This is a genomic window from Pseudomonas sp. C5pp (assembly GCF_000814065.1).
Lineage (GTDB): Bacteria > Pseudomonadota > Gammaproteobacteria > Pseudomonadales > Pseudomonadaceae > Aquipseudomonas > Aquipseudomonas asiatica.
In genome coordinates this window covers 56,701-114,371 of record NZ_JWLN01000004.1, presented here as the reverse complement: position 1 = coordinate 114,371, position 57,671 = coordinate 56,701, and the positions used below count along the sequence as shown (strand labels likewise).

51 protein-coding genes (2 of these 51 only partly in view) are annotated in these 57,671 nt (G+C 63.0%); 26 read left to right on the top strand and 25 right to left on the bottom strand.

Going from position 1 to position 57,671, the window contains the following annotated elements:
* The 9 genes from RR51_RS04790 to edd form a co-directional block, all read right to left on the bottom strand.
* Positions 1-571: the start of an ABC transporter ATP-binding protein gene (locus RR51_RS04790; RefSeq protein ID WP_013971127.1), read on the bottom strand. It extends 584 nt beyond the left edge of the window; 571 of the gene's 1,155 nt are visible here — the first part of the coding sequence; it begins with the start codon at positions 569-571; its stop codon lies off the left edge, out of view.
* A 3-nt stretch (positions 572-574) separates the two neighbouring features.
* Positions 575-1,420 (bottom strand): carbohydrate ABC transporter permease, encoded by an 846-nt coding sequence (locus tag RR51_RS04785; RefSeq protein ID WP_003257967.1) that lies wholly within the window; start codon positions 1,418-1,420, stop codon positions 575-577.
* Positions 1,413-2,321: a carbohydrate ABC transporter permease gene (locus RR51_RS04780; protein WP_039612765.1), complete on the bottom strand. Its 909-nt coding sequence runs from the start codon at positions 2,319-2,321 to the stop codon at positions 1,413-1,415. Before RR51_RS04780 ends, RR51_RS04785 begins: the two co-directional genes overlap by 8 nt.
* Before the next feature lie 181 nt (positions 2,322-2,502).
* On the bottom strand, positions 2,503-3,789 hold the full coding sequence (locus RR51_RS04775) for an ABC transporter substrate-binding protein (protein ID WP_039612764.1): 1,287 nt from the start codon (positions 3,787-3,789) through the stop codon (positions 2,503-2,505).
* 104 nt (positions 3,790-3,893) lie between these two features.
* A complete protein-coding gene (locus tag RR51_RS04770) occupies positions 3,894-5,144 on the bottom strand; it encodes a D-mannose isomerase (protein WP_039612763.1) in 1,251 nt (416 codons plus the stop codon).
* A gap of 240 nt (positions 5,145-5,384) precedes the next feature.
* Positions 5,385-6,839: an ATP-binding protein gene (locus RR51_RS04765; protein ID WP_025337865.1), complete on the bottom strand. Its 1,455-nt coding sequence runs from the start codon at positions 6,837-6,839 to the stop codon at positions 5,385-5,387.
* Positions 6,820-7,545 carry a two-component system response regulator GltR gene (gene gltR / locus RR51_RS04760; protein WP_003257963.1) on the bottom strand — a complete coding sequence of 242 codons (726 nt, stop codon included), beginning with the start codon at positions 7,543-7,545 and terminating at the stop codon, positions 6,820-6,822. The genes RR51_RS04765 and gltR overlap by 20 nt, the downstream gene beginning before the upstream one ends.
* Before the next feature lie 169 nt (positions 7,546-7,714).
* Entirely contained in the window at positions 7,715-8,674 is a 960-nt protein-coding gene (locus RR51_RS04755; RefSeq protein ID WP_039612762.1) for a glucokinase, read from the bottom strand.
* Positions 8,671-10,497, bottom strand: a complete 1,827-nt coding sequence (gene edd, locus RR51_RS04750; RefSeq protein ID WP_013971120.1) for a phosphogluconate dehydratase — start codon at positions 10,495-10,497, stop codon at positions 8,671-8,673. Before edd ends, RR51_RS04755 begins: the two co-directional genes overlap by 4 nt.
* A 265-nt stretch (positions 10,498-10,762) precedes the next feature.
* Between edd and gap the strand changes: the two genes are divergently transcribed.
* The 6 genes from gap to RR51_RS04720 all read left to right on the top strand — a co-directional run bounded on the left by gap (position 10,763) and on the right by RR51_RS04720 (position 17,655).
* Positions 10,763-11,764, top strand: coding sequence for a type I glyceraldehyde-3-phosphate dehydrogenase (gene gap / locus RR51_RS04745; protein WP_039612761.1), 1,002 nt, complete (start codon positions 10,763-10,765; stop codon positions 11,762-11,764).
* A 244-nt stretch (positions 11,765-12,008) separates the two neighbouring features.
* Positions 12,009-12,521 (top strand): RNA polymerase sigma factor, encoded by a 513-nt coding sequence (locus RR51_RS04740; protein WP_039612760.1) that lies wholly within the window; start codon positions 12,009-12,011, stop codon positions 12,519-12,521.
* 70 nt (positions 12,522-12,591) lie between these two features.
* Positions 12,592-13,554, top strand: a complete 963-nt coding sequence (locus RR51_RS04735) for a FecR family protein (protein ID WP_039612759.1) — start codon at positions 12,592-12,594, stop codon at positions 13,552-13,554.
* 209 nt (positions 13,555-13,763) lie between these two features.
* Positions 13,764-16,367, top strand: coding sequence for a TonB-dependent receptor (locus RR51_RS04730; RefSeq protein ID WP_039612758.1), 2,604 nt, complete (start codon positions 13,764-13,766; stop codon positions 16,365-16,367).
* 221 nt (positions 16,368-16,588) lie between these two features.
* The gene (locus tag RR51_RS04725) at positions 16,589-17,182 is read left to right on the top strand and encodes a biliverdin-producing heme oxygenase (RefSeq protein WP_039612757.1); all 594 of its coding nucleotides are present in this window, start codon (positions 16,589-16,591) and stop codon (positions 17,180-17,182) included.
* 56 nt (positions 17,183-17,238) lie between these two features.
* A complete protein-coding gene (locus RR51_RS04720) occupies positions 17,239-17,655 on the top strand; it encodes a YbaN family protein (protein WP_013971115.1) in 417 nt (138 codons plus the stop codon).
* Here RR51_RS04720 and arcD (RR51_RS04715) read toward each other — a convergent pair.
* Positions 17,635-19,062, bottom strand: a complete 1,428-nt coding sequence (gene arcD / locus RR51_RS04715; protein WP_013971114.1) for an arginine-ornithine antiporter — start codon at positions 19,060-19,062, stop codon at positions 17,635-17,637. The two genes, RR51_RS04720 and arcD (RR51_RS04715), sit on opposite strands and share 21 nt — an antisense overlap.
* Before the next feature lie 436 nt (positions 19,063-19,498).
* Here arcD (RR51_RS04715) and arcD (RR51_RS04710) point away from each other — a divergent pair, with 436 nt between their 5' ends.
* The 7 genes from arcD (RR51_RS04710) (at position 19,499) to gltS (ending at position 27,928) form a co-directional block, all read left to right on the top strand.
* Positions 19,499-20,926, top strand: a complete 1,428-nt coding sequence (gene arcD, locus RR51_RS04710; RefSeq protein ID WP_015269087.1) for an arginine-ornithine antiporter — start codon at positions 19,499-19,501, stop codon at positions 20,924-20,926.
* Between the two features lie 33 nt (positions 20,927-20,959).
* Positions 20,960-22,213 (top strand): arginine deiminase, encoded by a 1,254-nt coding sequence (arcA, locus tag RR51_RS04705; protein ID WP_003257954.1) that lies wholly within the window; start codon positions 20,960-20,962, stop codon positions 22,211-22,213.
* A gap of 69 nt (positions 22,214-22,282) precedes the next feature.
* Positions 22,283-23,293: an ornithine carbamoyltransferase gene (locus tag RR51_RS04700; protein WP_013971112.1), complete on the top strand. Its 1,011-nt coding sequence runs from the start codon at positions 22,283-22,285 to the stop codon at positions 23,291-23,293.
* Between the two features lie 181 nt (positions 23,294-23,474).
* Positions 23,475-24,404, top strand: a complete 930-nt coding sequence (arcC, locus tag RR51_RS04695) for a carbamate kinase (protein WP_003257953.1) — start codon at positions 23,475-23,477, stop codon at positions 24,402-24,404.
* A gap of 55 nt (positions 24,405-24,459) precedes the next feature.
* Positions 24,460-24,828 carry a DUF5064 family protein gene (locus tag RR51_RS04690; RefSeq protein WP_013971111.1) on the top strand — a complete coding sequence of 123 codons (369 nt, stop codon included), beginning with the start codon at positions 24,460-24,462 and terminating at the stop codon, positions 24,826-24,828.
* A gap of 83 nt (positions 24,829-24,911) precedes the next feature.
* On the top strand, positions 24,912-26,420 hold the full coding sequence (locus RR51_RS04685) for a sigma-54-dependent transcriptional regulator (RefSeq protein WP_024086356.1): 1,509 nt from the start codon (positions 24,912-24,914) through the stop codon (positions 26,418-26,420).
* Positions 26,421-26,728: 308 nt separating this feature from the next.
* Positions 26,729-27,928 carry a sodium/glutamate symporter gene (gene gltS / locus RR51_RS04680; RefSeq protein WP_039612756.1) on the top strand — a complete coding sequence of 400 codons (1,200 nt, stop codon included), beginning with the start codon at positions 26,729-26,731 and terminating at the stop codon, positions 27,926-27,928.
* Here the strand turns inward: gltS and RR51_RS04675 are convergent.
* The 4 genes from RR51_RS04675 to RR51_RS04660 all read right to left on the bottom strand — a co-directional run bounded on the left by RR51_RS04675 (position 27,925) and on the right by RR51_RS04660 (position 32,319).
* Positions 27,925-28,557 (bottom strand): response regulator, encoded by a 633-nt coding sequence (locus tag RR51_RS04675; protein WP_024086354.1) that lies wholly within the window; start codon positions 28,555-28,557, stop codon positions 27,925-27,927. The two genes, gltS and RR51_RS04675, sit on opposite strands and share 4 nt — an antisense overlap.
* A gap of 32 nt (positions 28,558-28,589) precedes the next feature.
* The gene (locus RR51_RS04670; RefSeq protein WP_039612817.1) at positions 28,590-29,936 is read right to left on the bottom strand and encodes a cache domain-containing protein; all 1,347 of its coding nucleotides are present in this window, start codon (positions 29,934-29,936) and stop codon (positions 28,590-28,592) included.
* Between the two features lie 108 nt (positions 29,937-30,044).
* Complete coding sequence (locus tag RR51_RS04665; protein WP_003257949.1) at positions 30,045-30,248, bottom strand: YbdD/YjiX family protein; 204 nt, start codon at positions 30,246-30,248, stop codon at positions 30,045-30,047.
* 13 nt (positions 30,249-30,261) lie between these two features.
* Positions 30,262-32,319, bottom strand: coding sequence for a carbon starvation CstA family protein (locus RR51_RS04660; RefSeq protein ID WP_039612755.1), 2,058 nt, complete (start codon positions 32,317-32,319; stop codon positions 30,262-30,264).
* 473 nt (positions 32,320-32,792) lie between these two features.
* On the opposite strand from RR51_RS04660, the gene gcvH reads away from it, so the two are divergent.
* The 6 genes from gcvH (at position 32,793) to RR51_RS04630 (ending at position 39,870) form a co-directional block, all read left to right on the top strand.
* A complete protein-coding gene (gcvH, locus tag RR51_RS04655) occupies positions 32,793-33,176 on the top strand; it encodes a glycine cleavage system protein GcvH (protein WP_003257943.1) in 384 nt (127 codons plus the stop codon).
* An 11-nt stretch (positions 33,177-33,187) separates the two neighbouring features.
* Positions 33,188-36,043, top strand: coding sequence for an aminomethyl-transferring glycine dehydrogenase (gene gcvP / locus RR51_RS04650; RefSeq protein WP_039612754.1), 2,856 nt, complete (start codon positions 33,188-33,190; stop codon positions 36,041-36,043).
* A 152-nt stretch (positions 36,044-36,195) separates the two neighbouring features.
* Entirely contained in the window at positions 36,196-37,572 is a 1,377-nt protein-coding gene (locus RR51_RS04645) for an L-serine ammonia-lyase (protein WP_024086349.1), read from the top strand.
* Between the two features lie 27 nt (positions 37,573-37,599).
* Complete coding sequence (gene gcvT, locus RR51_RS04640) at positions 37,600-38,721, top strand: glycine cleavage system aminomethyltransferase GcvT (protein ID WP_024086348.1); 1,122 nt, start codon at positions 37,600-37,602, stop codon at positions 38,719-38,721.
* A 356-nt stretch (positions 38,722-39,077) separates the two neighbouring features.
* Positions 39,078-39,290 carry a cold-shock protein gene (locus RR51_RS04635; RefSeq protein ID WP_003257941.1) on the top strand — a complete coding sequence of 71 codons (213 nt, stop codon included), beginning with the start codon at positions 39,078-39,080 and terminating at the stop codon, positions 39,288-39,290.
* A gap of 91 nt (positions 39,291-39,381) precedes the next feature.
* Entirely contained in the window at positions 39,382-39,870 is a 489-nt protein-coding gene (locus RR51_RS04630; RefSeq protein ID WP_039612753.1) for an RDD family protein, read from the top strand.
* 182 nt (positions 39,871-40,052) lie between these two features.
* Here RR51_RS04630 and lptG read toward each other — a convergent pair whose 3' ends face one another.
* Genes lptG through RR51_RS04615 form a run of 3 tightly spaced genes read right to left on the bottom strand, consistent with a single transcriptional unit; the run spans position 40,053 to position 42,509 of the window.
* Complete coding sequence (gene lptG, locus RR51_RS04625) at positions 40,053-41,114, bottom strand: LPS export ABC transporter permease LptG (protein WP_015269076.1); 1,062 nt, start codon at positions 41,112-41,114, stop codon at positions 40,053-40,055.
* A complete protein-coding gene (gene lptF, locus RR51_RS04620) occupies positions 41,107-42,222 on the bottom strand; it encodes an LPS export ABC transporter permease LptF (protein WP_015269075.1) in 1,116 nt (371 codons plus the stop codon). Before lptF ends, lptG begins: the two co-directional genes overlap by 8 nt.
* A complete protein-coding gene (locus RR51_RS04615) occupies positions 42,219-42,509 on the bottom strand; it encodes a hypothetical protein (RefSeq protein WP_003257935.1) in 291 nt (96 codons plus the stop codon). The genes lptF and RR51_RS04615 overlap by 4 nt, the downstream gene beginning before the upstream one ends.
* Positions 42,510-42,523: 14 nt before the next feature.
* On the opposite strand from RR51_RS04615, the gene RR51_RS04610 reads away from it, so the two are divergent.
* From RR51_RS04610 to rlmF, 5 genes are all read left to right on the top strand, one after another.
* Entirely contained in the window at positions 42,524-44,017 is a 1,494-nt protein-coding gene (locus RR51_RS04610; RefSeq protein ID WP_039612752.1) for a leucyl aminopeptidase, read from the top strand.
* Between the two features lie 49 nt (positions 44,018-44,066).
* Positions 44,067-44,498 carry a DNA polymerase III subunit chi gene (locus RR51_RS04605; protein ID WP_003257931.1) on the top strand — a complete coding sequence of 144 codons (432 nt, stop codon included), beginning with the start codon at positions 44,067-44,069 and terminating at the stop codon, positions 44,496-44,498.
* 5 nt (positions 44,499-44,503) lie between these two features.
* Complete coding sequence (locus tag RR51_RS04600; protein ID WP_024086347.1) at positions 44,504-44,869, top strand: hypothetical protein; 366 nt, start codon at positions 44,504-44,506, stop codon at positions 44,867-44,869.
* Between the two features lie 209 nt (positions 44,870-45,078).
* Positions 45,079-47,925, top strand: coding sequence for a valine--tRNA ligase (locus RR51_RS04595; protein ID WP_013971095.1), 2,847 nt, complete (start codon positions 45,079-45,081; stop codon positions 47,923-47,925).
* A 178-nt stretch (positions 47,926-48,103) separates the two neighbouring features.
* Positions 48,104-49,057, top strand: a complete 954-nt coding sequence (gene rlmF / locus RR51_RS04590; protein ID WP_039612751.1) for a 23S rRNA (adenine(1618)-N(6))-methyltransferase RlmF — start codon at positions 48,104-48,106, stop codon at positions 49,055-49,057.
* A 50-nt stretch (positions 49,058-49,107) separates the two neighbouring features.
* Here the strand turns inward: rlmF and RR51_RS04585 are convergent, their stop codons facing one another.
* Positions 49,108-49,389, bottom strand: a complete 282-nt coding sequence (locus RR51_RS04585) for an HU family DNA-binding protein (RefSeq protein ID WP_003257928.1) — start codon at positions 49,387-49,389, stop codon at positions 49,108-49,110.
* Positions 49,390-49,759: 370 nt separating this feature from the next.
* Between RR51_RS04585 and yejK the strand changes: the two genes are divergently transcribed.
* Positions 49,760-50,767, top strand: a complete 1,008-nt coding sequence (yejK, locus tag RR51_RS04580; protein WP_013971093.1) for a nucleoid-associated protein YejK — start codon at positions 49,760-49,762, stop codon at positions 50,765-50,767.
* Between the two features lie 122 nt (positions 50,768-50,889).
* Here yejK and RR51_RS04575 read toward each other — a convergent pair whose 3' ends face one another.
* Entirely contained in the window at positions 50,890-51,186 is a 297-nt protein-coding gene (locus tag RR51_RS04575) for a GIY-YIG nuclease family protein (protein ID WP_039612750.1), read from the bottom strand.
* A gap of 57 nt (positions 51,187-51,243) precedes the next feature.
* Between RR51_RS04575 and RR51_RS04570 the strand changes: the two genes are divergently transcribed.
* Positions 51,244-52,116, top strand: coding sequence for a hypothetical protein (locus RR51_RS04570; RefSeq protein ID WP_039612749.1), 873 nt, complete (start codon positions 51,244-51,246; stop codon positions 52,114-52,116).
* On the opposite strand, the gene RR51_RS04565 is transcribed toward RR51_RS04570, so the two are convergent.
* The 6 genes from RR51_RS04565 to hisG all read right to left on the bottom strand — a co-directional run.
* Positions 52,095-52,580, bottom strand: coding sequence for a nuclear transport factor 2 family protein (locus RR51_RS04565; protein WP_003257925.1), 486 nt, complete (start codon positions 52,578-52,580; stop codon positions 52,095-52,097). The two genes, RR51_RS04570 and RR51_RS04565, sit on opposite strands and share 22 nt — an antisense overlap.
* Positions 52,581-52,758: 178 nt before the next feature.
* Positions 52,759-54,039, bottom strand: coding sequence for a CynX/NimT family MFS transporter (locus RR51_RS04560; protein WP_039612748.1), 1,281 nt, complete (start codon positions 54,037-54,039; stop codon positions 52,759-52,761).
* 13 nt (positions 54,040-54,052) lie between these two features.
* Positions 54,053-54,703 carry a FadR/GntR family transcriptional regulator gene (locus RR51_RS04555; RefSeq protein ID WP_013971088.1) on the bottom strand — a complete coding sequence of 217 codons (651 nt, stop codon included), beginning with the start codon at positions 54,701-54,703 and terminating at the stop codon, positions 54,053-54,055.
* 208 nt (positions 54,704-54,911) lie between these two features.
* Positions 54,912-55,958, bottom strand: a complete 1,047-nt coding sequence (hisC, locus tag RR51_RS04550; protein WP_013971087.1) for a histidinol-phosphate transaminase — start codon at positions 55,956-55,958, stop codon at positions 54,912-54,914.
* Positions 55,959-55,960: 2 nt separating this feature from the next.
* The gene (hisD, locus tag RR51_RS04545) at positions 55,961-57,286 is read right to left on the bottom strand and encodes a histidinol dehydrogenase (protein WP_024086342.1); all 1,326 of its coding nucleotides are present in this window, start codon (positions 57,284-57,286) and stop codon (positions 55,961-55,963) included.
* 134 nt (positions 57,287-57,420) lie between these two features.
* Positions 57,421-57,671, bottom strand: the end of a protein-coding gene (gene hisG, locus RR51_RS04540; protein WP_003257924.1) for an ATP phosphoribosyltransferase. It continues 385 nt past the right edge of the window; the window shows 251 of its 636 coding nt (coding positions 386-636); its start codon lies beyond the right edge, outside the window — the gene reads right to left on this strand; it ends in the stop codon at positions 57,421-57,423.

The following is a 57,671-nucleotide window of genomic DNA, read 5'->3' as shown; positions in this document are numbered from 1 at the left end:
ACACGGTGGTAGTCTTCAAGCGCTGGTGCATCAGTTTCATTTCGGTGCGCATCTCGACGCGCAACTTGGCATCGAGGTTGGACAGCGGTTCATCGAACAGGTAGATCTTTGGCCGCCGTGCCAGCGCCCGGCCCATGGCCACGCGCTGTTGCTGGCCACCGGACAGCTGCGCCGGCTTGCGCGCCAGCAAGTGCTCGATCTGCAACAGCTTGGCCACCCGCGCCACTTCCTCGTCGATTGCAGCTTGCGGCAGCTTGCGGATCTTCAGGCCGAACTCGATGTTCTCGCGCACGCTCATGGTCGGGTACAGCGCGTAGGACTGGAACACCATGGCGATGTCGCGGTCCTTGGGGCTCATGCCGCTGACGTCCTGCTGGTCGATGAGTATCGCGCCGCCGGTGATCTGCTCCAGCCCGGCTATGCAGTTCATCAATGTCGACTTGCCGCAGCCCGAGGGGCCGACCAGGATCAGGAACTCGCCATCCTTGATCGACAGCTGGATGTCCTTGAGGGTGTCCGGCAAACCGCTGCCGTAGGTCTTGTTCACATTGCGAAGTTCGAGCGTTGCCATGACTTACCCCTTTACCGCGCCAGCAGTCAGCCCGCGGACGAAATATTTGCCTGCCACCACGTAGACCAGCAGGGTTGGCAGGCCAGCGATCATCGCCGCCGCCATGTCGACGTTGTATTCCTTGGCCCCGGTGCTGGTATTGACCAGGTTGTTCAGGGCCACGGTAATCGGTTGCGAATCGCCGCTGGAGAACACCACGCCAAACAGGAAGTCGTTCCAGATCTGGGTGAACTGCCAGATCAGGCAGACCATGATGATCGGCGTGGACATCGGCAGGATGATGCGGCGGAAGATGGTGAAGAACCCGGCACCGTCCAGACGCGCGGCCTTGACCAGCGCATCGGGGATGCTTACGTAGAAGTTGCGGAAGAACAGCGTGGTGAAGGCCAGGCCGTAGACCACGTGTACCAGCACCAGACCGGTCGTGGTGCTGGCCAGGCCGAGCTTGCCGAGGGTGAACGAGGCCGGCAGCAGTACAGTCTGGAACGGCAGGAAGCAGCCGAACAGCAGCAGGCCGAAGAACAGCTGCGAACCGCGGAAGCGCCACATCGACAGCACATAGCCGTTCAGCGCGCCGATGGCGGTGGAGATCAGCACCGCTGGGACGGTGATCATGATCGAATTCCAGAAGTAACCGCTGACCGTGCTCCAGGCCTTGACCCAACCGATGCCGGTAAATACTGCCGGCCAGCTCAGCAGGTTGCCGGTGCTGATGTCTTCCGGGGTCTTGAAGCTGGTCAGCAGCATCACCACCAACGGTACCAGGTACAGCAGCACCGCCAGCAACAGCACGGCGTGGATGGCGATACGGCTCGGGCTCAGCACCGCTTTGTCGAGAGGGCTATGCATGGCGTTTGCTCCGCAGCTCCGAGTACAGGTAAGGCACGAGGATCGCCAGGATCGCCCCGAGCATCAGGATGGCGCTGGCCGAGCCCATGCCCATCTGGCCGCGGCTGAAGGTGAACGAATACATGAACATCGCCGGCAGGTCGGACGAGTAGCCTGGGCCGCCGGCAGTCATGGCCGCCACCAGGTCGAAGCTCTTGATGGCAATGTGCGCGAGGATCATCAGCGAGCTGAAGAACACCGGGCGCAGGCTGGGCAGTACCACGCGCCAGTAGATGCGCGGCAGGCTGGCGCCGTCGATCTGCGCGGCACGGATGATCGACGGGTCGACGCCACGCAGGCCGGCGAGGAACATTGCCATGATGAAGCCCGAGGCCTGCCACACGGCGGCGATCACCAGGCAGTACACCACCCGGTCGGGATCGATCAGCCAGTCCAGGCGAAAGCCCTCCCAGCCCCAGTCACGCAGCAGCTTGTCCAGGCCCATGCCGGGGTTGAGCAGCCACTTCCAGGCGGTACCGGTGACGATCATCGACAGCGCCATGGGGTACAGGTAGATGGTGCGGATGAAACCTTCGCGACGGATGCGCTGGTCCAGCAAGACCGCCAGCACTACGCCGATGACCAGGCTGATGGCGATGAACAGGCCGCCGAACAGCAGCAGGTTCTTGCTTGCCACCCACCAGCGGTCGTTGTCGAACAGCCGGGCGTATTGCGCCAGGCCGGCCCATTTGTAGGTCGGCAGGAAGGTAGAGGTGGTGAAGGACAGGATGAAGGTCCAGAGGATGTAGCCGTAGAAGCCCACCAGGATGATGAACATGCTAGGCGCCAGCACCAGCTTGGGCAGCCAGCGCTGTAGCGCGTCCAGGGGTGAGGCCCGCAGTTGGGCGGTTGCTGTGGTCATGGTTCACCTCAAAGGCGCCGCACTCCCCTGTAGGAGCGGCCTTGTGTCGCGATGGGCTGCGCAGCAGCCCCAAAGGACTCAAGGTCGATTACCTACCTTAAAGATCGAGTGCGCAGGTTATGGGGCTGCTGCGCAGCCCATCGCGACACAAGGCCGCTCCTACAACGGAATCGCGTCAGCTTTACTGGGCAGCCTTGATCGCCGCCGCCAGCTTCTTCGCCGCATCGGCCGGGTCGGCCTTGGGGTCGTTGATGTAGTTGGTCACCACATCGAAGAACGCGCCCTGCACGGCCAGCGTGGTGGCCATGTTGTGCGCCATGCTCGGCTGCAGGCCGCCATTTTTGGCATCGGCCAGGAAGTCCTTGGCAGAGGTCTGCGCGCAGGCGTCGAAACCATACTTGCCCATGTCGGCCAGCATGTCGTTGCGCACCGGGATCGAGCCCTTGTTGCTGCTGAAGACCTTCTGGAAGTCCTCACCCAGCACCTTGCGGGCAATGTCCTGCTGGCCGGCAGACGTGCCGGCGTCGTTCTGCTTGAACACCACCAGCGAGTCGATGTTGTACAGGAAGGCCTTTTCGGTGCCGGGGAACGGCACGCACTGGTAGTCCTTGCCGGCGGTTTTCTTCGCCAGGGTCCATTCGCTCTTGGCCCAGTCGCCCATGATCTGCATGCCGGCCTTGCCGTTGATGACCTTGGCCGCTTCCAGGTTCCAGTCCTGGCCTTTGCCATCCGGGTCCATGTAGGTGGCGACCTTTTTCAGTTCGGTCAGCGCCTTGACCATCTGCGGGCCGGTCAGGGCCGTGCTGTCGAGGTCGACCAGGGCCTTCTTGTAGCCATCGGCCCCCATCACCGCCAGCACCACGCTTTCGAACACGGTGCTGTCCTGCCACGGCTGGCCGCCATGGGCGAGCGGGATGAAGCCGGCGGCCTTGAGCTTGTCGGCGGCGGCGTAGAATTCGTCGAGGGTGGCTGGCGCCTTGTCGATCCCGGCCTTCTTGAAGACCTCGGGATTGATCCACAGCCAGTTGATGCGGTGGATGTTCACCGGCACGGCGACATAGTCACCGTCGTACTTGACGGTGTCCGCGACCTTCTTGTCGAGCAGTGAGTCCCACTTTTCTTCCTTGGCCACATCCTTGAGCACATCGGCGTCGAGCAGGCCGGTGGCAGCCCAGTCCTGGATGTCCGGGCCCTTGATCTGCGCGACACCCGGCGGGTTGCCGGCCACGGCGCGGCTCTTGAGTACGGTCATGGCGGTGGCACCACCACCACCGGCGACGGCGCCGTCCTTCCAGGTGAAGCCATCTTTTTCGACCTGGGCCTTGAGCACATCGACCGCCGCTTTTTCACCACCGGAGGTCCACCAGTGCACGACCTCGACACTGCCTTTGGCATCGGCAGCCAAGGCACTCAGCGGGAACAAGGAGGCCAGTGAGATTGCGGCAGCGAGACGGAGCGTGGAATTCATCGAAGCACCTTTCTTGTTGTTATGCCGTGCAAGTCGATCGCTTGCGTTGCATGAAGTCTAAACAGCGTGCTCGCCTCGCCAGGTAACGAAGCGATGCGCGAATGTCATCGTTTGGTTACATTGCCGGCAAAGCTGCAGGCCAGGCTGGGTGCCAGTGGCAAGCCCGGCAGCAGCAGCGCCTGGTAGGCATGGTAGAGGTCGGGTTTGCCTGGCCAGATGGTCGCGGCCGGCTGGTTGTGCGCATCGAGTTCGTGGTGCCAGCTGCCAGCGCCATGGTCGATGAAATGGTTGGCGATGAAGTCCCAGCAACGGCGGTACCACTGTTCGTAGTGCCTGTCGCCCGTGCGCTGCAACAATGCTGCTGCGGCGGCGCAGGCTTCGGCATGTACCCAGTGCAGGCGTGCGCGCACCACCGGGCGATCGTCCCAGTCCAGGGTGTAGACGAAACCGGGCGCGCCATCGACGTTCCAGGCCTGCTGGCAGGCTGTGTCGAATAATGCGCGGGCGCAGTCTGGCAGCCACCGCGGGGCTTGCAGGCCGGACCGTTCCAGGCTGGCCTCCAGGTGCAGCAGCAACCGCGCCCACTCCAGGGCATGCCCGGGCGTGGAGCCATAAGGCCGGAAGTGGTCTGCCGGGTACGCCTGGTTGTAGTGCGGCAGCGGCTGCCAGAGGGCGTCGAAATGCTCGATGACCCGGTAGCCGTTGGCGGCGGCATGGGTATGGATGATGCGTTCGGCGATGCGCAAGGCGCGTTGCAGCCACAGGTTGTCACCAGTTACGTCTGCCAGGGCCAGGAAGGCCTCGACCGCATGCATGTTGCTGTTGGCACCACGGTACTGCTCGGGCAGCTGCCAGGCGCGGGAGAAGGCTTCCCGCAGGGCACCCTCCTCTTCGCTCCAGAAATGCGCTTCGAGCACCTGCACCGCTTCTTCCAGCAGGGCTGGTGCACCACCAGCACCTGCCATCACCGCCGAGCTGGCGGCCAGGGCGACAAAGGCATGCAGGTAAGCCGCCTTGCCGCTGTCGTCATGGCCACCGGGGTGGGCGAACCAGCCGCCGTAGGTGGCATCCTGCAGCGCGCCACGCAGTGCGGCCACGCCGTGTTCGGCATAGGCCAGGTAGCCGGGCACCCCTTGCAGGTGGGCCAGGGCAAAACAGTGGGTCATGCGGGCGGTGATCAGGGTTTCGGCGCGGGCACCGGGGGCAAGCAGGCCTGCGGCGTCGAGGCTACCGAAGCCATCGGGCAGTTTCGAAGCCGTGGCGAAGGCCAGCAGGCGTTGCCCTTCTGCCATGCGCCAGGCGTTGTGGGCCGGGGCGTCGAGCCAGCGGGTGGAAGCCAGGTTGGAGGTGCTCATGGGCCAGCTTGATCCTTGCCAGTCGTCTGCGAATTCTAGTGAGCGGGCCTGGATGGGAATGTCACCAAGGAGGGTGGCTTTGTCACCAGCCAGTGACATTTGTGTTGCCTGTGCCGGCCTCTTCGCGGGTAAACCCGCTCCTACAAGTTTTTGCGTTAGCCTCGGAGTCTGTATGGACCTGTGAGGTCTTTGTGGGAGCGGGTTTACCCGCGAAGGGACCGGTAGAGGCAATACAACCCTTCAGTCCATGCCCCGCGGCAGATACAAGGTCACCCGCAACCCGCCCTCACGCAGGTTCAGCAAGCTCACCTCCCCGCCATGGCTATGGGCAATGTTGCGCGCAATCCCCAACCCCAGCCCGTACCCCTGCTGCTGCCCGGCCAGACGGAAGTGCGGCTCGAACACCTGCTCCAGCTGCTGCTGCGGCACCCCCGGCCCCTGGTCATCCACCTGCAGGACAAACCCCTCGGCACTGTCGATGATGCGCAACCGTGCCCGCTCGCCGTACTTGATGGCATTGTCGATCAGGTTGCCGATGCAGCGCCGCAACGCCAGCGGCTTGCCCGGATACGGCGCCAGCGCCCGGCCTTCGAGCGTTATGCGGCCATCGCCCAGGTAAGGCTCGGCCAGGATTTCCAGCACCTGGTTGAGGTCGACCGGCTCGATGTTCTCGTGGATGTCGGTGTCCTTCACGCACTGCAACGCGCCTTTGACCAGCAGTTCCAGCTCGTCCAGATCCTGGCTGAACTTGGCCTGCAGGCGCTCGTCCTCCAGCAGCTCGACGCGCAGGCGCAAGCGGGTGATCGGGGTGCGCAGGTCGTGGGAAATGGCGCTGAACAGCTGGCTGCGCTCGGTCAGGTATCGGCTGATGCGCTCGCGCATGCTGTTGAACGCACGCCCCACCTCGACCACCTCGCTGCCACCGCCTTCGGCCACCGGCGCTACATCGGCGCCCAGCGACATCTCCCGCGCGGCCCGCGCCAGGCGCTTGAGCGGCCAGCTTTGCCAGTGCACCAGCAAGCCGATGAACAACAGCAGCAAGGCCGTGGTCAGCACGATGAAGCCGATCTGCTGACGCGGCAGGCGCTCGGCCTCCAGGCTGGTGTAGGGTTCGGGCAGCAGCGAGGCGATGTACAGCCACTCACCCTCGCCCAGGCGGATCTGGGTTACCAGCACCGGCGGGTTGAGTGGCTCCAGGGTCAGCGAGTAATGCGCCCAGGACCGTGGCAGTTCGTCGAGCTTCAGCCCGCTGTTGAAGATACGCAGGTCGTCCGGCCCGACGAACTCCACGGAAATTTCCATCTGCGAACCCAGGCGCTCATGCAGCACTTGCTGGAACACATCGATCACCGCCTGCTTGCGTGGGGTAACGGGCAGTAGCGGCATGTCCAGCGGCTTGGCGTTGAGGGACACGAAAAAGCGCGTGCCGCCCATGCTGCGCAGCTGATCGAGGACCATCGGCCGGTAGGCCACCGGCAACGAGCGGAAGTAGCTGACACTGGCACTCATCGAATGAGCCAGGCTGCTGGCGCTGGCACGCAGGCCCTGCAACTGGCTGGCGCGCAATTGGGCAACCCAGATGATGCTCGACAACCCCTGGGCCAGCAGCACTACGAGCAGAGTCAGCAGCAGCATGCGCCCCAGTAGCGAACGCGGCAGCAGACGCCAGCGCCGCTCAGGGCGCATTGCAGACATGGGCAGCCAACAGGTAACCGCTGCCGCGTACGGTGCGGATCAGCCGGGGTGGTTTGTCGGTATCGCGCAGGCGCTGGCGCAGGCGGCTGACCGCCATGTCGACGATGCGGTCCAGCGGCATCGGCTCGCGACCACGGGTGGCGTTGCCGATGGTGTCGCGGTCGAGGATCTGCTGTGGGTGGTCGAGGAACAGCTTGAGCAGGGCGAAGTCGGCGCCGGAGAGAATCACTTCCTCACCGTCGCGATGGAACAGGCGGTGGCTGACCGTGTCCAGGCGCCAGTCGTCGAAGGCCAGCACCGCACTGCCCGGCGCCGCCTGGCCGAACTCGGCGCGGCGCAGCAGGGCCTTGATCCGCGCTTGCAGTTCGCGGGGGCTGAATGGCTTGCCCAGGTAGTCGTCGGCGCCCAGCTCCAGGCCGATGACCCGGTCGGTTTCGTCGGAGCTGGCGGTGAGCATGATGATCGGTACCCGTGCCTGTCGCGGGTGCTGGCGTACCCAGCGGCACAGGCTGAAGCCGTCTTCGTCGGGCAGCATGACATCGAGGATGACCAGGTCGCAGGGGGTGGTTTCCAGCGCGCGGCGAAAGCCCTTGCCGTCGGCTTCGGCATGCACCTGGAAGCCGGAGCGGCTCAGGTAGGTTTGCAGCAGTTCGCGGATTTCCTGGTCGTCGTCGACCATCAGGATTGATTTGCCGGCAGTGCTCAAGGTGGTCCGTCCTTTTGTTAGTTACAGGTCTTTGTTGCCTGTTTTTATTGGGGCCGCTTTGCGGCCCTTCGCGGGCTTGCCCGCTCCCACAGGAGTGACGCTATGCCCATGAATTGTGCGATCCCTGTGGGAGCGGGCAAGCCCGCGAAGGGCTGCAAAGCAGCCCCAGTCAGTGATCCAGCGCCTGCTGCAAGGCCACCCCGGCCCCCAGCAACCCGGAAAACTCCGCCGTCACCAGCCAAACCGGCACGCCAGCGAAATAGCCACTCATGCAGCCCTTGTCGGAAAAACTCGCGGCAAACCCGCTGCGCAGGAACAGCTCGGCAAAGCGCGGGATCACGCCGCCGACAATATAGACCCCACCCCGTGCGCCCAGCGTCAGAACATTGTTACCAGCGACTCGGCCGAGGAACCGGCAGAACTGCTCGATCACCGCCAGCGCCCGCGGCTCGCCGCCGAGCGCGGCATCGGTGATCTGTGCCGGGGTCTTGTGTCGGGGTGTGTCGCCGTCCAGCGCGCAAATTGCCTGGTACAGGCGCAGCAGGCCACCGCCACTGAGCACGGTCTCGGCGCTGACATGGCCGATCTGCCCGTGAATCTGTTGGTGAATCGCCGCTTCGCGGGCATTGCCCACCGGCAGGTCGACGTGCCCGCCCTCTCCCGGCAAGGCATGCCAGTGCTGTTCGCCCAGGCGCAATAGCGCGCCAACGCCCAGCCCGGTACCCGGGCCAATGACCAATGCCGGCCGCGACAGGTCCGCCTGGCCTGGGCATACTTCGCGGAATTCGCCGGGACGCAGGCGGGTCATGCCCAGCGCCATGGCGGTAAAATCGTTGATCAGCAGCAGCCGCTCGACCTGCAATGTCTGGCAGAAGGCCACGCGGCTGAGACGCCAGTGGTTGTTGGTGAAGCGGAACTCATCGCCATCGACCGGCCCGGCCACCGCCAGGCAGGCAGCAGTCACGCCGCCGCGGGGAATGCCCAAGCCTTCAAGGTAAGCCTCGATGGCCTGTTCCGGGCTGGTGTAGTCCTCGGTGGCAAAGACCTTCACTTCATGCAGCTGGTTGTCACGCCACAACGCAAAACGGGCATTGGTGCCGCCGATGTCGCCAACCAGCAGGTCCTTCATTTGAGGTTCTCCAGGGCCGAGGTGAACGCACTGGCGCCCTGCTCTGCCGGGCTGAACGCCATGCGCATGAAGCCGAACAGCTCGCGCCCGCAGCCCAGGTCGTTGCCCTGTGGCGCTGGCGGCAGATCGCGGCTGGCCAATTCTTCAGCCGACACCATTACCCGCAGCGTGCCTTCGACACCATCGACCCGCACAATATCACCATCGCGCACCCGTGCCAGCGGGCCGCCGTCATAAGCCTCGGGGCAAACGTGAATGGCCGCCGGGATCTTGCCCGAGGCACCGGACATGCGACCGTCGGTGACCAGCGCCACCTTGAAGCCACGGTCCTGCAGCACACCGAGGAACGGTGTAAGCTTGTGCAGCTCCGGCATGCCGTTGCAGCGCGGGCCCTGGAAGCGCACCACGGCGACGAAGTCACGCTCCAGCTCGCCGGCCTTGAACGCATCGGCCAGCGACTGCTGGTCGTGGAACACCCGCGCCGGGGCCTCGACCACCTGGTGCTCGGGGGCAACAGCGGACACCTTCATCACGCCGCGGCCGAGGTTGCCCTCCATCACCCGCAGGCCGCCTTCGGCCGAGAACGGCCGCGCCACCGGGCGCAGGATGCTTTCGTCCAGGCTGTGCTGTGGCCCTTCGCGCCACACCAGCTTGCCGTTGTCGAGGAACGGCTCCTGGGTGTAGCGGCGCAGGCCATGGCCGGCCACGGTGTTGACATCTTCGTGCAGCAGCCCGGCATCGAGCAGCTCGCGGATCAGGAAGGCCATGCCGCCAGCGGCCTGGAAGTGGTTGATGTCGGCCTTGCCGTTGGGGTAGACGTGGGACAGGGTCGGCACCACCTCGGACAGGTCAGCCATATCCTGCCAGGTCAGCTGGATACCCGCAGCCTGGGCAATCGCCGGGATGTGCAGGGTATGGTTGGTCGAGCCGCCGGTGGCATGCAGCGCGACGATGGAGTTGACCAACGCCTTCTCGTCGACGATTTCCCCCAGCGGCATGAAGCTGCCGCTGGCCTTGGTCATGCGCGTGACCTGCTGCGCGGCCTCGGCGGTGAGCGCGTCACGCAGCGGTGTGTACGGGTTGACGAACGAGGCGCCCGGCAGGTGCAGGCCCATCACCTCCATCACCAACTGGTTGGTATTGGCAGTGCCGTAGAAGGTGCAGGTGCCAGGACTGTGGTAGGACTTCATCTCCGACTCCAGCAGCTCTTCGCGGCTGGCCTTGCCTTCGGCGTAGCGCTGGCGCACATCGGCCTTCTGCTTGTTGGAAATGCCGGAGACCATCGGCCCGCCCGGAACGAAGATAGTCGGCAGGTGGCCGAAGCGCAGCGCCCCCATCATCAGGCCGGGAACGATCTTGTCGCAGATGCCCAGCATCAGCGCGGCGTCGAACATGTTGTGCGACAGGGCCACGGCAGTGGACATGGCGATCACTTCACGGCTGGCGATGGCCAGCTCCATGCCTGGCTCGCCCTGAGTCACGCCATCGCACATGGCTGGCACGCCACCGGCGAACTGGCCGACCGAGCCGACCTCACGCAAGGCCTGCTTGATCTGCTCGGGGAAGTGCTGGTACGGCTGGTGCGCCGAAAGCATATCGTTGTAGGCCGAGACAATGGCCACGTTGGCAGCGTTCATCAGGCGCAGGGTCTGCTTGTCGTCGCTGCCACAACCGGCCACGCCATGGGCGAAGTTGGCGCACTGCAGGCTGGCACGCATGGGGCCGTCACTGGCCGCGCCGCGAATCAGTTGCAGGTAGCGTTCGCGGGTGGCACGGCTACGTTCGACCAGCCGCTGGGTGACCTCAAGGATGCGCGGATGCATGTACTGGACTCCAGGCTAATTGTAAGGGCGGTTTGCCGGGCATTTCCCCTCCAAACGATTGCGGCCTAGGCTCAAGGTAGAGGAGCCCGCTGCATCGGTGGAGTCACGTCGCCCAACCACTCGTTGTATGTTTAAACAAAATACTGCCACTAAAAAGGCTTGTTTTCTATCGGCAGGTGAATAATCTTGTAATTCCAACAACAAAACCGTTTCAGTGAAGCTCCTTTGTGCCACAGCTTTCACTCGGACTGCCAGAGGTACTGCCATGACCCTACGCATCGCCATCAATGGATTCGGCCGCATCGGGCGCAACGTCCTGCGCGCACTGTATACCCAAGGCTACCGCCAGGACCTGCAGGTCGTCGCCATCAACGACCTGGGCGACAGCGCCATGAATGCCCACCTGCTCAAGTACGACAGCGTGCACGGTACTTTCGACGCCAGCGTCGAGGCCGACCACGAAAGCCTCACGGTCAATGGTGACCGTATCGCGGTCAGCGCCATCCGCAACCCGGCCGAACTGCCCTGGAAGGCCGAGGCGATCGACGTGGTGTTCGAATGCACCGGGCTGTTCACCGAGCGTGCCAAGGCCGCCGCCCACCTGGCTGCGGGGGCTGGCAAGGTGATTGTCTCGGCACCGGCCAAAGGCGCCGATGCCACCGTGGTGTACGGGGTCAACCATGACATCCTGCGGGCCTCGCACCAGATCATCTCCAATGCCTCCTGCACTACCAACTGCCTGGCACCGATTGCCCAGGTGCTGCACCGCGAGTTCGGCATCGAACAGGGCCTGATGACCACCATCCATGCCTATACCAACGATCAGGTACTGACCGATGTGTACCACGGCGACCCGTATCGTGCGCGTTCGGCAACCCAGTCGATGATCCCGAGCAAGACCGGCGCTGCCGAGGCCGTGGGCCTGGTATTGCCGGAGCTGGCCGGCAAGCTGACCGGCATGGCGGTACGGGTGCCGGTGATCAACGTGTCTCTGGTGGACCTCACGGTCAACCTCAAGCGCGAGGCCACGGCCGAACAGGTCAACCAGCTGTTCCTCGAGGCCAGCAAGCATTCCAAGGTATTGGGCTACAACGCCTTGCCGCTGGTTTCCTGCGATTTCAACCACAACCCGCTGTCGTCGATCTTCGATGCCAACCATACCCGGGCCAACGGGCGCATGCTCAAGGTGCTGGCCTGGTATGACAACGAGTGGGGGTTCTCCAACCGCATGCTGGATAACTGTCTGGCGTTGTGCCGCGCCCGCTGAGCTTCGGCACGCTCCCTGTAGGAGCGGCCTTGTGTCGCGATGGGCTGCGCAGCAGCCCCCTGCAATCTGTGCCAAGGCAAAATCCTGGGGCTGCTGCGCAGCCCATCGCGACACAAGGCCGCTCCTACATGGGACCGCGCAAGGCCGCGACTCACAATCTTTACCTTTTCCTAACATTTCCAAGCTTGACCTCCGAGGATGATGATAAGCATTATCATTAACCTTTCGTCGGCCAGGTCCCCCTGTGAGTCAGTCCCGGTTCAACTCTGTCTTCCTCGTCCAGCGCCTTACCCTGCTGCGCACCTTGCAGCGCATGGTGGGCAACCCCAATACGGCCGAGGACCTGTTGCAGGAAACCTACCTGCGGGTTTCCCGCGCGCTCGGTGAGCGGCCCATAGAACACATCGAGCCGTTCGTGTTCCAGACCGCGCGCAACCTGGCCCTCGACCATCTGCGCGCGCGCCGGGTGCAATCGCGCATGCTGGTCGACGACGTACCGGACGAGGTCCTGCACAGCGTGGCCGCACCGGCCACCAGCAGCGAGGATGCGGCACATGCCGAGCAGTTGCTCAAGCACCTGAGTATCAGCCTCAAACAACTGAGCGAACGTCAGCAGCGCATCTTCATACTAAGCCGGCTGCATGGCGCCACCTACCTGGAAATCGCCAGACAACTGAATGTTTCTCCCAGCACGGTACAGAAGGAACTGAAACTGATCATGGCGATCTGCATGGGTGTCGCCGACCGCCTCAAGTGAGGCAACCCAAAGCCCTTGCCACACCCCGCCTCAGCCTTGATCATTCGAAAAAACCATTCAAGGATTCACCGTGACCGACAGCCCTGCCCCTCGCCCGTCACCCGCCGGGCCCAGCGCCCGTGCTCGTGCCATGGACGAGGCGCTGGACTGGCTGGTACGCCTGCAATGCGCCGACGCCGACGACACACAAGCCTTCGAAGCCTGGCTGAGCGCAGCGCCGGAAAATGCCGAGGCCTATGTGGAGGCAGAAGCATTGTGGAACGGCGCACCGCTGCACCAAGTGGCCGTGCAGATGCATCGGCAACAGCGCCGCTCGTGGCGCGGGCGCCTGCGCAGCCATTGGAAACCCCTGGCCACGGCAGCGCTGCTGCTGGTCGGGCTGTTCACCCTCGGCAACCTGCCCATGCGCCTGCAGGCCGACCACCTGACAGTGGTGGGAGAACGCCAGCGCCTGCAGCTGGAAGACGGGGCGAAAGTGCTGCTCAACACCAATTCGGCATTTGCCAGCGAGCAGCGTGATGGTCGCCAGGTCGCCCGCCTGCTGCAGGGTGAGGCCTATTTTCAGGTCCCCGAGGGCGCGCTGCTGCCACTGGAAGTGCAAGCCGGGCCGTTGCGCGCACAGGTGCGCGACACCGACTTTGCCGTGCGCTACCTCGACGGCGAGGCACAGGTGCGGGTGCAGCGCGGCGATGTCGACCTGCAGGGGGCCCGCGACCAGCGCATCCGCCTGAGCGCCGGCGACAGCATCAGCGTCGGCCCCCAGGGATTCGGCCAGCGCCAACGCCCCGACATGCACAAGGACCTGGCCTGGGTCGACGGCCGCCTGGTGTTCGAGAACTGCCCGCTGAGCCAGGTGCTGGCCGAGGTGCAGCGCTACTACCCGGGCTGGATCATCAACCGCAATGCGCAGCTGGAAGACATGGCGGTCACCGGTAACTACCGCCTCGACCAGCCGCTGGAAACCCTGCGTGCGCTGGCCCACATCACCGCGGCACAGCTGCATGAGTACCCGGCGTTGGTTATCCTGAACTGATCCGCAAATCTGAAACCCGACACACTCCCTGTGGGAGCGGGCATGCCCGCTCCACAGAAATCGCGATACAGACCGCCAGACCGCAATCCAACTTTTTTTACGCAGTAACGCTACCCCGCCCGTCTCGTTATAGCCAATGCAACTGATTCTCGTTTGAAAACGAGCACAGCCACCACCTATAACAGTCCGCGCGTCAGGGAGCGCTTCCGATGTCCACAGGTCCTACCCGCCCCTCCACCCTTCCTCGCCATGGAGGGCAACTGTCCCTCCTGAGCCTTTCCCTACTGAACCTCGCCCTGCTCGCCAGCGGCGCCATCAGCCTGCCGGCGCTGGCCGCCGAGCCGGCACAGGCCAGCAGCCCGCGCATGGGCGACTACCGCTTCAGCATCGGCCAGCAGCCGCTGGTTTCGGCCATCAATGCTTTCAGCCAGGTCACCGGCTGGCAGGTCGGCTTCAGCGCCGAACTGGCCGACGGCGTGGCATCGCCAGGGGTGCAGGGTTCGCTACCGCCGGAAGCCGCGCTCAAGCGCCTGCTGCACGGCACCGGCCTGGGCTTTCGCAAGATCACCAACGGCAATGTGGTGCTCGAACGCCAGGCCAGCGCCAATGTGATTGCCCTGCAGCAGGTGACCGTCAGCGCCACCCGCAGCGCCCAGGACGTCAGCCAGGTGCCGAGCACCGTCAGCGTGCAGACCCGCGAGCAACTGGACCGGCAGAACGTGAACAACATCCAGGACCTGGTGCGCTACGAACCAGGTGTGTCGGTAGCCGGCACCGGCCAGCGCAGCGGCCTGAACGGCTACAACATCCGTGGTATCGATGGCGAGCGCATCCTCACCCAGGTGGACGGCGTGTCGATCCCCGACAGCTTCTTCTTCGGCCCCTACGCCCAGACCCAGCGCAACTACGTTGACCCGGAGATCGTCAAGCGTGTGGAAATCCTCCGCGGCCCGGCCTCGGTGCTGTATGGCAGCAACGCCATCGGCGGGGCGGTGAGCTACTTCACCCTCGACCCGGACGACATCATCAAGCCTGGCAAGGACGCCGGTGCCCGCCTGAAAACCGGCTACAGCTCGGCCGACGAAAGCTGGCTGACCTCCGCCACCGTCGCCGGCCGCCAGGGCGACTTCGACGGCCTGTTGCACCTGAGCCAGCGCAACGGTCACGAAACCGAGACCCACGGCGGCCACAGCGGTGACGGCCTGGCGCGTACCGAAGCCAACCCGATGGACGTGCGCACCACAAACGTGCTGGCCAAGCTGGGCTGGAACTACGCCGACGAAGCGCGCCTGGGCTTCACCTACGAGCGCTACAAGGATGATCGCGACCAGAACATCCTCAGTGCGGTGGGCGGGCCTTTCATTCCTGGCTTTGGTGCCCCAGGTTACTACAAGGCGCGTAACGGCAACGACACCGTCACCCGCGAACGCCTTGGCATCAACCATGAGTTCGGCCTGGATTCGCTAGTCGCCGACCATGTGAAGTGGAGCCTGAACTACCAGATCGCCAAGACCGACCAGCACACCGAGGAAGTCTACGCACCGCCTGGCCGTCAGGTACTGCGTACCCGAGACACCCTGTACAAGGACCGCCAGTGGGTATTCGACGCCCAGCTGGACAAGGCCTTCAGCCTCGGCGCCACCGACCACCTGTTGACGTACGGCACCACCCTCAAGCACGAGAAGGTCACCGGTTCCCGCAGCGGCACCGGTACCTGCCTGGCCGTTGGTTCAGGCTGTTCTGCCGCTGGCGCCGAGCGCCCGGCAGACGGCCAGGCCCTGGTCAGCGACTTCCCGGACCCGACCGTGAACACCTACAGCCTGTTCGTGCAGGATGAAATCCGCTGGAACAACTGGACCTTCATGCCTGGTGCTCGTTACGACTACACGCGCATGGAGCCCAGGTTCACCGAGGAATTCCTGCGTGGCCTGGAGTCCAGCGGTACCGCACCAACCTCCCAGGACGACTCGGACAAGAAGTGGCACCGCGTCTCGCCCAAATTCGGCCTGACCTACGCCTTCAACGACAACTACACCTGGTATGGCCAGTACGCCGAAGGTTTCCGCACCCCGACTGCCAAATCCATGTACGGGAAGTTTGAGAACATCGAGCAAGGCTACCGCGTCGAAGGCAACCCGGGTCTCGAACCCGAGAAGAGCAAAAGCTATGAAACCGGTCTGCGTGGCAACTTCGACGCCGGTAATTTCGACGTGGCGGTGTTCTACAACAAGTACCGCGACTTCATCGACGAAGATGCCGTACAAAGCGCCAACCTGGAGCAGACCTTCAAGGCCAACAACATCAAGCACGCCACCATCAAGGGTACCGAGGTCAAGGGCCGCCTGAACCTGGACCACTTCGGTGCGCCGCAGGGCCTGTATACCCAGGGCTCGATCGCCTACACCTATGGCCGCAACGATGACACCGGCGAGCCACTGAACAGCGTCAACCCGCTCAAGGGCGTGTTCGGCCTGGGTTACGAACAACAACACTACGGCGGCCTGCTGAGCTGGACATTGGTCAAGCGCAAGACCCGCGTCGACGACAGCACCTTCTACTCGCCCGACGGCTCGAGCTCCAAGTTCCGCACCCCGGGCTACGGGGTGCTGGACCTGACCGGTTACTACAAGGTCACCGACGACGTGACCATCAACGCCGGCCTGTACAACCTCACCGACAAGAAGTACTGGCAGTGGGATTCGGTACGCAGCTACGACGGCCAGGGTGAAGCGGCCGTGACCCAGCCGGCCAACATCGACCGCCTGACCATGCCGGGGCGCAACTTTGGCATCAATGTGGTTTGGGATATCTGACCTGGATTATCGCTGACAGGTTTGTTTCGTCAGTGCCGGCCTCTTCGCGGGTAAACCCGCTCCCACAGGTATTGCGCAGACCTCGGGCCTGTGATGTCCCTGTGGGAGCGGGTTTACCCGCGAAGAGGCCAGCACTACCAGCACAAATACCAGCTTTTTTTACTGTCCCGCCCCCGCTGTTTCGTCTTGTCTCTAGACCCCCCTTTTCCAAGGACTGCCCCATGACCGACCGCCCAGCCCTGCGCTCCCAGCGCCTCAACCAGATCACCCACGCCCCCCACGCCGAACTGGATGCCCTGGTCAAAGCCCACGCGCCCTTCGACAGCCGCGAAAGCTTCGCCCGCTTCGTGGTCGCCCAGTACCTGTTCCAGGCCGAGCTGCAGGCCCTGTACAACGACCCGCAACTGATCGCCATCGTTCCCGACCTGGCCGAGCGCTGCCGTGCCGAACAGGCCCGCCTGGACCTCGCCGACCTCGACACCGAAGTACCGCCAGCCGTACCAGGGGCCTTGCGCAACCCGAGCCTGGGCGAGGCAATGGGCTGGATCTTCGTCTCCGAAGGCTCCAAACTGGGCGCTGCGTTTCTGATCAAGCGTGCCGTGGCCCTGGAACTGTCCGAAACTTTCGGTGCCCGACATCTGGGCGAACCGGCCGGTGGCCGTGCCGAAGGCTGGAAACAGTTCACCCGCATTCTTGATGGCCTGGCCCTGTCGGCCGAAGAGGAAGCCGCTGCCGAACACGGCGCAGTTGCTGCCTTCGAGCGCTTCACCAAGCTGCTCAAGCATGCCTATGCTGCAGATGCCGCGCTGGTTTGACACGCCATACCCCGGCCACCCTACCGGTGGCCGAACCGCTTCCATGCAGTGAGACCATGACCCGACCCGCCCGCTCGAAACTCGCCCGCCTGCTGTATGCGACCTTGGCTTACGTGAGCCTGGGCGTGGGCCTGGTCGCGATCGTCATTCCCGGCCTGCCGACCACCGAATTCATCCTGCTGGCTGCCTGGGCGGCCACACGCAGTTCGCCGCGCCTGTCTGCCTGGCTGGAAAACCACCGGTTGTTCGGGCCGATCCTGCACAACTGGCGCAATGGCAAGGTGATCCAGCGCCGGGCCAAGGTCAGCGCGACCCTCAGCATGCTGCTGTGCGCGGGCCTGATGCTGACGTTCCTGGAACACCGCTGGCCGGTGTTCCTGGCCATTGCCGGCATGACCCTGGGCAACCTGTGGATCTGGTCCCGCCCCGAGCACGCCCCCTGCCCTGCCCCGTCACAAGCTCAGCAGCCCTGAGTACAGGGCATAGGCCGCCAGCGCGGCACCTGCCAGCACGGCAGCGAAAATCAGCTTTTCCCAAGTGGTGAACAAGGTTTTACCCTGCTCATGCTTGGCCCTGGCGAACAGGATCACGCCCGGGGCGTACAGCAGCGCCGACAGCAGCAGGTACTTCAGCCCGCCGGCGTACAACAGCCACACGGCATATACCAGGGCAACCAGCGCCACCAGCAGGTCCTTGCGGCGCAGGGCCGGCTGCTCGTCGTAGGTTTCTGCACGTACCGCCAACAGCACGGCGTAGGCCGCCGACCACAGGTAGGGCACAAGAATCATCGACGAGGCCAGGTAGATCAGGCTGGTATAGGTACCGGCGGAAAACAGCGTGATCAGCAGGAAGCCCTGGATCATGCAGTTGGTCAGCCACAGGGCGTTGGCCGGTACATGGTTGGCGTTTTCCTTGGCCAGGAAACGCGGCATGGTCTTGTCCCGCGCCGTGGCGTAGAGGATCTCGGCACACAGCAACGCCCACGACAGCAGCGCGCCAAGCAGCGAAACCGCCAGGCCGATACTGATCAGCAAGGCGCCCCATGGCCCGACGATATGCTCCAGCACCGAAGCCAGTGACGGGTTCTGCAGCCCGGCCAGTTGCGGCTGGGTCATCACCCCCAGCGACAGCACGTTGACCAGCACCAGCAGCGCCAGCACTCCCAGAAAACCGATCACCGTAGCCTTGCCCACATCCGAGCGGCGCTGGGCGCGCCCGGAATACACACTGGCGCCCTCGATGCCGATGAACACGAACACGGTGACCAGCATCATGTTGCGCACCTGCTCCAGCACGCTGCCGAACTGCGGGTTGCTCAGGCCCCAGATGTCACGTGTGAAGATATCGGCGCGGAAGGCGAACGCGGCGATCACCACGAAAATCAGCAACGGCACCACCTTGGCCACGGTGGTCACCTGGTTGATGAACGCCGCTTCCTTGATGCCGCGCAGCACCAGGAAATGCACCGCCCACAGCAGCAGCGAGGCGCAACCGATGGCAATTGGCGTGTTGCCCTCGCCGAATACCGGGAAGTAGAAACCCAGGGTGCTGAACAGCAGCACGAAGTAGCCGACGTTGCCCAGCCAGGCACTGATCCAGTAGCCCCAGGCCGAGGAAAAACCCATGTACTCGCCAAAGCCGGCCTTGGCGTACGCGTACACTCCCGAGTCCAGCTCCGGTTTGCGGTTGGCCAGGGTCTGGAATACGAAAGCCAGGGCCAACATGCCGACTGCGGTGATACCCCAACCGATCAGCACAGCCCCCACATCGGCACGCGCCGCCATGTTCTGCGGCAACGAGAAGATCCCGCCTCCAATCATCGAGCCGACCACCAATGCGATCAGCGCGCCCAGGCGCAGCTTCTGTCCCGGTTCGCTCATGAGCCTTCCTTTTTTTTGCGCACTGTCACGGGCTTGAAACAGCCATGCGGTCCATATAAGTGTCGCTACTTATAATGATCCTGACCAATGAAGCTATAGCACTAATAACTGCTTTGTCTATGCCAGCTTTTGAGTAAAAACTAGCAGCTCCGGAGCAACTAGAAAAGAATCCGATAAAACTCGAAATTCTTGTGAAAAATTTGCGAAAGCGGCAAAAACGGCTAGCGTCAAGCATCGCAGGCTGAACAGAGCGTTTGCTCTAGATGGACATGGAGGTGCCAGCATGCAAGGCCTGCGGCATAAGTTGTCGGCACTCTCCAGGAGCTTCGTGAAGGAATTTTCCTACTTCACGTCGCCATGAACTGACCCAAGTCAGCGAATGGCAGCGGCGTCGGATTTACTCTGTCGTCAACTTTCTCCTGGCAGGAGTTGTTAAATGTCTGATTCATCCGGAAAACTAAAGCTCGGCGCGTTAGTTGCACTTGTCGTCGGTTCGATGATTGGTGGCGGGATCTTCTCGCTGCCGCAAAACATGGCTGCCAGTGCAGGGGTTGGCGCTGTACTGATCGGCTGGGCGATCACCGCGGTCGGCATGCTGACCCTGGCGTTCGTGTTCCAGACCCTGGCCAACCGCAAGCCTGACCTGGATGGCGGGGTGTATGCCTACGCCAAGGCTGGTTTCGGCGACTACATGGGCTTCTCCTCGGCCTGGGGCTACTGGATCAGTGCCTGGCTGGGCAACGTCGGCTACTTCGTGCTGCTGTTCAGCACCCTGGGCTACTTCTTCCCGATCTTCGGCGAAGGCAACACCCCGGCCGCCATCATCGGCGCATCAGTGCTGCTGTGGGCCGTGCATTTCCTGGTGCTGCGCGGCATCAAGGAAGCAGCATTCATCAACCTGATCACCACCGTGGCCAAGGTGGTGCCGCTGCTGCTGTTCGCCCTGATCTGCCTGTTCGCCTTCAAGCTCGACATCTTCACCGCCGACATCTGGGCGGTAGGTACGCCAGAGCTGGGCAGCGTGATGAACCAGGTGCGCAACATGATGCTGGTCACCGTGTGGGTGTTCATCGGCATCGAGGGTGCGAGCATCTTCTCGTCGCGGGCGGAAAAACGCTCTGACGTGGGCAAGGCCACGGTCATCGGCTTCGTCACCGTGCTGCTGTTCCTGGTGCTGGTCAACGTGCTGTCGCTGGGCATCATGACCCAACCGGAACTGGCCAAGCTGCAGAACCCATCGATGGCTGCCGTACTGGAGCATGTGGTCGGCCACTGGGGCGCGGTACTGATCAGCGTCGGCCTGATCATCTCGCTGCTCGGAGCCCTGCTGTCGTGGGTGTTGTTGTGCGCCGAGATCATGTTCGCCGCCGCCAAGGACCATACCATGCCGGAGTTCCTGCGCCGCGAGAACGCCAACCAGGTACCGGCCAACGCCCTGTGGCTGACCAACGCCATGGTGCAGATCTTCCTGGTGATCACGCTGTTTTCCAGCAGTACCTACCTGTCGCTGATCTACCTGGCCACCTCGATGATCCTGGTGCCCTACCTGTGGTCGGCCGCCTATGCCTTCCTGCTGGCTCTGCGTAGCGAAACCTACGAGCAGGCCCTGGCCGAACGGCAGAAGGACCTGGTGATCGGTGGTATCGCCCTGTTGTACGCCGTCTGGCTGCTGTACGCCGGTGGCGTGAAATACCTGCTGCTCTCGGCCCTGCTCTACGCACCTGGCGCGATCCTGTTCGCCAAGGCCAAGCGTGAGGTTGGCCAACCTGTCTTCACCAACGTGGAAAAACTGATCTTCGCAGCCGTGGTCATCGGTGCCCTGGTGGCAGCCTTTGGCCTGTACGACGGCTTCCTGACCCTTTGACCCACGTCTTCGTTCAACTGGAGGAATGAAATCATGTCCGCTGAAAAACAGAAGTACGGTGTCCACTCCGAAGCCGGCAAACTGCGCAAAGTGATGGTTTGCTCGCCGGGCCTGGCGCACAAGCGCCTGACGCCGAGCAACTGTGACGAGCTGCTGTTCGACGACGTGATCTGGGTCGACCAAGCCAAGCGTGACCATTTCGACTTTGTCACCAAGATGCGCGAGCGTGGCGTGGATGTGCTGGAGATGCACAACCTGCTGACCGACATCGTCCAGCAACCCGAAGCACTGAAGTGGATCCTCGATCGCAAGATCACCTCCGACACCGTCGGTGTCGGCCTGACCAATGAAGTGCGAAGCTGGCTCGAAGGCCTCGAGCCACGCCATCTGGCCGAGTTCCTGATCGGCGGCGTGGCAGGCCAGGACTTGCCGGAAAGCGAAGGCGCCAGCGTGGTCAAGATGTACAACGACTACCTGGGCCACTCCAGCTTCATCCTTCCACCGTTGCCCAACACCCAGTTCACCCGCGACACCACCTGCTGGATCTATGGCGGCGTCACGCTCAACCCGATGTACTGGCCGGCGCGCCGCCAGGAAACCCTGTTGACCACGGCCATCTACAAGTTCCACAAGGAGTTCACCGGCGCCGACTTCCAGGTGTGGTACGGCGACCCGGACAAGGACCACGGCAACGCCACCCTCGAGGGTGGTGACGTGATGCCGATCGGCAAAGGCATCGTGCTGATCGGCATGGGCGAGCGCACCTCGCGCCAGGCCATCGGCCAGTTGGCGCAAAACCTGTTCGCCAAGGGCGCGGTGGAAAAAGTCATCGTCGCCGGCCTGCCGAAATCCCGTGCTGCCATGCACCTGGACACCGTGTTCAGCTTCTGCGACCGCGACCTGGTCACGGTCTTCCCGGAAGTGGTGAAAGAGATCGTGCCGTTCATCATCCGCCCGGACGAAAGCAAGCCTTACGGCATGGACGTGCGCCGCGAGAACAAGTCGTTCATCGAGGTGGTGGGCGAGCAGCTTGGGGTCAAGCTGCGCGTGGTCGAAACCGGTGGCAACAGCTTTGCCGCCGAGCGCGAACAGTGGGATGACGGCAACAACGTGGTGGCCATGGAACCGGGCGTGGTCATTGGCTACGACCGCAACACCTACACCAATACCCTGCTACGCAAAGCCGGGATCGAGGTCATCACCATCAGTGCCGGCGAACTGGGCCGGGGCCGGGGCGGCGGCCACTGCATGACCTGCCCGATCGTGCGCGACCCGATCGACTACTAACGACCATTACCCCCGGCCGCCCTCATAAAGCGGCGGCCGGTGCGTTCACCAAACTCAAGGAGAAAAGTCATGGCGTTCAATATTCACAACCGCAACCTGCTCAGCCTGGAACACCACACCACCCGTGAGCTGCGCTACCTGCTGGACCTGTCCCGCGACCTCAAGCGCGCCAAGTACACCGGCACCGAGCAGCAGCACCTGAAAGGCAACAACATCGCGCTGATCTTCGAAAAAACCTCTACCCGTACCCGCTGCGCCTTCGAAGTGGCCGCCTATGACCAGGGCGCCAATGTCACCTACATCGACCCGACCTCCTCGCAGATCGGCCACAAGGAAAGCATGAAGGACACTGCCCGCGTGCTCGGGCGCATGTACGACGCCATCGAGTACCGGGGCTTCAAGCAGGAAATCGTCGAAGAGCTGGCCAAGTTCGCCGGCGTTCCGGTGTTCAACGGCCTGACCGACGAATACCACCCAACCCAGATGATCGCCGACGTGCTGACCATGCGCGAGCACAGCGACAAGCCGCTGCACGACATCAGCTACGCCTACCTGGGCGACGCCCGCAACAACATGGGCAACTCGCTGCTGCTAATCGGCGCCAAGCTTGGCATGGACGTACGCATCGCCGCGCCCAAGGCGCTGTGGCCGCATGACGACCTGGTCGAACGTTGCCACAAGTACGCCGAGGAAAGCGGCGCACGCATCACCCTCACCGAAGACCCGGTTGCCGCGGTCAAGGGTGTGGACTTTGTGCACACCGACGTGTGGGTATCGATGGGTGAGCCGATCGAAGCCTGGGGTGAGCGTATCAAGCTGCTCAAGCCGTATCAGGTGAATGCACAGCTGATGAAGTCCACCGGCAACCCGCGGACCAAGTTCATGCACTGCCTGCCGGCGTTCCACAACTCCGAAACCAAGGTAGGCAAACAGATCGCCGAACAGTACCCGGACCTGGCCAACGGTATCGAAGTGACCGACGACGTCTTCGAGTCGCCGGCCTGCATCGCCTTCGAGCAGGCGGAAAACCGCATGCACACGATCAAGGCGATCCTGGTGTCGACACTGGCTGACCTGTAAAGGCTGACTCGGCAAGCCGGGCAACCTGAATCCCGTGTGGGAGCGGGTTTACCCGCGAATGCGTCAGTAGCACCAGCCGCGTTGCATGGGCTGACGCTTTCGCGGGTAAACCCGCTCCCACAAGGGGCGGCGATACCGGTCGAGAGCAGCGCTCCCTTCTTTTCGTTAAAGGACATTCCCCATGCGTATCGTTGTTGCATTGGGCGGCAACGCCCTGCTGCGTCGCGGCGAGCCCATGACCGCTGATAACCAGCGGGCCAATATTCGCACCGCCACCGAACAGATCGCCAAGATCCACCCAGGCAACGAGCTTGTCATCGCCCACGGCAACGGCCCGCAAGTTGGCCTGCTATCGCTGCAGGGCCTGTCCTACAAGCCCGACGAGGCCTACCCGCTGGACGTGCTGGGGGCCGAGACCGAGGGCATGATCGGCTACATGATCGAACAGGAACTGGGCAACTTGCTGGCCTTCGAAGTGCCGTTCGCCACCCTGCTGACCCAGGTCGAAGTGGACGCCAACGACCCCGCCTTCAAGGACCCGACCAAGTTCATCGGCCCGGTCTATGGCAAGGAAGAGGCCGAGCGCCTGGCCAAGGAAAAGGGTTGGGTGGTCAAGGCCGACGGCGACAAGTACCGCCGAGTGGTGGCCAGCCCGAAACCCAAACGCATCTTCGAGATCCGCCCGATCAAGTGGCTGCTGGAAAAGAGCAGCATCGTGATTTGCGCCGGCGGCGGCGGCATCCCCACCATGTACGATGAGAACCGCAAGCTCAAGGGCATCGAGGCGGTGATCGACAAGGACCTGTGCTCGGCCCTGCTGGCAGAGCAGCTGGACGCCGACCTTCTGATCATCGCCACCGACGTCGATGCGGCCTATGTTGACTGGGGCAAGCCCACACAAAAGGCCATTGCCCAGGCCCACCCCGACGAACTCGAACGCCTTGGCTTCGCCGCCGGCTCCATGGGGCCGAAGGTGCAGGCCGCCTGCGACTTTGCCCGCAACACCGGCAAAGTGGCAGTGATCAGTTCGCTGGAGAACATCGAAGACATCGTCAAAGGCACCGCCGGCACGCGCGTTTCCACCGCGAAGCCGGGGATCAGCTACCGTTGAATGCAGTAGGCGGGCGCCAGCGTCCGCCATTTTCGACCTTCCAAAGGAGCTTGCCATGGCCCAGTACCAACCCGGTCATGTACACATCGAGCGCACCGCGCTGAACCAGAATGACCACAGCTATGACCTGAACATCGAATACGAGGCAGTGTCGGACCCCAAGGAAGGTAGAGGCATCCAGTTCAAGATGCATGGCAGCATCGAAGGCAAGCCAGTGGAAGAAAAGTTCTTCCTGGCCAAGGATCAGGTATTGCCCAGCTTCCTCATGCAACTGAGCCGAAGGGCGCAGTCGTACCTGAAGCCACCGAAGAAATTCGAGAGCCTGAGCTCGCCGCACAAGCTTTATGACCATATGTTCGCGGACATTCGCGAAAAGCTGGATGTGAAATCGGGCGACCCGATCAAGCCTGAACATCTGGAGTGATTTCAAGAACCGGGGCCGCAAAGCGGCCCCGACAATGTTGAGGCATACTACCGCCCTCCCCCAGCCACAACCGCCCCCTCCCCATGCGCATCCATGTCAGCTTCATCGACCGCGTCGGCATCACCCAGGAAGTCCTCGCCCTGCTCGGTGCCCGCAACCTCAACCTGGACGCCGTGGAGATGGTCCCGCCGAACGTCTACATCGACGCCCCTACCCTCAGCCCCGCCGTACTCGAAGAACTGCACGACGCGCTGTTCGAGGTACATGGCGTGCAATCGGTGGACGTGGTCGACATCCTCCCTGGCCAACGCCGGCACCTGCAGCTCGATGCCCTGCTGGCGGCGATGAGCGACCCGGTGCTGGCCGTGGACAGTGCCGGCAAGGTGCTGCTGGCCAACCCGGCGCTGATCGAACTGTGCGGCCGCGAATCGGCCGGGCGCTCGGTGGGTGAGCTGTTCGGCGACCCGGCGCTGCTGCAGGCCCTGCTGGACAACAACTTCCACCTGCCCATGCGCGAGATGCAGCTCAACGGCCAGAGCCTGTTGCTGGACGCCATGCCGATCACCAACGCCGGTGGCCTGCTGACACTGTATCCGCCTACGCGCATGGGCGAACGCCTGTCGGCCCTGCACCACGACCATGCCGAAGGCTTCGATGCCTTGCTCGGCGAGTCACCGGCCATCCGCACCCTCAAGGCCCGCGCCCTGCGCGTGGCGGCGCTCGATGCACCGCTGCTGGTGCATGGCGAAACCGGCACCGGCAAAGAACTGGTAGCCCGCGCCTGCCACGCCATCAGCAGCCGCCACGCGGCACCATTCCTGGCCTTGAACTGTGCCGCGCTGCCCGAGAGCCTGGCCGAGAGCGAACTGTTCGGCTACGCCCCCGGGGCCTTCACCGGTGCGCAACGGGGCGGCAAGCCCGGGTTGATGGAGCTGGCCAACCAGGGCACGGTATTCCTCGATGAAATCGGCGAGATGTCGCCATACCTGCAGGCCAAGCTGCTGCGCTTTCTCAGCGATGGCAGCTTCCGCCGGGTGGGTGGCGACCGCGAAGTGAAGGTAGATGTACGCATCATCAGCGCCACCCACCGCGACCTGGAGCGCATGGTCGCCGAAGGCAGCTTCCGCGAAGACCTGTTCTACCGCCTGAACGTGCTCAATCTGCAAGTGCCACCGCTGCGCGACCGCGGCCAGGACATCCTGATGCTGGCGCATTTCTTCATGCAGCAGGCCTGCACGCAGATCCAGCGCCCACCCTGCAGGCTGACCCCGGCCACCCATTCGGCACTGCTGGCCAACCCTTGGCCGGGCAATGTGCGCCAGCTGCAGAACGTGATATTCCGCGCCGCAGCCATCTGCGAGGGCAACCTGGTGGATATTGGTGACCTGGACATCGCCGGCACCTCGGTGGCCCGTGGTCAGGACAGCGAAGTGGCCAGCCTGGAACAGGCCGTGAGTGATTTCGAGCGCGAACTGCTGCAACGCCTGTACGCCAGCTACCCGTCCACGCGGCAACTGGCCGGGCGCTTGCAAACTTCACATACCGCCATTGCGCAGCGCCTGCGCAAATATGGAATACCGGGCAAAGCCTGATACCTGTCAGATAGCGTCAACGGGGCTGCTACGCAGCCCATCGCAGGCAAGCCAGCTCCCACAGGTATCGCACACGTGCTGAATTCTGCGCGATACCTGTGGAAGCTGGCTTGCCTGCGATGGGCCGCAAAGCTGCCCCTGATAGTTATTGCAATAATCCGGTTGTTATTCAGGCTTTTCCTACGCCAGTGAAAGATACTCTCCCACGTATGCCTCGTAGAATGGTGACAGTGTATTCCCACCTGTCACCCCACTTGCCCGCCCCATAGCGGGAAGTGGTCCGCTACTGGATATAACGAGAGCACCTGATGTTTGAACTCGATTTTTACGGGACGCTTGTAGCCGCCTCTTTGGTACTGTTATTGGGGCGCGGCCTGGTCGCGCGTATTGGTTTCCTGCGCACTTACAATATTCCGGAACCTGTCGCTGGCGGGCTGGTAGTGGCCTTGGCGTTCCTGGTGTTGCGCAGTTTCGATATCCACGTGCAATTCGATACTTCACTGCAAACTCCTCTGATGCTGGCATTCTTCGCCACCATCGGTTTGAGTGCAGACTTCGCCAGCCTGAAAAAAGGTGGCCGCGTGGTTACCGTGTTCCTGCTGGTGGTAACCGGCTTGCTGCTGGTCCAGAACGCCATGGGTATCGGCCTGGCAACGGCACTTGGCCTCGACCCGCTGATGGGCCTGCTGGCCGGCTCTATTACCTTGTCCGGCGGCCACGGTACAGGCGCCGCGTGGGGGGCCACTTTCACCGAAAAGTTCGGTCTGGCGTCGGCCTCCGAACTCGCAATGGCATCAGCTACCTTCGGCCTGGTACTGGGTGGCCTTATTGGTGGCCCGGTCGCCCGGTTGCTGATCAGACGGGTAACGACACCTGGTATCGAAGAACCAGCACCACGACTGCCCAAGGGTTTCGAACAACCAGACAAAGAACGCTTGATCACGCCGTTTTCATTTATCGAAACATTGGCGCTGATCGCTGTCAGTTTACTCGCAGGCTCGTTACTTAACGGTATGCTGAAAGGCACTGCGTTTGAACTGCCAACGTTCGTTTGCGTACTGTTCGTGGGCGTGGTGTTGCGAAACGGCCTTTCGGCGCTCGGCTTTTATCAAGTATTCGAACGGGAAGTCTCGGTATTGGGCAATGTGAGCTTGTCGTTATTCCTGGCCATTGCCTTGATGTCGCTCAAGTTGTGGGACCTTTCAGCGCTGGCATTACCATTCTTTGCATTGCTCGCCGCACAGACATTGGTCATGGCACTGTTCGCGATATTCGTCACGTTCCGGGTCATGGGCCGCAACTATGATGCAGCGGTACTGGCTGCCGGGCACTGTGGTTTCGGCCTGGGTGCAACGCCAACGGCAATCGCCAACATGCAAGCGGTGACCCAGCGCTACGGAGCCTCGCGCATCGCCTTCCTGGTGGTGCCGATGGTGGGGGCATTCTTCATCGACATCATCAATGTCATCGTCATCAAGCTGTATCTGGCGTTGCCCTGGATTGCCTAGATCGAGGTCAGGCCATGCTCCAGGGCGTATTTCACGAGTGCCGCAGGGGTATCGATATTGAGCTTGCGCCTGATGCTCAGCCGATAGGTTTCCACTGTACGGACACTGATATCCAGCTCTTGGGCCATTTTCTTGTTGTTGTGCCCCTTGGCGATCATTGACAGCACTTGCAACTCACGGGGCGTCAGCTCGTGCTCGTCCCGGTTGCTCACGGCGAGCTTGCGAGTGATTTCCGAGCTGTAGAAGCTTCCTCCCGCAGCGATGGCCTCGATGGCCGCGATGAGCTCTGCGGAAGGCGCATTCTTCAGCACATAACCTAGCGCTCCGGAACTGATGGAGGTGCGGACGTACTCCTGGTTGTCGTACATGCTCAGCATGAGGATCCTGATATCCGGGTAGCGTTCGCGCAGCTTGCGCGTGAGCTCCAACCCGTTCATGTCCTGAAGCCCTACGTCGACCAGGAGAATGTCCAGTTCAGTAGTCGCTACCAACTCGATTGCCTGGGCTCCTGACTCGGCCTGGCCGACAACCTCGAAGTGCGGGATCGCGCACAGCAGCGCCTTTACGCCGTCACGCACAAGGACGTGGTCGTCGACCAGGGCGATTCTGACCGGATGGGTTACGCTCATGGAGTCCTCGAGGGTTGGCGTGGCAAGGCTGCTCAGCTGATCGTAACCGGTATCTGCACCTGTAGCTCGGTACGGCCGTAAGAGGATGCGATGTTGACGCTACCCGAGTGGTGGTCCACTCGTTCGCGAATGTTCCTCAGGCCGATACCGTGGCACTCGTCTGCTGCGCGGGTGTCGAACCCTACCCCGTTGTCCTCCACACGCAATACGATCATGCCCTGCTGTTGCGTGACGGAAACGATCGCGGCAGTGGCTTTGGCATGACGCTCCACGTTCGCGAGGGCCTCTTGAATGATGCGGAACAGCGTCAACCTGAGGCTGGTATCGATGTCCGCCGCATCCATTCCACATTCGTACTGGGTGTGAATCGAGGTACGTTGCTCGAACTCACGGACATGTTGCTCGATGGCAGGCGACAACCCCAACGTGTCCAGAAGCGAGGGGCGCAGATCATGGGAAATGCGGCGTATCTCACCGATCGCCGCGCCAAGTCTGCAAGTACCTTTGCGCAGGTTTTCCAGGCCCTCGCTCCGGCCGTTGGCCAGTTCGATGGCGGCCAGCTCATACTGGAACTTGATCGACACCAGCTCCTGACTGATCCCGTCATGCAGTTCACGCGAAACCCGCGAGCGCTCCTCCTCCTGCAGGTTCACGATCCGCTGGTTGAGCGTGGAAAGCTTACGGTCCGCCAGGCGATGCTCACTGACGTTCAGCATCAGGCCACCGGTAAAAATCACCAGTACGGCAATCAACGAGAACGAGGCGATCGCCAGAACCGTGGTCAGTACCCCGGTAGCGACCTCTTGCCGGGACTTGCGGGTCGCCACCTCCACATCGTCGATGTATATGCCTGTGCCAAGCATCCAGCCCCAACGGTCCAGCATCACGACATATGACAGTTTCCCGGTAATCTGCCCGGAAGAAGGCTTCTGCCAGTCGTACAACTGGAATCCATCGCCCTCCCTGGCGCTCTTGAGTAGCGCCTGGATGACCGGTAGCCCGTTCTTGTCGGTCAGCGTAATGAGTTGCTTGCCAACCAGCTCGGACTGCCTCGGGTGCATCAGGTTCTTGCCCTGCTGGTCATACACGAAGAAGTAGCCGTCGAGGCCGAAGTTGGCTTGGGACAGGATCTCCAGTGCACGCTGCCGAGTTGCTTCATCATCGGTGCTGCCTTCATACAACGGCGCGATGAGGCTCATCGCCAGGCTTAGGTAGTTTTTCAACTCGGCCTTCTTTGCTGCCATGATGCTGCTTTCAACCAGGCGTGCCTGTTCCTCCTCCAGCTTGCGACTCTGGGCAAACACGAGGACACAGATGAACAGGACCGAAAGGACGAGTGGAAGCACACTGAGAGTGACGATCTTGTGCTTGAGTTGCATGGTCATTTCCAATGCAGGAGCGGGCCGGCAACAGCACTATGCCTGCTGCCGGCCTTCCAATGCGAGAGCACCATGATGAACGTTGCGCCTGCCTGGGCTAGTCAGCGCTCAGCAGCAACGAACTGGGCGTCCCTTCCCGCCACCGTAACGTGCCTCCTGGCGCTCCCGGAAAAACGCCTCGTAGGACATCAGCGGTTTTTCCGGGTGCTTGAGCTGCATGTGCTCCACATAGGCGTCGTAGTCTGGCATGCCGACCAGCATCCGGGCGGCTTGCCCCAGGTACTTACCCATCTTGCTCAGGTCATTGAACATTCCGGGCGCTCCCTCAGACGTCCGGCTGTGGCTGGAACGGTGATTCCTTGTCGGTGCGCTCGGGCATGACCCAGGCACGGCGCCCGACCTTCACGGCAAAGCAAAGAATGCTAAGGACCACCAACAGGAACAATGCTGTCAGCGTCGCGTTGGTATAGGCATTGAACACAACGTGCTGCATTTGCATCAGATCCTTCGCAGGCGCCAGCACCTGGCCTGCAGCGGCAGCATCACTGTACTTCTTGGCAAGCGCCAGGAAGCCCATCGAGGGGTCCTTGTCCAGCAGCTTGATAAGACCGGCCGTAGTGGTGCAGATCAGCAGCCAGACGGCTGGAATCAAGGTAACCCAGACGTATCGCTGACGCTTCATGCGGATAAGCACCACACAGCCGAGCATGAGCGCGATCCCGGCCAGCATCTGGTTGGAGATGCCGAACAGCGGCCACAGGGTGTTGATGCCACCCAGCGGGTCGATCACCCCTTGGTACAGCAGCCAGCCCCACATGGCCACGCAACCTGCGGTAGCGATCAGGTTCGCCGTCCAGGAGTCGGTCTTCTTCAGTGCCGGCACGAAATTGCCGAGCAGATCCTGCAGCATGAAGCGCCCTGCACGGGTGCCGGCATCGACGGCGGTGAGGATGAACAGTGCCTCGAAGAGAATTGCAAAGTGGTACCAGAACGCCATGGTGTTCTCGCCTGGCAGCGCCTGGTGGAGGATCTGGGCAATCCCCACGGCCAAGGTCGGCGCTCCGCCGGCGCGAGCCAGGATGGTGTGCTCGCCAATGTCGGCGGCAGTCTGTTGCAGGATTTCCGGTGTTATGGTGAAACCCCAGCTGCTCACGGTAGCCGCCACGGTCGCGACATCGCCACCCACCACAGCGGCCGGGCTGTTCATGGCGAAGTAGATCCCAGGTTCGATGACCGATGCCGCGACAATGGCCATGATCGCGACGAAGGACTCCATCAGCATCGCGCCGTAGCCGATGTAACGGGCATGACTTTCATTGGCCAACAGCTTGGGTGTGGTACCCGAACTGATCAACGCGTGGAAGCCAGACACCGCGCCGCATGCCACGGTGATGAACAGGAAGGGGAACAGGGCGCCCTTCCAGACCGGGCCCGTACCATCGATGAAGTGGGTAACGGCTGGCATTTTCAGGTCGGGGGCGATGACCAGGATGCCGATTGCCAGGGCGACGATAGTCCCGATCTTGAGGAAGGTCGAAAGGTAGTCCCGTGGCGCCAGGATCAGCCAGACGGGCAGTACCGCGGCAACGAAGCCATAGCCGATGAGCATCCAGGTAATCTGCAACCCGGTGAAGGTGAACGCAGGCCCCCAGACTGGGTCGGCGGCGACCAGTCCGCCGCACCAGATAGACGCCAGCAGCAGGACCACGCCGATCACAGAGATCTCACCGATACGCCCTGGGCGCAGGTAGCGCATGTAGACGCCCATGAACACTGCAATCGGCAACGTGGCCATTACCGTGAACATGCCCCAGGGGCTCTCCGCCAGCGCCTTGACCACGATCAGAGACAACACCGCGAGGATGATGATCATGATCAGGAAGGCACCGAACAAGGCAATGGTACCGGGAATGGAACCCATTTCTTCGCGTACCAGTTCGCCCAGGGAGCGACCATTGCGACGGGTGGAGATGAACAGCACCATGAAGTCCTGGACAGCGCCCGCCAGGACCACACCGGCGATCAGCCAGAGTGTTCCGGGCAGGTAGCCCATTTGCGCGGCAAGCACCGGGCCAACCAGAGGGCCCGCGCCGGCAATGGCAGCAAAGTGGTGCCCGAAGAGAATGTGCTTGTTGGTCGGTACGTAGTCCAGGCCGTCGTTGTTGAGTACGGCGGGCGTGGCGCGTGTGGCGTCCAGTTGCATCACCTTGTTGGCGATGAACAGGCTGTAGTAACGGTAGGCAATGAGGTAGATGGCGACTGCTGCCGTCACGATCCAGAGGGCGTTGATGGCTTCGCCTCTGCGTAGTGCAAGGGTGCCCAGCGCGAACGCACCAAGCAAGGCAACGGCAAACCAGGCAATTCGGGTAGCCAGTGTGGTCATCGAATTTTCTCCTGTCGCGGGTGGTAAACCTGCGACGGCTTTTGTTGTTGTATGTGTCCGGATAAGGACGGCGACACTTTCGCCATGCCGGGTCCATAAGAAAATTCGCAGTACTACGGGCGCGATCTACGTAGAACTACGTAGAACGGGCATCGCAAGAAGGGCCGCCTGAAGAACTGACGGCTGAAACTCGCGCCCTGCAGGCAGGATTGTATTGATTTCAGTACATCGTATTGAAATCAATACACCCCCATACAGATACGGCAGTGCAAGGGTTTGATCCCCAAACCCTTTTCCATCCCCCTCCCGCTGTAGCGTTTTCATTCCACAAGAATGACAAACTGAATACGAGAAATAATTAACATATTGATTTATAACGATTTTTAACGATTGGCCGCATTTTTGCTAAGGGAATCCCAACCCCAAGAGCGCGGAGCCACCGCGCCTAACGCCCTGCTTCCCGAGGATTCCCCATGAGCGAGTTGCGTTTCACTGAAGATCACGAATGGCTGCGCGTCGAAGCCGATGGCAGCGTTACCGTGGGCATCACCGCCTACGCCCAGAATGCCCTGGGCGATGTGGTTTTCGTGCAACTGCCAGAGTTGCAGCAGTATGAGAAAGGCAGCGAAGCGTCCACCGTCGAGTCGGTCAAGGCCGCCAGCGGTGTGTACATGCCCCTGACCGGCGAAGTGGTCCAGATCAACGACCAGCTCGAAGACAGCCCGGAACTGGTCAACGAAGACCCGATGGGCGAAGGCTGGTTCTTCCGCTTCATTCCCGCCGACGCCAGCGCCGTGGCCGCCCTGCTCGACCAGGACGCCTACGACCGCCTGATCAAAGCCAACGACGACGCCTGAGGAGCCCCGCCATGACCATCAACCTCGGCACCGCCAACGAATTCATCGCCCGCCACATCGGCCCGCGCGCCGCTGACGAGCAGGCCATGCTGGCCGCCCTCGGCTTCGACTCGCTGGAAGCCATGACCGCCGCGGTCATTCCCGACAGCATCAAAGGCACCAGCGTGCTCGGCTCACACAACGGCCAGAGCGAAGCCGACGCGCTTGCCGCGCTCAAGGCCATCGCCGGCAAGAACCAGCTGTTCAAGAGCTACATCGGCCAGGGCTACTACAACACCCACACTCCGGCACCGATCCTGCGCAACCTGCTGGAAAACCCGGCCTGGTACACCGCCTATACCCCGTACCAGCCAGAAATTTCCCAGGGCCGCCTGGAAGCGCTGCTGAACTTCCAGACCCTGATCAGCGACCTGACCGGCCTGCCGATCGCCAACGCCTCCCTGCTCGACGAAGCCACCGCTGCGGCCGAGGCCATGACCTTCTGCAAGCGCCTGTCGAAGAACAAGGCCAGCCACGCCTTCTTCGCCTCCGTGCACTGCCACCCGCAAACCCTCGACGTGCTGCGCACCCGTGCCGAGCCGCTGGGTATCGAGATCGTGGTCGGCGACGAGCGCGAGCTGGGCGATGTCAGCGCTTTCTTCGGCGCCCTGCTGCAGTACCCGGCCAGCAACGGTGAAGTGTTCGACTACCGCGAAGTGGTCGAGCGCTTCCACGCAGCCAATGCCCTGGTCGCCGTGGCCGCCGACCTGCTGGCCCTGACCCTGCTGACCCCGCCGGGCGAGTTCGGTGCCGACGTGGCCATCGGCAGCGCCCAGCGCTTCGGTGTGCCGCTGGGCTTTGGTGGCCCGCACGCGGCCTACTTCTCTACCCGTGACGCATTCAAGCGCGACATGCCAGGCCGCCTGGTCGGCGTGTCGATCGACCGCTTCGGCAAGACCGCCCTGCGCCTGGCCATGCAGACCCGCGAACAGCACATCCGCCGCGAAAAGGCCACCAGCAACATCTGCACCGCCCAGGTGCTGCTGGCCAACATCGCCAGCATGTTCGCCGTGTACCACGGCCCGGCCGGCCTCAAGCGCATCGCCGAACGTACCCATGCCCTGACCGCGATCCTGGCCGCCGGCCTGAAGACGCTGGGCGTGCAGGTAGTGGGCGCCAGCGCCTTCGACACCCTGACCCTGGCCACCGGCAGCGCCACTGCCAGCCTTCATGACAAGGCCCGCGCCCAGGGCATCAACCTGCGCCAGATCGACGCCGCCCACGTGGGCCTGTCGCTGGACGAAACCACTAGCCAGGCCGATGTCGAGACCCTGTGGCAACTGATCGGTGGCGACCAGGCCCAGCCGGACTTCAACGCGCTGGCCGCCAGCACCGGCTCGCTGCTGCCTGCCGCCCTGCTGCGCCAGTCGGCCATCCTCTCGCACCCGGTATTCAACCGCTACCACAGCGAAACCGAGCTGATGCGCTACCTGCGCCGCCTTGCCGACAAGGACCTGGCGCTGGATCGCAGCATGATCCCGCTGGGCTCGTGCACCATGAAGCTGAACGCCGCCAGCGAAATGATCCCGGTCACCTGGGCCGAGTTCGGCAACCTGCACCCGTTCGCCCCGGCCGAGCAGAGCCAGGGCTACCTGCAGATGACCACCGAGCTGGAAGCCATGCTCTGCGCCGCCACCGGCTACGACGCCGTGTCGCTGCAGCCCAATGCCGGTTCCCAGGGCGAGTATGCAGGCCTGCTGGCCATCCGCGCCTACCACCGCAGCCGTGGCGAAGGCCACCGCGACATCTGCCTGATCCCGTCGTCGGCCCACGGCACCAACCCGGCAACCGCGCACATGGCCGGCATGCGCGTGGTGGTCACCGCCTGTGATGCCCGCGGCAACGTCGATGTCGAGGACCTGCGCGCCAAGGCCATCGAACACCGCGAGCGCCTGGCCGCGATCATGATCACCTACCCGTCGACCCACGGCGTGTTCGAGGAAGCGATCGGCGAAATCTGCGCGATCATCCACGACAACGGTGGCCAGGTGTACATCGACGGCGCCAACATGAACGCCATGGTCGGCCTGTGCGCCCCGGGCAAGTTCGGCGGCGACGTATCCCACCTGAACCTGCACAAGACCTTCTGCATCCCGCACGGCGGTGGCGGCCCGGGCGTCGGCCCGATCGGTGTCAAGTCGCACCTGGCGCCGTTCCTGCCCGGCCACGCGCAGCTGGAAAACACCGAGGGCGCGGTTTGTGCCGCGCCGTTCGGCAGCGCCAGCATCCTGCCGATCACCTGGATGTACATCCGCATGATGGGCGGTGCCGGCCTCAAGCGTGCCTCGCAGATGGCAATCCTCAACGCCAACTACATCGCCCGTCGCCTGGAAGAGCACTATCCTGTTCTGTATACCGGCGGCAACGGCCTGGTGGCCCACGAGTGCATCCTCGACCTGCGCCCGCTGAAAGACACCAGCGGCATCAGCGTCGACGACGTGGCCAAGCGCCTGATCGACTTCGGCTTCCACGCCCCGACCATGTCCTTCCCGGTGGCGGGCACGCTGATGATCGAACCGACCGAAAGCGAGTCCAAGGAAGAACTGGACCGCTTCTGCGACGCGATGATCCAGATCCGAGAAGAAATTCGCGCGGTCGAGAACGGTAGCCTGGACAAGGACGACAACCCGCTGAAGAACGCCCCGCACACTGCGGCCGAGCTGGTTGGCGAATGGGCCCATGGCTACAGCCGCGAACAGGCGGTGTACCCGCTGCCAAGCCTGGTGGAAGGCAAGTACTGGCCGCCGGTCGGCCGGGTCGACAACGTGTTCGGCGACCGCAACCTGGTGTGCGCCTGCCCGTCGATCGAGAGCTATCAGGACGCCTGATAGCCCTCGGGCCCGCCACCTGACTCAAGGTGTGGTCCGCTGTGGGAGCGGGCGTGCCCGCGAATGCGATGTTGGCTTCAACCACGCATTCGCGGGCACGCCCGCTCCCACAGAGTTCACCGTTTGCCCAATATCCTGGCTGGAGGTCCACCATGTCTTTGAGCGTCTTCGACCTGTTCAAGATCGGCATCGGCCCCTCCAGCTCGCACACGGTCGGCCCGATGCGCGCCGCCGCGCGCTTCGCCGAAGGGCTGCGCCGTGATGGCCTGCTTGCCGGCACGGTCAGCGTCAAGGCCGAGCTGTACGGCTCGCTCGGCGCCACCGGCAAGGGCCACGGCAGCGACAAGGCCGTGCTGCTGGGCCTTGAAGGCGAACACCCCGACGTCATCGACACCGACACCATCCCTGCCCGCCTGCAGGCCATCCGCGACAGCGGTCGGCTGAACCTGCTCGGCGAGCACAGCATCGCGTTCATCGAAAAGCAGCACCTGGCGATGATCCGCAAGCCGCTGGACTACCACCCCAACGGCATGATCTTCCGCGCCTTCGACGAGGCCGGCCTGCAAATCCGCAGCCGCGAGTACTACTCGGTGGGCGGCGGTTTCGTGGTCGACCAGGACGCTGCCGGCCACGACCGCATCGTCGAGGACAGCACACCGCTGACCTACCCGTTCAAGACCGCCAAGGAGCTGCTCGGTCATTGCACCGGGCAAAACCTGTCGATCAGCCAGGTAATGCTGGCCAACGAGGCGGCTTGGCGCCCCGAGGCGGAAACCCGTGCCGGGCTGTTGCGCATCTGGCAGGTGATGCAGGACTGTGTCGAAGCCGGTTGCCAGCATGAAGGCATCCTGCCGGGTGGGCTGAAGGTAAAGCGCCGAGCGCCGGCGTTGTACCGCCAACTGAGCCGCAATCCCGAGGCCAGCCTGCGCGATGCCCTGTCGGTGCTCGACTGGGTCAACCTCTATGCACTGGCAGTGAACGAGGAAAACGCCTACGGCGGGCGCGTGGTCACCGCGCCGACCAACGGCGCGGCGGGCATTGTCCCGGCGGTGCTGCATTACTACATGCGCTTCGTACCGGGAGCCAACGAGGACGGGGTGGTGCGGTTTCTGCTCACCGCCGCGGCCATCGGCATCCTGTACAAGGAAAACGCCTCCATCTCCGGTGCCGAAGTAGGCTGCCAGGGCGAGGTCGGCGTGGCCTGCTCGATGGCCGCCGGGGCGCTGTGCGAGGTGATGGGTGGCAGCGTGCAACAGGTGGAAAACGCTGCCGAAATCGGCATGGAACACAACCTGGGCCTGACCTGCGACCCGATTGGCGGGCTGGTCCAGGTGCCTTGCATCGAGCGCAACGCCATGGGCTCGGTGAAGGCGATCAACGCGGTGCGCATGGCCTTGCGCGGCGACGGGCAGCACTACGTGTCGCTCGACAAGGTCATCCGCACCATGCGCCAGACCGGCGCCGACATGAAAAGCAAATACAAAGAGACCGCCCGTGGCGGCCTGGCCGTCAACATCATCGAATGTTGACCCGACAACAACAGCAAGGAGTCACCGATGTCCGAAACACTGCTCAAGACCCCACTGCACGCCCTGCACCTGGAACTGGGTGCGCGCATGGTGCCGTTCGCCGGCTATGACATGCCGGTGCAGTACCCGTTGGGCGTGCTCAAGGAACACCTGCACACACGCGAGCAGGCCGGCCTGTTCGATGTCTCGCACATGGGCCAGATCACCCTGCGCGGCAGCGATGCCGCCAAGGCCCTGGAAAGCCTGGTGCCGGTGGATATCATCGACCTGCCGGTGGGCATGCAGCGCTATGCCATGTTCACCAATGAGCAAGGCGGCATCCTCGATGACTTGATGGTTGCCAACCTGGGCGACGACACGCTGTTCCTTGTGGTCAACGCCGCCTGCAAGGATCAGGACCTGGCCCACCTGCAAGCGCACATCGGCAGCCGTTGCGAGGTACAGCCACTGTTCGAGCAGCGCGCCCTGCTGGCCTTGCAAGGCCCGGCGGCAGTCAAGGTGCTGGAACGCCTGGCCCCGGAAGTGGCCGGCATGACCTTCATGCAGTTCCGCCCGGTGAAACTGCTGGGTGAAGACTGCTTCGTCAGCCGCTCAGGCTACACCGGCGAAGACGGCTACGAAATTTCGGTACCGGCGCATGCCGCCGAAGCCCTGGCCCGCCGCCTGCTGGCAGAGCCCGAAGTACAACCGATCGGTCTGGGTGCGCGTGACTCGCTGCGCCTGGAAGCCGGCCTGTGCCTGTATGGCCACGACATGAATACCGAAACCACGCCGGTGGAAGCCAGCCTGCTGTGGGCTATTTCCAAGGTTCGCCGTGCCGATGGCGCGCGTGCCGCCGGCTTCCCGGGTGCCGAAGCCATCTTCGCCCATCAGCGAGATGGTGTGGCGCGCAAACGTGTGGGCCTGTTGCCGCAGGAGCGTACCCCAGTACGTGAAGGCGCGGATATTGTCGATGCAAACGATAAACCTGTAGGCAAAGTGTGCAGCGGCGGCTTTGGCCCGACACTCGGTGCTCCTGTAGCAATGGGTTATATCGATAGTGAACATACCGCTATCGACACCCCACTGTTTGCCGTGGTGCGTGGCAAGAAGGTTGCCTTGAAGGTCAGCAAAATGCCTTTTGTGGCACAACGTTACTACCGGGGCTGAAGCCGTTTTGTGAAGGTTACGGGCAGGTTCGACATATTCGTTTTCGAACCTGTCCAATAACTTTTGAACATGGCGCCAGGCCAGGCGCCATGCCGTTTCCGACAAATCGGTCGGTTATCGGCAAACGGCCGATTTTCCATACGACCAAGGGCTTGTTTTTCGCTCGGGAGTTGGCGTAGAGTCACTGCACTGTGTTTGCATGGGTCGCAACAGTTCGTGACCTGGGCCAGTAGCCGCAATCTGCTACAACCCGTTCGACGTCTCTTACTTTCCTGCAACCCAGCCCAGTAATCTTTTGCTTCCTTTATTGCAAAAGAAACTGTCATCAAAATTCAAGCTTCATAGGAAATAAGACAATGGCTGAGCGTCAGAACGGTACCGTCAAGTGGTTCAATGACGAAAAAGGTTACGGCTTCATCACCCCAGAAAGCGGTCCGGATCTGTTCGTGCACTTCCGCGCTATCGAAGGTAACGGCTTCAAGAGCCTGAAAGAAGGCCAGAAGGTCACCTTCGAAGCAGTCCAGGGCCAGAAAGGCATGCAGGCTGACAAAGTTCAGGTCGCCGGCTAAGCCGAACCCGACTTCGAGAAAAGCCCCTGCCAAGTGCAGGGGCTTTTTTTTGCCCGTAGAATAGCGGCTTCGTCTTCTGGAGCCGTTTTGCATGTCCAAGCCTCTGCTCACACCCCAGGGTGATTTTCCTCCGGTCGGCCTGGGCCGGCGCCTGGCGGCGATGTTCTACGACTTCCTGCTGTGCACGGCGTTGCTGATCGTGACCGCAGGTGCCTACAAGATGATCCAGATGGCGATCATCGGCGAAGCCCGCATGCGCGAGCTGACCGAGGCTGGCGCTCTGGACGGCGACCCGCTGCTGTCGACGGTGCTGCTGTTCGTCCTTTTCGGTTTCTTTGCCAAGTTCTGGACCCATGGCGGGCAGACCCTGGGCATGCAGGTGTGGGGCGTGCGGGTGCAGAACGCCGATGGCACGGCCATCAGCCTGTGGCAGGCGCTGCTGCGCTTCGTGGTGTCGATTGCCTCGTGGCTGTGCCTGGGGCTGGGTTTTTTCTGGGCGTTGATCGACAAGCGCCAGAGGGGCTGGCATGACATCTATTCGGAAAGCCAGCTGGTGCGGGTGCCGAAGCAGAAGAAATGAGCTGAGACCTGTATTGCCTGTGCTGGCCCCTTCGCGGGTAAACCCGCTCCCACAGGTGCAGCACAGGCATCACGACCGGTGCGATTCCTGTGGGAGCGGTTTTACCCGCGAAGGGGCCCGCACAGGTGAACACCCATGAAAAAGCCGACCCCGAGGTCGGCTTTTTTGTACAGCTCAGGCCATCAACCTGCCCGGCGCAACAACCACACACCGGCCAGCGCACAGATGCCTGCCGGGATCACCACCGCCAGCAGCGGCGGGAAGCCGAACACCTGGCTCGAGGGCCCCAGCAGGTCCTGGGCGATGCGGAACACGAAGCCTACCAGTACACCGGTGAACACGCGCTGGCCAAGGGTTACCGAACGCAGCGGGCCGAAGATGAAGGAAATGGCCATCAGCACCAGCGCCGCGGTCACCATCGGCTGCAATACCTTGGTCCAGAACGCCAGCCAGTAACGGGCATTGTTCAGGCCCTGGTCGGACAGGTAGTGGATGTAGTCCCACAGCCCGGTGATGGACAGCGACTCCGGCGCGAGGATCACAGTATTGAGCAGTTGCGGCGTGAGCGAAACGTCCCAGCGTTCCTGCGGCGCGGTCACCACTTCGGTGTGGTCGCCACGGAAGAAGGTGGTGCGCACGTCGCTGAGCATCCAGTGGTCGTCCTGGTACTGTGCACGGCGGGCGAAACTCGAGGTGACAATCTTGCGCTCGCTGTCGAAGCGGTAACGGGTCACACCCAGCAGCAGGCCGTTAGGCTGCACGGCGTTGATGTGCACGTACTCCTCGCCCTGGCGGTGCCACATGCCGCGCTTGGAGCTTTGCGCCTCACCACCGCCCTGGGCCAGGGAACGGTCGGCCTGGGCCTTGTTCTCGGTCACCGGCGCCACGTACTCGCCGATCAGCAGACCGACCAGCATCAGTACCAGCATCGGCTTCATCACCGCCCAGACGATGCGCCCGATGGAAACCCCTGCAGCACGCATGATGGTCAGTTCGCTGCTGCTGGCCAGGCTACCCAGGCCGATCAGGCAGCCGATCAAGGCGGCCATCGGCAGCATTTCGTACAGCCGCCGCGGTGCGGTCAGCAGGACGAAGTTGCCCGCCTCCATCACCGTGTAGGTGTCACTCAGGTCGCTCATCTCGTCGATGAAGGCAAACAGCGAAGCCAGGCCGAGGATGATCCCCAGCACGGCGAGGATGGCCAGCAGCACGCTCTGGCCGATGTAGCGGTCGAGCTTACCCATGGGCCACCTCCGCACGACGGGCGGCGCGCTTGAGGCGCAGCGGCTCCCAGTACATCAGGCCCAGGCCGATCAGCAGGAACAGGCCGTGGACCCACCACATGCCCAGGGCGATCGGCAGTTTGCCCTTCTCGAGGGCGCCGCGTACGGAAATCAGCATTGTCAGGTAGGCCATGTACAGAAGAATTGCCGGCAGCAGCTTGAGGAAGCGGCCCTGGCGCGGGTTGACCCGGGACAGCGGCACCGCCAGCATGGTGACGATGAACACCAGGATCGGCAGCGACAGCCGCCATTGCAGCTCGGCGCGCTCACGCAGGCCCTTCTTGCCGATCAGCTCGGAAGTGGGGATGGCTTCGCGATCGGTCACTTCCTCGGCGACTTCCGGCTTGGGCAGCAGCACTCCGTAGGTGTCGTACTTGATTGCACGGTAATCCGCCTGGCCCGGGTTGCCGTCGTAACGGTAGCCGTTTTCCAGCACCAGGTAGCGGTTGCCGTCGGCCTGGATTTCCTGGTGGCCTTTTTCGGCAACCAGCACCGACGGGGCGCGGTCCTTGGTCTTGTCCTGGTTGAAGCGCTTCTCGGAAATGAACACCCCGGCCAGGTTGATGCGGTCGTCCGACAGCTCTTCGGTGTAAGTCACCCGCGAGCCGTCGCGCAGGGTCTGGAAGCGGCCCGGCACCAGGGTGTCGAACTCGGTCAGGGCATCCTGCTGGGCGATGATCTGCTGCACCTGGGCCACGCCCAGCGGTGCCAGGCTCAGGCTAAGCCAGGCCACCAGCAGGGCGACCAGGGCGGCCGGCGCCATGGTCAGGCCCAGCAGGCGCTGCTGGCTCATGCCGGTGGCCGACAGCACGGTCATCTCGCTTTCCAGGTACAGGCGCCCGTATGCCAGGAGAATGCCGAGGAACAGCCCCAAAGGCAGGATCAGCTGCAGGAAGCCCGGCAGACGGAAGCCCATGATCAGGAACAGCACGCTCGGGTCGAGCACACCCTGGGCAGCCTGGGCCAGGTACTTGATGAAGCGCCCGCTCATGATGATCACCAGCAGCACGGCGCTGACGGCGCTCAAGGTCACCAGGACCTCGCGGGACAGATAACGAAAGACGATCAAACCAGACACTCCTGGGTTGTCAGGGCGGACTGCCAATCAATGGCGCCAGACAATGACTTAGTACAGCCAAGACCAATGCCGGTTCGCCAAAGGCGAACCTCCATGTAAAGTGCGCGCATTATCCTGTGATTGACCGCCCCTGTCACTTCGCCGCGCATGAAGGCGCATAACGGGGTTGTCAGCACGCTTGCCGCAGGCTCAAACTGGCAGCTTTTCCGCTGGCGCGCGACGACGCGGCCAGGCCCGTCCAGAGCGCTGGAATACACAGCGCCGACTGTATCGATCATTCGGGGATCCTGACATGGAACTGGTTGTAAAAAGCGTAGCTGCTGCATCCGTAAAAACCGCCACCCTGGTCCTCCCGGTAGGTGAAAACCGCAAGCTCGGCGCCGTGGCCAAGGCCGTCGACCAGGCCAGCGAAGGCGCCATCAGTGCCGTGCTCAAACGTGGCGACCTGGTCGGCAAGCCGGGCCAGACCCTGCTCCTGCAGAACCTCGCGGGCCTGAAGGCCGAGCGCGTGCTGCTGGTAGGCAGCGGCAAGGACGAAGCCCTGGGCGACCGCGCCTGGCGCAAACTGGTCGCCAGCGTCGCCGGCGTGCTCAAGGGCCTGAACGGCGCTGACGCAGTGCTGGCCCTGGACGACATCGCGGTCAGCAACCGTGATGCCCACTATGGCAAGTACCGCCTGCTGGCCGAAACCCTGCTCGACGGCGAATACGTGTTCGATCGCTTCAAGAGCCAGAAGGCCGAGCCGCGCGCCCTGAAGAAGGTCACCCTGCTGACCGACAAGGCCGGCCAGGCCGAGGTCGAACGTGCCGTCAAGCATGCCAGTGCCATCGCCACCGGCATGGCCTTCACGCGCGACCTGGGCAACCTGCCGCCCAACCTGTGCCACCCAAGCTTCCTGGCCGAACAGGCCAAGGACCTGGGCAAGGCGCACAAGGCGCTGAAAGTCGAAGTGCTGGACGAGAAGAAGATCAAGGACCTCGGCATGGGCGCGTTCTACGCCGTCGGCCAGGGCAGCGACCAGCCGCCACGCCTGATCGTGCTCAACTACCAGGGCGGCAAGAAGGCGGACAAGCCGTTCGTGCTGGTGGGCAAGGGCATTACCTTCGACACCGGCGGCATCAGCCTGAAGCCTGGCGCCGGCATGGACGAAATGAAGTACGACATGTGCGGTGCCGCCAGCGTGCTCGGCACCCTGCGTGCGGTGCTCGAGCTGCAGCTGCCGGTCAACCTGGTGTGCCTGCTGGCCTGCGCCGAGAACATGCCGAGCGGCGGCGCCACCCGGCCGGGTGACATCGTCACCACCATGAGCGGGCAGACCGTGGAAATCCTCAACACCGACGCCGAAGGCCGCCTGGTGCTGTGCGACACCCTGACCTACGCCGAGCGCTTCAAGCCGCAGGCAGTCATCGACATCGCTACCCTGACCGGTGCCTGCATCGTCGCCCTGGGCAGCCACACCACTGGCCTGATGGGCAACAACGACGACCTGGTCGGCCAGTTGCTCGACGCCGGCAAGCGCGCCGACGACCGTGCCTGGCAGCTGCCGCTGTTCGATGAGTACCAGGAGCAGCTGGACAGCCCGTTCGCCGACATGGGCAACATCGGCGGGCCGAAGGCCGGCACCATCACCGCCGGCTGCTTCCTGTCGCGCTTTGCCAAGGCCTACGACTGGGCGCACATGGACATCGCCGGCACTGCCTGGGTCAGCGGCGGCAAGGACAAGGGCGCCACTGGCCGCCCTGTACCCCTGCTGACCCAGTACCTGCTGGACCGCGCCGGCGCCTGACGCCATTGAGCCGGTGGCGCCGCGCGCGCCACCGGCCGGCGATACCACCATGAGCAAAGTCGATTTCTACATCCTGCCCACCGACTCGCTGTCGGCGCGGCTCGATTTCGCCTGCAAGCTATGCGAAAAGGCCTGGCGCCTCGGCCACCGGGTCTACCTGCATTGCCAGGACGCCGAGCAGCGCAACGAGCTGGACCAACGCCTGTGGCGCTTCAAGGGCGAGGCCTTCGTGCCCCACGACCTCGCGGAGGTGCATGCCGATGCCAGCGTGGCATTGGGCCTGGCCGCCGACAGTGCGGGCGACCACCACGACCTGTTGATCAACCTGGGCGCCGGCGTACCGGCCTTCGTCGGCCAGTTCGAGCGGGTGGCCGAAATCGTCGTTGAAGAGCCTGGCATCCGCCAATCGGCCCGTGAACGATTCCGTTTCTACCGTGAACAGGGCTATGCTCTGCAAGACCACCGCTTACAGCGACTTTGACGACGATGGACAAGCCCTCCCCCCTGCCCGATTCCGCCCATCTGCTCGATGACCTCGAGTCGATACGCCAGCTGCTTGGCGACGCCGACCTGCAACCACCGCTGCTGACCGAGACGGTGGAGCAGATCCCGTTGCTGCTGGAAGAAGCGCCCGGCAATCATGTGCCTACGGCCGAACCAATAGCTGCCGAACCCGAAGATGACCCGCAGACTCGTCGCCAGGACACCCTGCTGCATCTGGAAAGCGAACTGCGTGCGGCGGCGCAGATGATCATGCAGGACGTGATCAACGACTTTACCCCGCACATCGAGAACGAGATCAAGCGCCGGCTGGATGCGCGGATCGAGCGGTTGATCAAGCGTTCCGAGTAAAACCGAAATTCGGCGGTGCCTTCTTCGCGGGTAAACCCGCTCCCACAGGACCGGCGCAAGTCTGAAAGCTTGCGCAGCTCCTGTGGGAGCGGGTTTACCCGCGAGTAGGCCGCCCCTGCCTGCCAGATAGCAGCAGCTTGTCGCCTGCGGCCCCCAGCTTGGTTATACTTCCCGGCTTTCCCGAATAAATGCACAGGGTCCCGCCGCGCATGGATAAGACCTACCAGCCGCACGCCATCGAAACTTCCTGGTACAACACCTGGGAGTCCGAGAACTATTTCGCTCCACAAGGTGCAGGCGAGTCCTACACCATCATGATCCCGCCGCCGAACGTGACCGGCAGCCTGCACATGGGCCACGGGTTCAACAACGCGATCATGGACGCCCTGATCCGTTTCCGCCGCATGCAAGGCCGCGACACCCTGTGGCAGCCAGGCACCGACCACGCCGGTATCGCCACCCAGATGCTGGTCGAGCGCCAGCTAGAGGCCAAGGGCCAGAACCGTCATGACCTGGGCCGCGAAAAGTTCCTGGAAAAGGTCTGGGAATGGAAGGACCAGTCCGGCGGCAACATCAGCCGTCAGATCCGCCGTCTGGGCTCGTCGGTCGACTGGAGCCGCGAGCGTTTCACCATGGACGACGGCCTGTCCGAAGCGGTCAAGGAAGCCTTCGTGCGCCTGCATGAAGACGGCCTGATCTACCGCGGCAAGCGCCTGGTCAACTGGGACACCAAGCTGCACACGGCCATCTCCGACCTCGAAGTGGAGAACCACGACGAGAAGGGCCACCTGTGGAACCTGCGCTACCCACTGGCCGATGGCGCCAAGACCGCCGAAGGCAAGGACTACCTGGTCGTCGCCACCACCCGTCCGGAAACCCTGCTGGGTGACGCGGCCGTGGCAGTCAACCCGAACGACGAGCGCTACCAGGCACTGATCGGCAAGTTCGTCGAACTGCCGCTGGTCGGCCGCCGCATCCCGATCATCGCCGACGACTACTGCGACCCCGAGTTCGGTACCGGCTGCGTGAAGATCACCCCGGCCCACGACTTCAACGACTACGAAGTCGGCAAACGCCACAACCTGCCGCTGCTGAACATCTTCGACAAGAATGCCTTCGTGCTGGCCAGCGCGCAGGCCTTCAACCTCGACGGCAGCGTCAACGAGCAGGTGGACACCCGCCTGCCGGCCCAGTACGCCAACCTCGACCGCTTCGTCGCACGCAAGCAGATCGTCGCCGACCTGGATGCCCAGGGCCTGCTGGTGAGCATCGACGACCACGCGCTGAAAGTGCCGAAGGGCGACCGTTCGGGCACCGTCATCGAGCCGTGGCTGACCGACCAGTGGTACGTTTCCACCAAGCCGCTGGCAGAACCTGCCATCGCCGCAGTGGAAGATGGCCGCATCCAGTTCGTGCCCAAGCAGTACGAGAACATGTACTTCTCCTGGATGCGTGACATCCAGGACTGGTGCATCAGCCGCCAGCTGTGGTGGGGCCACCGCATCCCGGCATGGTACGACGAGGCCGGCCAAGTCTATGTCGGCCGCAACGAGGAAGAAGTGCGCGCCAAGCACAACCTGGGCGCCGACGTGGTCCTGCGCCAGGACGACGACGTACTCGACACCTGGTTCAGTTCGGGCCTGTGGACCTTCTCTACCCTGGGCTGGCCGGAACAGACCGAGTTCCTCAAGAAGTTCCACTCCACCGACGTGCTGGTAACCGGCTTCGACATCATCTTCTTCTGGGTTGCGCGCATGATCATGCTGACCATGCACCTGATCAAGAACGAGGATGGCACCCCGCAGGTACCGTTCAAGACCGTATACGTGCACGGCCTGGTACGTGACGGCCAGGGCCAGAAGATGTCCAAGTCCAAGGGCAACGTGCTGGACCCGCTGGACATCGTCGACGGCATCACCCTCGACGCCCTGCTGGAAAAACGCACCAGCGGCATGATGCAGCCCAAGCTTGCCGAGAAAATCGCCAAGCAGACCAAGGCCGAGTTCCCCGAAGGTATCGCCAGCTACGGCACCGACGCCCTGCGCTTCACCTTCTGCTCGTTGGCCTCCACCGGCCGCGACATCAAGTTCGACATGGGCCGCGTCGAAGGCTACCGCAACTTCTGCAACAAGATCTGGAACGCCGCCCGCTACGTGCTGGACAAGGGCGAGGACTGCGGCCAGAACGGCGAGGCCTACGAGCTGTCGCTGGCCGACCGCTGGATCATCTCGCAGCTGCAGCGTACCGAAGCCGAAGTGACCCGCCAGTTGGAGCAGTTCCGCTTCGACCTGGCCAGCCAGGCGCTGTACGAGTTCATCTGGAACCAGTATTGCGACTGGTACCTGGAGCTGTCCAAGCCGGTACTGTGGGACGAGAACGCCCCGGTCGAGCGCGCCCGTGGCACCCGCCGCACCCTGGTGCGCGTGCTGGAAGTGGCGCTGCGCCTGGCGCACCCGTTCATGCCGTTCATCACCGAAGAAATCTGGCAGCGCATCGCGCCGCTGGCCGGCATCGAAGGCAAGACCATCATGCTGCAGCCATGGCCGGTGGCCAATGAAAGCCGCATCGATGCTGCCGCCGAAGGCGACATCGAGTGGCTCAAGGAGCTGATGGTCGGCCTGCGCAACATCCGCGCCGAAATGAACATCGGCCCGGGCAAGCCGCTGCCGCTGTTCCTTAAGAACGCCAACGCCGACGACCAGCGTCGCCTGCAGGAAAACGAAGCCCTGCTGAAGAAGCTGGCCAAGGTCGAATCGTTCACCGTACTGGGCGATGCCGACGAAGCGCCGCTGTCGGCCACCGCCCTGGTCGGTGACCTGCAAGTGCTGGTGCCAATGGCCGGCCTGATCGACAAGGATGCCGAGCTGGCGCGCCTGAACAAGGAAATCCAGCGCCTGCAGGGTGAAGTGGCACGCGTGGGTGGCAAGCTGTCCAACGCCGCCTTCGTCGACAAGGCACCACCTGCCGTGATCGAGAAGGAACGCGCCAAGCTGGCCGAGTCCGAACAGGCCCTGGCCAACTTCACCGAGCAGCATGCGCGGATTGCAGCGCTTTAATCACTAGAGAAAAGCTGGGGCCGCTTTGCGGCCCTTTCGCGACACAAGGCCGCTCCTACAGGGACGGCGCCGGTTTGAAGGGCGCCGCTATCCTGTAGGAGCGGCCTTGTGTCGCGAAAGGGCTGCAAAGCAGCCCTAGGCTCTATCAGCCACCGCTCGTATAGGGCTGGACACTGCCATGACCCCGAACAAACCCACCCTGCACCCGCGCAACCGCCACCAGGGCCGCTACGACTTCCCCAGCCTGATAAAGGCCCACCCTGACCTGGCGCGCTTCACCATCACCAACCCCCACGGCAAACCCAGCATCGACTTCGCCAACCCCGAGGCCGTACGGGTGTTCAACCGTGCGCTGCTGAAGGCCCAGTACGGCATCCAGCACTGGGATATCCCCGCCGACTACCTGTGCCCGCCGATTCCCGGCCGCGCCGACTACATTCACGTCGCCGCCGACCTGCTGGCCGATGACAATGCCGGCGAGATCCCCAAGGGCGCCCAGGTGCGTGCGCTGGACATCGGCGTGGGGGCCAACTGCATCTACCCGCTGCTGGGCCACAGCGACTACCGCTGGCGCTTCCTTGGCTCGGACATCGACCCCGTGGCCCTGGCTTCGGCCAAGGCCATCGTCCAGGCCAACGGCCTGGGCAAGGCCATCACCCTGCGCCAACAGACCAACCGTGCGCACATCCTCAGCGGCCTGCTGCAGGAGGGCGAACGCTTCGACCTGACCCTGTGCAACCCGCCCTTCCATGCCTCACGCGACGAAGCCACCCGTGGTAGCCAGCGCAAGTGGAAGAACCTGGGCAAGCAGGACCCCAAGCGCAAGCTGCCGGTGCTCAACTTCGGTGGCCAGAACAACGAACTGTGGTGCGAAGGCGGCGAGATCCGCTTTGTCAGCCAACTGGTCAGTGAAAGCGTGCAGTACGCCGAACGGGTATTGTGGTTCACCAGCCTGGTGTCCAAGGCCAGCAACTTGCCGGGGATCGAGGCTGCGCTCAGGAAAGCGGGCGCCAAGGCCGTGCGCATCAGTGAAATGGGCCAGGGGCAGAAGCAAAGCCGCATGGTCGCCTGGAGCTTCCACGACGACGAGGCGCGCCAGGCCTGGCACGCCGGGCGTAAAACCCAGGCATGAAAAAACCGCGTCCGGGCAAGCCGGGCGCGGTTTCGTCAAAGCTTCAACAATTACTTGTTGATGGCGTCGGTCAGCACTTTGGCCGGAACGAACTTGACGACTTTCTTGGCAGCGATTTCGATGGCAGCGCCAGTCGAAGGGTTGCGGCCGGTACGGGCAGGACGCTCAGCGACTTTCAGTTTGCCGATGCCTGGCAGAGTGATTTCAGCGCCGTTTTCCAGCTGGTCGGCAACGATCTGGCCCAGTTGCTCCAGAGCGTTCTTGGCGGTGGCTTTTGGCGCGGCGATCGATTCGGCGATGTCGGCAATCAGTTGGTCTTTGGTCAATGCCATGGTGGTGTTCCTTCCCTATCAAATTCGATGGTTATGCAGCGGACTACGACGTTATCGGGCCAGCCCCTGAAAGTGGAGGGCCGCGCCAATCGCGTATGTAGATACGCAAATCGACGTTTGGTTCGACACGACGACAGCACGCTGCCAGCAATGCGCCACACAAGGGGCGCAAGACCGCGCAAAGCTACCACAGGAGCAGATAAATATCCGCTGCACGCTTCGATTTAATGCAGGTTTTTCGGGGGTTTTAGCCCAAAACGCACAAAATTGAACAAAAAACGAACAACCGGCATTTCTGCCAACATCCGGCCACTGCATCACCTGGTGTCTAGGGTAAACTGGACGACTTTTGCAGCTCGCCGAGAATTCCATGCCAATCCGTCATTGCATCGTTCACCTGATCGACAAAAAGCCCGATGGCAGCCCCGCCGTGCTGCATGCCCGCGATTCCGAACTGGCTGCCTCCGACGCCATCGAAAACCTGCTGGCCGACCTCAATGACAGCTACAACGCCAAGCAAGGCAAGGCCTGGGGCTTTTTCCACGGCGAGTCCGGCGCCTACCCGCTGAGCGGCTGGCTGAAGCAGTACCTGGACGAAGAAAAGGACTTTACCTCCTTCAGCCGTGTGGCCGTGGAGCACCTGCAAAAGCTGATGGAAGAGTCCAACCTGTCCACCGGCGGCCACATCCTGTTTGCCCACTACCAGCAAGGCATGACCGAATACCTGGCAATCGCCCTTCTGCACCACAGCGAAGGTGTGGCAGTGAACGCCGAGCTTGATGTGACGCCTTCGCGCCACCTCGACCTTGGCCAGTTGCACCTGGCGGCGCGCATCAACCTGTCGGAGTGGAAGAACAACCAGAACTCCAAACAGTACATTTCGTTCATCAAGGGCAAGAATGGCAAGAAGGTCTCGGACTACTTCCGTGACTTCATCGGCTGCCAGGAGGGCGTCGACGGCCCGGGCGAAACCCGCACCCTGCTCAAGGCCTTCAGCGACTTCGTCGAGAGTGAAGACCTGCCGGAAGAGTCTGCCCGCGAAAAAACCCAGACCCTGGTCGAGTACGCCACTACCCAGACCAAGCTCGGCGAGCCGGTCACGCTGGAAGAGCTGTCCAGCCTGATCGACGAGGACCGGCCCAAGGCGTTCTACGATCACATCCGCAACAAGGACTACGGCCTGTCGCCGGAAATCCCCGCAGACAAGCGCACCCTCAACCAGTTCCGCCGCTTCACCGGCCGTGCCGAGGGGTTGTCGATCAGCTTCGAAGCGCATCTGCTGGGGGACAAGGTCGAGTATGACGAAGCGGCAGGGACCTTGATCATCAAGGGCCTTCCGACCACCTTGGTGGATCAGTTGAAGCGGCGCAAGGACTGATGGCCCCGGGGCTGCTGCGCAGCCCATCGCCGGCAAGCCAGCCCCCACAGGTACTGCACAGGCCTGAGGTCTATGCAGCCGAAGTGGGAGCTGGCTTGCCGGCGATGGGGCACGAAGCGGCCCTAATTAGCAGCCACTACTGCGCCATAGGAGGCCACCAACGCCTCCTTCGCCGACTTGCGCAGCCGCTTCACCAGCCGCTCCTGGCGTAACGCCTCGCCCTTGTCCGGCCATTGCTCCACATACACCAGCGCCTGGGCCGGGCTGGTCTTGAAGTAGCGCGCGCCCTGCCCTTTCTGGTGCGCCAGAAAGCGCCGCTGCGGGTCATCGCTGATACCGCAATACAGCGATCCATTGGCAGCCCTTACCAAGTAGACATACCAGGGCTTTACTGCCTGATCCTGCACTTTTTCACTCATGACCCCTGCTCTTTCCATCATTAATTTGGTGAGCCCACTCCCCATAAGGGCTTCATCATGCTCACTTCAGTATCCCGCACCTTGCTTGCCGTCGCCCTATTGGCCGGCGTATCCACCGCCCAGGCCTCTATCGGCGCCCGGACCGCCGAGCAGTTGCAAAAAAACTATGACTCCACGCCCGCGCATTGTCCGGGCAACGCGGTACCTGCCCACGCCTGTTCGGGCGTCTTGCTAAGGTCGACCAAACCTTCACCGCGTTATCATTCCTGGCATCATAGCCAGAACAGCAAGGACAAAGGCGGAGTATCGTTTTCATACCTGCGCAGCGACATTCCCACCACGCAGCTGGCTGCCGACGGCCGTAGTGGCTTTACCCTGTACCCGCTGCTGCAACGCCCAAAAGATAGCTTGCGCTACGAAATGCTATGCGCCTTGCCCACTGACGGTGATACCTGGGAGCGTGACAACCGAGGTTGCGGCGACAATCGGCAGACGGCCGCAACCGAAGCGGCCTGCCATGAACAGGGGATAGTCACTGCCGAGCAATGGATGGAGCGATTCCGGCAAAGCGGCGACTACAAGGCCCAATGCGCATTCGATATCCGCCAGGCGCGGGTTCCTGAACGCGCTGAAGCCTTCAACCAGAGCGTACGTGCCAAACAGTTGTTTGCGCCCGAGCTACCTTTCCCGTGGAACGAAGTGGTGATCGGTGCCTGGGACGAAGAGCAGTCCAGCAGGCTGCCAATCCAGTCGTTCTTCCATATCGAAGGCGCTCACGGCGCATTGCAACAAGCTCAGGCCGATCAGCAGGATTGGCACAGGACCAACGGCACATTCATACCTGTCATTCGTATTCGTCTACCGAACGACCTCGATGAACGCGCCGCCTTCAGCTATCACGAGAGTGATCAGGCGGTAGCGCTGCCTTGAGCATGCTGGTATGCCCGCAGGCCTTTGAAAGCCTGCTGACGTACCTTGTTCTGCACCAGCGGCGACCAGCCCAGCAGCATGCCAGGCACACCCAGCGCCTGCCGCGACCAGCGCCACAAGTCGAATTGGTCATCGTGCTGGCAGATCAGCCCGTCACGGATCACGAAACGCGCCTGGATATCGTTGACCACGATGCGGCCGGTCTGGCTGAACAGGTAGGTGGCCACCCAATGTGCGGCGCCAGTGCGTTCATCGGCGCGGACGTTGTCGAAGGTCAGGGTGAAGTCCTTGGCCCGGCTGGTGAGCATTCGCCACATGTCGCCTGCATCCTTGCCACGCAAGGTGCCGAAGACCGGGTCGCTGAAGACGATATCGTCGCTGTAGCAGGCGACCATGGCCTCGGCGTCCAGGCGCTGGAAGGCCTGGTAGAAGCGGGTGATCAGGTCGCGGTTGGCGTCGCTCATGGGGGCTGGTCCGTCCTGGGAGTCGAAAGCAGCACGATAATCTTCCCCGGTTGGTTATGCCAGTACCGGCCCTTTCGCGGGTAAACCGCTCCCACAGGTACAACATGACTTCAAGATGTGTGCAATCCCTGTGGGAGCGGGTTTACCCGCGAAGAGGCCGGCAATGCCACATGCCCCTTCAGACTTTCTCGCTGCTCACCTGCACATGCAAAGCCCGCCCGGCCCCCAGGCCGAACACGATGGCCCCCGCCCCCAGCACGGCAAAAATCCACCCCACTGCCACCCAGCCCCCAGTCAGGTCATGTACCAGCCCCACCGCAAACGGCCCCATCGACGCCAGGGTATAACCCACCCCCTGCGCCATGCTCGACAGGTTCGCCGCCACATGGGCATCCTTCGAGCGCAGCACGATCAAGGTCAGCGCCAGGGCAAAGGTACCGCCCTGCCCCAGGCCCAGCACAACCGCCCAGCCCCACAGCCCGGAAAGCGGCGCATACAGGCAACCGAACAGGCCGGCCAGGGTAATCAGCATGACCAGCACGATCGCCAGGCGCTGGTCCTTGCCGCGAGTAGCCAGCCAGGGCGCACTGAGCGAACTGACCAGTTGCACGATCACCGACCCCGACAGCACCAGCCCCGCCTCGGTCGGGCTCAGGCCGCGACCGATCAGGATCGATGGCAACCAGCCAAAGACGATATAGGCCAGTGACGACTGCAGGCCCATGTACAGGGTCACCTGCCAGGCCAGCGGATCACGCCACAGCCCACGCACACGATAGGCCACCTTGTGCAGGCCATGACCTTGGCGGGCCTGCGGCAGCCATACCAGCATGGCCAGCAGGGCCGGCAACATCCAGAAGCCAAGCCCCAGCGCCCAGCTGCCGTCGAAATGCTGGGCCAGGGGCACCGTGGCGCCAGCCGCCATGGCGGCGCCCAGGCACAACGCCATGGTGTACACGCCGGTCAGCGTGCCAGCGTGCTGCGGGAAATCGCGCTTGACGATGCCCGGCAACAGCACGCCAATGATGCCGATACTGGCCCCGGCCATCAGGCTGCCGAGGAACACCCCGGTGGCCCCCAGGCTACTGCGCACGACAATGCCAAGCGCCAGGGTGGCGAGGATGCCGAGGATTACCCGCTCGCTGCCAAAACGCCTCGCCAGCACCGGCGCCAAGGGAGCGAACAGGCCCAGGCACAACACTGGCAAGGTGGTCAGCAAACCGGCCTGCGAGGCATTCAGCCCCAAGCCTTCGGACACCTCGCCCAGCACCGGCGCCATGCTCGACAATGCCGGGCGCAGGTTCAATGCCACCAGCACCAGGCCGAGCAACAACAGCCAAGGCCGCTGTATCTGTACCGGCTGCTGTTGGACCTGCTCGTCGTCAGCCTCGGCGTCGATCAGCAACTCATCGAGGTCCCGCTCGCTCGGAGGGGTGTTACGGGTGATGGAATCAGCCATGGCCTTCTCGGAGTCAGGATTCGATAAGGGTACGGCTCAGGCGCTTGGCCTGCTCCGCATCGCGTTGCTCGATTGCGGCAAGGATCTGCCCATGCAGGTCGAACGTGGCCTGGCAGCGCGGCACGGTTGCCATGTTGTGCTGCAGCGCGGCAGCCACCACCCCGGAAAAGTACCGGTACAGCTCACTCAAGGCCGGGTTATGGGCGGCATCTACCAGCCGCTGGTGAAACACCAGGTCGCAGGCCACATAAGCATCGATATCACCGTGAAAATGCCCGGCACTGTTGGCCAGGGCATCACGCAGCGCCTGAAGATCGGCGTCGGTTCGGCGCAGCGCGGCCAGGCCGATGGCCTCGGCTTCGAGGATGTGCCGGGTTTCACGGGCCTGCTCGGGCGTGCAGCGTGACATCGCCTGCACCGCCTGTAGCGGGTCCTGGGCCGTGCGCAGGTAGCTGCCATCCCCCTGGCGAATCTCCACCAGGCCACTGAACGCCAGCACACGCATGGCCTCGCGTACGGTGTTGCGGCTTATGCCCAACTGCAGGGCCAGTTCCGGCTCGGTCGGCAAACGCTGGCCAACCTGCCAGTCGCCCAGCAGGATGCGTTCTCGCATGCGCTCGACGGCCAGTTCGACCAGGGAGCGCTTGGTCAATTCGGTACTCATGAAACTCAACCAATCATCCGATGAATCTGCTCAGCATAATGTATACCGGCAATACAGCAAACATTGATGGTTTCTGGCGATAGTGGAAATCCCTGTGGGAGCGGGCATGCCCGCGAAGAATCCAACGCGATGGATGGCACCGGCGTTGCCGGTGTTCGCGGGCACGCCCGCTCCCACAAGGGCCGCGTCACGGCAGCTTGCAATACCGTCAGTTCAATGCATCAAGCAGCGCCTGGTTCATCTCTGGCGTACCGATGGTGATGCGCAGGAACTGGGCAATGCGCGGCTGCTTGAAGTGGCGCACGATCACGCCCTGCTCGCGCAGGCGTGCAGCCAACTCACCGGCATCGTGCTGCGGATGGCGGGCGAAGATGAAGTTGGCCGCCGACGGCAGCACTTCGAAACCCTTGGCCCGAAGTTGCCCGACCAATACCTCGCGGCTGTCGATCACCTTGCGGCAGGTTTCTTCGAAGTACTCGCGGTCCTCGAACGCCACCGCTGCGCCGACGATCGCGGCACGGTCCAGCGGATAGGAGTTGAAGCTGTTCTTGATCCGCTCCAGCGCTTCGATCAGGTCCGGGTGGCCAACCGCCAGGCCAACCCGCAGCCCCGCCAGCGAGCGCGACTTCGACAGGGTCTGGGTGACCAGCAGGTTGTCGTAGCGGTCCACCAGGCTGATCGCTGTTTCGCCCCCGAAGTCGATGTAGGCTTCATCCACCACCACCACCGAATCACGGTTGGCCTGCAGCAACTGCTCCACCGCCTGCAGCGGCATCAGGCAGCCGGTCGGCGCATTGGGGTTGGGGAAGATGATGCCGGCGTTGGGCTTGTTGTAGTCCTCGATGCGGATCTGGAACTGCTCGTCCAGCGCCACCTGCTCGAAGGCGATACCGTACAGGCCGCAGTAGACCGGGTAGAAGCTGTAGCTGATGTCCGGGAACAGCAGAGGTGCGTCGTGCTGGAACAGGCCGTGGAAGATGTGCGCCAGCACCTCGTCCGAGCCGTTGCCGACGAACACTTGTGCCGGCGTCACGCCGTAGTACTCGGCCACCGCCTGCTTCAGCCGGTCACCGTTCGGGTCCGGGTACAGGCGCAGGTTGTCGTTCAGCTCGCCGCGCATGGCTTCCAGCGCCTTGGGCGACGGGCCGTAGGGGTTTTCGTTGGTGTTCAGCTTGACCAGGCGGGCCAGCTTGGGCTGCTCGCCCGGCACGTAAGGCACCAGGTCCTTGACGAAGGGGCTCCAGAATCGACTCATGCTCAGTTCCCCTTCTCTTGGGTCAGAATGCGGTATTCAGCGCTGCGGGCGTGTGCGGTCAGCGACTCGCCACGGGCCAGGACCGAGGCGGTGTGGCCCAGCTCGGACGCGCCCTGCTCGGAGCAGAAAATGATCGACGAACGCTTCTGGAAGTCATACACCCCCAGCGGTGACGAGAAACGCGCGGTACCGGAGGTCGGCAGCACGTGGTTGGGCCCTGCGCAGTAGTCGCCCAGCGCTTCGCTGGTGTGGCGGCCCATGAAGATCGCGCCAGCGTGGCGGATGTGCGGCAGCCAGGCCTGCGGGTCGGCGACCGACAGTTCCAGGTGCTCCGGGGCAATGCGGTTGGCCACTTCCATGGCCTGCTGCATGTCACGCACCTGGATCAGCGCGCCACGGCCATTGATCGACTTCTCGATGATCCCGGCACGTTCCATGGTCGGCAGCAGCTTGTCGATGCTGGCTGCAACGCGGTCGAGGAAGGCGGCGTCCGGGCTGACCAGGATGGCCTGGGCATCTTCGTCGTGCTCGGCCTGGGAGAACAGGTCCATGGCGATCCAGTCCGGGTCGGTCTGGCCGTCGCACACCACGAGGATTTCCGACGGGCCGGCGATCATGTCGATACCCACCTGGCCGAAAACGTGGCGCTTGGCGGTGGCGACGTAGATGTTGCCCGGGCCGACGATCTTGTCCACCTGCGGCACGCTTTCGGTACCGTAGGCCAGCGCGGCGACAGCCTGGGCGCCACCGACGGTGAACACACGGTCGACACCGGCGATGCAGGCAGCCGCCAGCACCAGCTCGTTGACCTCGCCACGCGGGGTCGGCACCACCATCACCACTTCGGCCACGCCGGCAACCTTGGCCGGGATGGCGTTCATCAGCACCGACGATGGGTACGACGCCTTGCCACCCGGCACATAAAGGCCGGCGCGGTCCAGCGGGGTGACCTTCTGGCCGAGCACGGTGCCGTCGGCCTCAGTGTACTGCCAGGAGTCCTGCTTCTGCCGCTCATGGTACATGCGCACACGATTGGCGGCCTTTTCCAGGGCTTCGCGCTGGCCAGGGGTAATGCGGGTCAGCGCCAGTTCCAGGCGCTCGCGACCGAGGATCAGGTCATCGATGGACTTGGCATCGACACCATCGAAACGCTGGGTGAATTCCACCAATGCCGCATCGCCGCGCTCGCGCACGGCCTTGATGATGTCGAGCACGCGCTGGTTGACCGCGTCATCGGACACACTTTCCCAGCTCAGCAGATGATCCAGATGTCGGGCGAAATCCGGATCAGCAGCGTTGAGACGGGCAATTGCAGTGGACACGGTCATGGCGAGGGCCTCGATTATTGGCGAATGCTCAGGCGCCCTAGGCTACCAGTCCATCCGCGCGGGCACCCGAGAAAAATGGCTATGACGCGGATAGACGGGCGCGGCAGCGAAGGCCGCGCGCAGTCGGTAGAGAGTCAGCCGCGGTGTCGCGATTCGACCGCTCCGCGCAGCGTGTCGATCAGGCTCTGGATACGGGCGTGCTGCATTTTCATGGAGGCCTTGTTGACCACCAGGCGCGAGCTGATCGTGGCGATCAGTTCCTGGGGCTCCAGGCCGTTGGCACGCAGGGTGTTGCCAGTGTCGACCACGTCGATGATCTTGTCGGCGAGGTTGATCAGCGGAGCCAGTTCCATCGAGCCGTACAGCTTGATGATGTCGACCTGGC

Coding starts and splice junctions, on each gene's coding strand:
- RR51_RS04775 (WP_039612764.1), bottom strand. CDS start 3,789: ATGAATTCCACGCTCCGTCTCGCTGCCGCAATCTCACTGGCCTCCTTG.
- RR51_RS04570 (WP_039612749.1), top strand. CDS start 51,244: ATGCTCACTTCAGTATCCCGCACCTTGCTTGCCGTCGCCCTATTGGCC.
- RR51_RS04630 (WP_039612753.1), top strand. CDS start 39,382: ATGTCCAAGCCTCTGCTCACACCCCAGGGTGATTTTCCTCCGGTCGGC.
- RR51_RS04585 (WP_003257928.1), bottom strand. CDS start 49,389: ATGGCATTGACCAAAGACCAACTGATTGCCGACATCGCCGAATCGATC.
- RR51_RS04755 (WP_039612762.1), bottom strand. CDS start 8,674: ATGAAGGACCTGCTGGTTGGCGACATCGGCGGCACCAATGCCCGTTTT.
- RR51_RS04720 (WP_013971115.1), top strand. CDS start 17,239: ATGACCCGACCCGCCCGCTCGAAACTCGCCCGCCTGCTGTATGCGACC.
- RR51_RS04610 (WP_039612752.1), top strand. CDS start 42,524: ATGGAACTGGTTGTAAAAAGCGTAGCTGCTGCATCCGTAAAAACCGCC.
- arcA (WP_003257954.1), top strand. CDS start 20,960: ATGTCCGCTGAAAAACAGAAGTACGGTGTCCACTCCGAAGCCGGCAAA.
- gcvT (WP_024086348.1), top strand. CDS start 37,600: ATGTCCGAAACACTGCTCAAGACCCCACTGCACGCCCTGCACCTGGAA.
- RR51_RS04645 (WP_024086349.1), top strand. CDS start 36,196: ATGTCTTTGAGCGTCTTCGACCTGTTCAAGATCGGCATCGGCCCCTCC.
- gltS (WP_039612756.1), top strand. CDS start 26,729: ATGTTTGAACTCGATTTTTACGGGACGCTTGTAGCCGCCTCTTTGGTA.
- arcC (WP_003257953.1), top strand. CDS start 23,475: ATGCGTATCGTTGTTGCATTGGGCGGCAACGCCCTGCTGCGTCGCGGC.
- RR51_RS04685 (WP_024086356.1), top strand. CDS start 24,912: ATGCGCATCCATGTCAGCTTCATCGACCGCGTCGGCATCACCCAGGAA.
- RR51_RS04565 (WP_003257925.1), bottom strand. CDS start 52,580: ATGAGCGACGCCAACCGCGACCTGATCACCCGCTTCTACCAGGCCTTC.
- RR51_RS04555 (WP_013971088.1), bottom strand. CDS start 54,703: ATGAGTACCGAATTGACCAAGCGCTCCCTGGTCGAACTGGCCGTCGAG.
- RR51_RS04770 (WP_039612763.1), bottom strand. CDS start 5,144: ATGAGCACCTCCAACCTGGCTTCCACCCGCTGGCTCGACGCCCCGGCC.
- RR51_RS04765 (WP_025337865.1), bottom strand. CDS start 6,839: ATGTCTGCAATGCGCCCTGAGCGGCGCTGGCGTCTGCTGCCGCGTTCG.
- RR51_RS04615 (WP_003257935.1), bottom strand. CDS start 42,509: ATGATCGATACAGTCGGCGCTGTGTATTCCAGCGCTCTGGACGGGCCT.
- RR51_RS04605 (WP_003257931.1), top strand. CDS start 44,067: ATGAGCAAAGTCGATTTCTACATCCTGCCCACCGACTCGCTGTCGGCG.
- RR51_RS04670 (WP_039612817.1), bottom strand. CDS start 29,936: ATGCAACTCAAGCACAAGATCGTCACTCTCAGTGTGCTTCCACTCGTC.
- yejK (WP_013971093.1), top strand. CDS start 49,760: ATGCCAATCCGTCATTGCATCGTTCACCTGATCGACAAAAAGCCCGAT.
- gap (WP_039612761.1), top strand. CDS start 10,763: ATGACCCTACGCATCGCCATCAATGGATTCGGCCGCATCGGGCGCAAC.
- lptG (WP_015269076.1), bottom strand. CDS start 41,114: ATGGGTAAGCTCGACCGCTACATCGGCCAGAGCGTGCTGCTGGCCATC.
- hisD (WP_024086342.1), bottom strand. CDS start 57,286: ATGACCGTGTCCACTGCAATTGCCCGTCTCAACGCTGCTGATCCGGAT.
- RR51_RS04560 (WP_039612748.1), bottom strand. CDS start 54,039: ATGGCTGATTCCATCACCCGTAACACCCCTCCGAGCGAGCGGGACCTC.
- RR51_RS04635 (WP_003257941.1), top strand. CDS start 39,078: ATGGCTGAGCGTCAGAACGGTACCGTCAAGTGGTTCAATGACGAAAAA.
- RR51_RS04675 (WP_024086354.1), bottom strand. CDS start 28,557: ATGAGCGTAACCCATCCGGTCAGAATCGCCCTGGTCGACGACCACGTC.
- arcD (WP_013971114.1), bottom strand. CDS start 19,062: ATGAGCGAACCGGGACAGAAGCTGCGCCTGGGCGCGCTGATCGCATTG.
- RR51_RS04595 (WP_013971095.1), top strand. CDS start 45,079: ATGGATAAGACCTACCAGCCGCACGCCATCGAAACTTCCTGGTACAAC.
- RR51_RS04660 (WP_039612755.1), bottom strand. CDS start 32,319: ATGACCACACTGGCTACCCGAATTGCCTGGTTTGCCGTTGCCTTGCTT.
- hisC (WP_013971087.1), bottom strand. CDS start 55,958: ATGAGTCGATTCTGGAGCCCCTTCGTCAAGGACCTGGTGCCTTACGTG.
- RR51_RS04575 (WP_039612750.1), bottom strand. CDS start 51,186: ATGAGTGAAAAAGTGCAGGATCAGGCAGTAAAGCCCTGGTATGTCTAC.
- RR51_RS04600 (WP_024086347.1), top strand. CDS start 44,504: ATGGACAAGCCCTCCCCCCTGCCCGATTCCGCCCATCTGCTCGATGAC.
- RR51_RS04730 (WP_039612758.1), top strand. CDS start 13,764: ATGTCCACAGGTCCTACCCGCCCCTCCACCCTTCCTCGCCATGGAGGG.
- gcvP (WP_039612754.1), top strand. CDS start 33,188: ATGACCATCAACCTCGGCACCGCCAACGAATTCATCGCCCGCCACATC.
- RR51_RS04700 (WP_013971112.1), top strand. CDS start 22,283: ATGGCGTTCAATATTCACAACCGCAACCTGCTCAGCCTGGAACACCAC.
- gcvH (WP_003257943.1), top strand. CDS start 32,793: ATGAGCGAGTTGCGTTTCACTGAAGATCACGAATGGCTGCGCGTCGAA.
- edd (WP_013971120.1), bottom strand. CDS start 10,497: ATGCATCCGCGCATCCTTGAGGTCACCCAGCGGCTGGTCGAACGTAGC.
- RR51_RS04690 (WP_013971111.1), top strand. CDS start 24,460: ATGGCCCAGTACCAACCCGGTCATGTACACATCGAGCGCACCGCGCTG.
- RR51_RS04780 (WP_039612765.1), bottom strand. CDS start 2,321: ATGACCACAGCAACCGCCCAACTGCGGGCCTCACCCCTGGACGCGCTA.
- rlmF (WP_039612751.1), top strand. CDS start 48,104: ATGACCCCGAACAAACCCACCCTGCACCCGCGCAACCGCCACCAGGGC.
- RR51_RS04725 (WP_039612757.1), top strand. CDS start 16,589: ATGACCGACCGCCCAGCCCTGCGCTCCCAGCGCCTCAACCAGATCACC.
- arcD (WP_015269087.1), top strand. CDS start 19,499: ATGTCTGATTCATCCGGAAAACTAAAGCTCGGCGCGTTAGTTGCACTT.
- RR51_RS04785 (WP_003257967.1), bottom strand. CDS start 1,420: ATGCATAGCCCTCTCGACAAAGCGGTGCTGAGCCCGAGCCGTATCGCC.
- RR51_RS04665 (WP_003257949.1), bottom strand. CDS start 30,248: ATGTTCAATGACCTGAGCAAGATGGGTAAGTACCTGGGGCAAGCCGCC.